This is a genomic window from Flavobacterium sp. (assembly GCF_036759525.1).
In the GTDB taxonomy this organism is placed as follows: domain Bacteria; phylum Bacteroidota; class Bacteroidia; order Flavobacteriales; family Flavobacteriaceae; genus Flavobacterium.
Genome location: NZ_DAIOUN010000012.1, coordinates 19,101 through 76,771, shown reverse-complemented (window position 1 = coordinate 76,771; position 57,671 = coordinate 19,101). Strand labels below are relative to the sequence as shown.

The window sequence follows — 57,671 nt, the reverse complement described above, 5'->3', positions numbered from 1 at the left end:
TATCCAATCACACACCCTTAATTTTAAATGGACAATCTAACACTCAAAATCAAGTAACCTATCACTTTAATCTTTCCCAAGCTCAAAATGGAACCAATGCCCTAAATGCCAATGCATTAACCACAACAGAGCGTACCATTTATGCCAGAGTACAAAATGTAACGGACTCCAATTGTTTTAGCATCGTTTCTTTTAATTTAGTAATTGCCAGTCTACCTGTTGTAGATGTTTTGGAAGATGTAATTGTTTGTGATAATTACGCATTACCTCCTTTGAATAATGGAGAATATTTTACAGGTCCTAACGGTACCGGAACGCAAAGATTTCCCGGAGATGTAATTACCGAAACGCAACGAATGTACATCTACCGTATGGGAGAAGGTACGCCCAGTTGTCCCAACCAAAGTAGTTTTATGATTACGATTGTAGACCCTAATGATATTTCATTATCGAATGGAGAATACTGTACCGAATATGTTTTACCTTCCTTACCCTTTGGTAACTTTTACTCGGAGCCTAATGGAAACGGGACCGTTTTAGATTCGGGTACTGTACTTACCAATACCCAAACTATTTATTACCATTTTCAATCTACAGAACCTCCATTTTGTTCTATAAACATGGGAATTGAAGTAACCATTGTTCCTTCTCCCACAGTAAGTTCTATGGAGAATGTTTTTGATTGTACTTCATATACACTTCCGGCTCTTTCAAATGGCACCTATTACGATGCTCCTAACGGAAGTGGAAATGCATTAGCTCCCGGTGATGTTATTACAGAAACTAAAACCATTTATATTTTTGCAGAAAATAACGGTTGTATTAGTGAAACTAGCTTTACCATTTATATTGGTTTAAATGTTCCTAGCAGTATTACCGAATGTATTAGCTATACCTTACCCCCATTACCCATTGGAGGCTACTTTACTGCACCAAATGGTGGAGGGCAAGCTATTCCGGCAGGTACACCGCTTACTACGTCTCAAACCGTATATGTATATGCCCCAAGCCAATCGCAACCCAATTGTACAGACCAGTTGAGTTTTCCGGTTACCATTACCCTACCGATATTGGAAGTTCCTGCAGTAACTTCGGCTTGTGAAATTTATGTATTACCCGAGCTGACCACCGGAAATTATTACACTGCTCCAAATGGAACCGGAACACTACTTCAACCGGGTAGTGAAATTACAACTTCGCAAACCTTGTACATTTACATTAATAACGGGAATGGGTGTCAGAACACCGTAAGTTTTGACGTAACCGTTTTAAGCAAACCCAATATAGATTCCAGATCGGATATTGATGGCTGTAACAGTTATGTCTTAACCCCATTGGCAATTGGAAACTATTTTACAGGTCCAAACGGTACCGGTACACCCTTATTTGGAGGAGATGTCATTACAACTTCGCAACGCATCTATATTTATGCTGTTGAAAACGGATGTGCTGCAGAAACCAGCTTTCAAGTGAATGTTTTTGATATTCAAGCTGATTCTTTACCTAACGTTGCCGTTTGTGATAGTTATGTACTTCCGCAATTAACCCCCGGAAATCAATATTATACTCAACCCAACGGCCCAAACGGTTTTGGTACTCTTTTAAGTCCGGGTACTGTAATTACCAGCAACCAAACGTTATACATTTACAAAGAAAACCAAATCAGACCGGCCTTTTCTTGTATAGACCAAACCTCATTTACGGTAACGGTTTACACTACGCCTTTGGTTGCACAACCGGCTCCAGTATTTGTGTGTAATGCTTATATTTTACCGGCATTGAGCGTTGGAAATTATTACACAGCTCCAAATGGTGGCGGAACTCTGTTAACTGCCGGATCTGAAATTACCACAACCCAAACACTTTATGTATATGCCGAAACAGGAACAACTCCCAACTGTTTTGACCAAAAAAGTTTTGTAGTAACCGTTTATAATGTAGACGAACTACCCAACGTAATTACGTGTGCATCCTATCAATTACCCGCATTGACCGTAGGTCGTTATTATAATGGTCCTAATGGATCGGGAGGACAAATCACAGCAGGAACTGTATTGACAACAACCCGAACGGTTTATATTTTTGGTAACTCAGGTTTCAATCCAAACTGTACAGACGAAAGTTCATTTACGGTAACGATTGTACCCACTCCCGTAGCCAACCAAGTCCCTGTTTCTTTACGAACAACTTGTGATGAAGATGGTACAAACGACGGTATTACCGCTTTCAATTTGAATATCCTTACTGCAAGTGTTTTGGGCACTCAAAGCGGAAGTGAATTTGTAGTAACTTATCATGAAACTTTAGCTGAGGCAAATACCAATACCAATCCGGTATCTCAAACAGAACAAAACACTGTTCATGTTCGCGTAACCAATATATTAGCACCCGATTGTTTTGCTGTAAGAACACTTCAATTGATTGTGAATAAATTACCCGAACCTACCCCTACCGGCGGCTTTGTATGTATAGAAAGTGCTACAGGATTAGTCTTGAGAACTTTCACAATTTCAAGCGGATTATCAGCTGCAACACATACCTTTGAATGGTATTTGGATGCCCAATTAATGCCAAACACAACGGCTTCCATCACGGTGAGTGCTCCGGGGAACTATGCGGTAGTTGCAACAAATTTGGCCACCGGATGTTCTTCTGAACCCGCTGAAGTTGAAGTATTAGCCTCAGAACCGGCCACTATTAGTTTTACAACCAGTGTCGCCTTTAGCAATACCAATACCGTGACTATTATTGCCCAAGGTGTGGGTGGAAATTATGAATATTCTTTAGATGGCAGTCCGTTTCAAGACAGTCCTGAATTTACCAATGTAGCTTCTGGAATACACACAGTAGTAGTAAACGATAAAAACGGTTGTGGCCTAGCTACAGGTACCGTTTTGGTAATCAATTATCCTAAATTCTTTACCCCAAATGGAGACGGTTTCAACGACACTTGGAATATAGTAGACTTGAAAGACCAACCCAGTGCTCTTATTTCTATATACGATCGATATGGTAAATTTTTAGCTCAAATTAGACCCAATGGTCAAGGATGGAACGGAACCCTAAACGGAAACCCGCTCCCCTCAACAGATTATTGGTTTACCGTAACTTACGAAGAAAACGAAGTGAAAAAAGAATTCAAATCTCACTTTTCATTAAAGAGATAGTTTATATTGTTTTTGTTGTTTAGAAATTAAGACTTCCCACGTTGGAGGTCTTTTTTTTTATTTTTCTTGTAACATAATTCTAAAAATGAAGTCTACTAAGTACAATAACATTAAAATTTACACAGCAAAAAAATCAATCATCAATCAATCATCAATCAAACCTAATCCAATGAAATTTTATGTAAGTCTTATAGCATTTGTATGCTTTATGTGGGGAACTACGGCCCAAAATTCCTTTTCTGTTTCCGGAAAGGTAGTAGACAAATCAAACAATTCACCCATTCCTTACGCTACAATCGTAATTAAAAATAAAGACCAGATTATCACCGGCGGAATTACGAACGACAAAGGGGAATTCTCAATTCCAAAAATAAATTCGGGAGCCTACGAATTTGAAGCTCAATTTATTGGTTACAAATCATACACCAACACCATTACTATTGGTACGAATAATCTTGATTTAGGAACTATCTATCTCAGCGAAGATGTTACGGTTTTGGCCGAAGTTGAAGTTGTTGGTGAACGCACTACCATAGAACAAAAAATAGATCGCAAAGTGGTAAATGTGGGGCAAGACCTTATCAATTCAGGGCCATCAGCCTCTGATGTTTTGAACAATATACCTTCGGTAAGTGTAGATGCTCAAAATAACTCGGTTACTTTAAGGGGAAATCCTAATGTACAAATTTTTATTGACGGAAAACCTTCTCAATTGTCGGCATCTCAAGCCTTACAGCAAATTCCTTCTACTTCTATCAAACAGATTGAATTAATTACCAATCCTTCTGCGAAATACAATCCCGAAGGAATGAGTGGAATTATCAATATCATCTTAAAGAAAAATTCCAATTTAGGATTCAATGCCAATATAAATGCTGGAGCCAATTTTGGAGTTACACCCAAAGGAAACGGTTCGTTAGATTTTAATTACCGAATCAATAAATTCAACTTTTACAGTACCTATTCTATCAATCATGGCAGATGGAACAACCGTGGATTTATTGATACCGAAAACCTAACCAATGCCAATAATTCAAATTTAACTCTTTTTAAAATCAACAATACCAATACAAATCATTTTCTAAAAACCGGAGTTGACTTTTACATCAATGATAAGAATACGCTTTCATTTTTTACAAACCAAAACCGAAACACAACCGATGGGTATTTCTTCAATCAGGTTAATTATACCAATGGAGTAAATCCAACACTAATTCAAGTTTTTGAGTCTGAAGTTAAAAGCCGAAACGAAGTTTACAACTTGAGTTACAAATACCAATTTGAAAAACCCCAAAAAACATTTGAATTGGAAGTAAATTACAATATAAACGATCGTCCGGAAGACAGTCAGTTTTATGACGGCAATCGCAATTTGTTACAAACCAATCAAATTGAAACCTTAGGTAAAAATCTTATTGTAAACGCCGATTTTGTGAATCCTTTAGATGAAAAAACCAAATTAGAATTGGGATTGGAAAACCGTTATGATGCTACAGACAACCTTTTTGACCGGGATTTCAATTACTTTTCTGATTTTGATTACAAAAGAAACATAGTGAGTGCATATGCCAATTACGGAAAGCAGAATGAAAAGTGGAGTTACCAATTGGGAGCACGCTTGGAAAACTTTGAAGTTGAAGCTAATTTCAGACGTATAGACGAGCTACCGGGACAATTTAAAGATAAGATTTTTACCGTTTATCCTTCTGCGTTTTTAACGTACAGCGTTTCTGAAAAAGACAATTTGAATTTTAGTTATTCCAGAAGAGTAGACCGACCCAATTTGGGGCAAGTAAACCCAATCCGAAATTGGAGTAGTCCTACCATAGATCAGGAAGGTAATCCGAATTTGAATCCGCAATTTACCAATTCGGTTGAAATCAATTATACCCGGACTACCAAGTTGGGAGCTATTACTTCGGGCGTGTTTTTTAGATACATAAACGACCCTATCACTCAAGTATTTATTCAAAGTCCGTATGACGAAAATAAAAAATTAATGACTTTTGACAATTTCTCCAATGCTACCGAATACGGAATTGAAACTTCGGGGAATTTGAATTTTAAAAAATGGTGGAGTGCCAATTTTGGAGCCGATGTTTATTTTAGAAATGTCACAGGTTTTGTTGAAAATGTAGATTTAGAATTGGTAGAAAAAGAAGTGCTTACCGTTCCTTTCAATGCTCGGATGAATCACAATTTCAATGTATCAAAAAGATTTCGAATCATTTGGTTTACCATGTATCGCAGCGGTGTAGAAGACATTCAATTTAGCAATAAACTCATGTGGAAAACCGATTTGGGTTTTAGATACAGCTTGTTTAAAGACCAAGGTTCTTTGAGTGTTCGATACAATGATATCTTTAATACCATGTATGCTCGTTTTTATGGTGAAAATCCCGATAGAGCCCAAGGTCAATTTCGTTGGGAAAGTAGAATGCTCAACGTAACCTTTAATTACCGATTTGGTTCCGGGAAAAACAGAGCCTTGCAAAGAAAACAAAGAGACGCCAATGAAACTCAAGGTGGCGGAATGTTCTAAAAGTGTAAGTTAGTTATAAAAAAAGCCCGATATGTAATGTATCGGGCTTTTTTTGTAACTTCTATTTTTACCATTTGATGATGACACTCCCCCAAGTAAATCCGCTTCCAAAAGCAGCAAGAACCACCAAATCACCCGATTTGATTTTGCCTTGTTCCCAAGCTTCGGTTAAAGCAATTGGAATAGAGGCAGCCGTTGTGTTGCCATACTTTTGAATGTTATTGTAAACTTGTTCGTCGGTTAATTTGAATTTTTGTTGAATAAACTGAGAAATTCGCAAATTGGCCTGATGCGGAATCAACATATTGATATCCGAAACTTGAAGATTATTAGCCTGTAAACCTTCTTGAATTACTTCACTAAAACGCACTACAGCATGCTTAAACACATACTGACCGTTCATGTAAGGGAAATAACTTTCATCTTCCGGGTTGTTATCTTTTAAAATGTCGGTTACCCAACGTTTCCCCATACCCGGTGCAATAACAGCCAATTCTTCGGCATGCTGTCCCTCGGAATGCAAGTGGGTAGATAAAATACCTTTGCTTAAATCGGTTTCACGGGAAATCACGGCAGCTCCGGCACCATCCCCAAAAATTACCGATACTCCCCTGCCACGGGTGGTCATATCTAAACCATAGGAATGCAATTCTGAACCAATAATCAAAATATTTTGATACATCCCAGTTTTTATGTATTGATCAGCTATAGAAAGAGCATACACAAATCCGGAACATTGATTCCGAATATCTAAGGCACCTACAGTACGCAAACCCAAATCACGTTGTACCAATACTCCGGGTCCCGGAAAATAATAATCGGGGCTTAGAGTTGCAAAAATTACAAAATCAATATCCTCTTTTGAAACACCCGAACGTTCAATTGCAATTTGAGCCGCTTTAACTCCCATAGAGGTAGTTGTATTACCATCGCCTCGCACTACATGACGTCTTTCTTTAATACCCGTTCGTTCTTGAATCCAAGCATCGTTTGTATCAATTATTTGAGATAAATCATCATTAGTAACCACATTTTCGGGCACATAAAAACCGAGCCCTGAAATTTTTGAATGATACATAGAATAATATTTTACTATTTTAAGAGTAACAAATTTAGCAATCTTTTAATTAAGAATCCCTTTTAGGCATTGATTTTTAAAAATTGTTAAAAAAAACTACGGGTTCATCTTTGGCATTTTTATTGTAGGACAAACTATTATATTTTTATTAAGAGAAAACAAACGCTAAAATTGTATATTTGAATTATGAAGGTTGCAAAATTGTACATCACGATTATTTCTCTTTTATTTATGGGAAGTTTGTCTATGCTTGCCCAAATAGACGGAACATCTAAGCCCAAACCTTCGGGTTCCTCGTTTGGCATTACCCCAAGTACAAGTGGCACTTCGATTATAACACCCAAACCAAAGCCGGAAACCGAACGTTCTTCTGCCCCACTTCGTGAAGAAAAAACCATAGACATGACCAAAAATTATGGCTTTGTAAAACCTAAATTTGATGTAAAACCCAATTTGAGCACCGGTACAGAAACCGAAATGAAAGAAGAGTACAAACGCGGCAAATATTTTGGAGATTTTAGAAGTAAAACCAAGTTTATCAAAATCATGTGTCGGGATCACGAAGCGGTTGATGGTGATAAAATACGAATCATAATAAACGATAAAATCATAGAAAACAGTGTCTTTCTCAATAACGGTTTCAGTATTTTTTATTACGAATTGGCACCGGGTTTCAATAACATCGAATTTTTAGCTTTAAACCAAGGAGAATCCGGTCCCAATACAGCCGAATTTGCCATTCAAGACGAATTTGGCAACACAATTATGAGCAATATTTGGAACTTAGCCACCGGAGCTAAAGCCTCTCTCATTATCGTGAAAGAATAAAGTTATTTTTAACAGATTTTTTGAATCTGACTCTGGAATATAATGTATTTTAGTTGTACTAATACTTGAAGTACAACTTATGAAAAAAATTTTTTACGCTTTACTGTTTTTAGGTACCACTACCCTATGGGCACAAGAAAATATTACCTACCAAAAACCTCCTAAAGAAATTTTAGAATTAGCCGATTTTGAAAGAGCACCATCGGTGAATATGGATGTCAAAAAGCAATACATGCTTTTGTCTTACCGAAGTACCTACAAAACATTAGAAGATTTGAGTCAGGACGAAATGAGACTGGGTGGATTGCGAATCAACCCTGCTACCAATATTTCAAGTACGGTAACTTATATAACAAACTTAAAAGTGAGAAAAGTTGCCGAACGCGATGAAATCCAAGTGAAAGGCTTACCCGAAAACCCTAGAATAGCCAACTTGGCTATGGCTCCCAACGAAAAAACCGTTGCTTTTACTCACACCAGTACAAACGGAGTTGAACTTTGGGTTTTGGATTTGGCTTCCGCACAAGCCAAACCTTTAACGGATGCTTCTTTAAATGCCAATATGGGAAGCCCAATCAGTTGGTTTGGAGACAGCCAAACTCTGTTAGTACGTAAATTAGTACCCAACCGACCCAAACTTATTGACCAAAACAAAGATCTCCCCAAAGGTCCAATTGTTTCCAGTGGTGACGGAAGTGTTTCTCAAAACCGTACGTATCAGGATTTATTGAAAAACCCAACAGATGAAAAAAACTTTGAAACTTTGGTAACTTCAGAACTTTTTAAAGTTACCCTAGATGGAAAATCAGAACTATTCAAATCTGCCGACTTATATGCCGGCGAAAGTATTTCTCCCGATGGAAACTTTGTCATGGTAACTACCCTACAGAAGCCATTTTCCTACATAGTACCTTTGAGCAGATTTCCGCAAAAAGTAGTAGTTTATGACAAATTTGGTAAAGAAATTAAAACCGTAAATGAAATTCCACTAACTGAAATTATGCCAAAAGGATTTTCTTCTGTTAGAAAAGGAAAAAGAAATATGAGTTGGAGAACCGACAAACCGGCAACTCTTTACTTTGTAGAAGCTTTAGACGAAGGTGACCAAGCCAAAGACGTTGCCTTTCGGGATGAAGTTTTCTTATGGGAAGCTCCGTTTGAAAACCAACCGAAATCTATTGTAAAAACCAAACAACGTTTTGCCGGAGTAATTTGGGGTAACGACAAAACTGCAATTGTAATGGACAGATGGTACGATACCCGAAATATGAAAACCTATTGGATTAATCCTTCGCAATTTAATGAGAATCCCAAAGTTATTTCAGACCGCAATTACCAAGATATTTATTCAGATCCCGGTACTTTTGAAACACGTAAAAACGAATACGGCAGATATGTATTGGTGCTAGACAATAACAAAACTTATCTCATTGGAGATGGACACACAAAAGAAGGTCAATTTCCATTTGTTGATGAATTTGATTTGAGCACGTTAAAAACCAAACGGGTTTATCAATCTAAATACAAGGATAAAAAAGAAGAAATTCTCTCTATTGAGGATGCCAAAAAAGGGGATGTCTTAGTAATGATTCAATCTAAAAATGAATATCCAAATTATTATTTCAGAAACTTTAAGTCTCAAAAATTAACCCCGATTACCTTCTTTAAAAATCCGTTTGAAAGTATTAAAAACGTACACAAAGAAGTCATAAAATACCAAAGAAAAGACGGTGTTGAATTATCCGGAACCTTATATTTACCTGTAGGTTATGACAAAACTAAGAAAGAAAAATTACCCTTGTTAATTTGGGCTTATCCCGCAGAATTTAAAGATAAAAATTCTGCCGGTCAAAGTGATAAAAACCCTAATGAGTTTACCTTTCCTTACTACGGTTCGTTTGTTTATTGGGTAACCCGCGGATATGCGGTACTAGACGACGCCTCTTTTCCAATTATAGGTGAAGGTACCACAGAACCAAATGACACTTTTATTGAACAACTGGTTGCCAATGCTGAAGCAGCTATCAATGCAGTAGATAAGTTGGGTTATATTGACCGAAATCGTGTGGGAGTTGGCGGCCATTCGTATGGAGCATTTATGACCGCTAATTTATTAACCCATTCCAATTTATTTGCTTGTGGAATTGCTCGTAGTGGAGCATACAACCGAACTTTGACTCCATTTGGTTTTCAAAGCGAGCAGCGAAATTATTGGGATGTTCCCGAAGTTTATAATGGTATGTCTCCTTTTATGAACGCTCATAAAATGAAAACCCCCTTACTATTGACTCACGGAGAAGCCGATAACAATCCTGGAACATTCACTTTGCAAACCGAACGCTATTTTCAAGCTTTAAAAGGATTGGGTGCTCCGGTTCGAATGGTTATCCTTCCCAAAGAAAGTCACAGTTACACTGCCAAAGACAACATTTTGCACTTATTGTGGGAACAAGATCAATTTTTGGAAAAACACCTAAAAGGAAAACAATAACACTAGTAAACCCCGATAAACTATCGGGGTTTATTTTTGAATCACATAGCCACGGGTTCCCGTTTCTAAAAAATCGGCATGTTCAAAATATAAAATGCCCGAATCGAATTGGGCTTGAACTAAATAATACCCACCTCTAAAATAAGACTGCACAACTTCTATTTGCACCTCTCCTACAAGGGAAAAAGCCAATTGGTGTGGGTATAAAAACAACTCCTCCTCCGTATGAAAACAATGAGAGGGAAATTTAGAAACTTCTCCAAAAAGTGAAGCTGTATAAAAGGTCTCAGGCTTACTGTAAATCTCTTTTGTAGAACCTTGAATCCATAAATTTCCCTCTTTTAAAACCAAAATCTCATCCGCAAAAGAAAGTATGTCAGTACTGTCGTGTGTAGCAACTAATGTGGTAATTTGCTTTTTTTTCAAATACGCAAATAATTTGCGTCGTAACGAATGTTTTCGAAACGAATCAATATGACTGAAAGGCTCATCCAGCAATAAAACTTCGGGTTCTAATGCCAAGACTCTTGCCAAAGCAACTCGTTGCATTTGACCCCCGCTCAAAAACTTTGCTTTTACATGAGCATAATCAGACATCTCTACCAATTCTAAAAGTTCTGCTGTGCGTTGTTTTTTTTCTTCCGGAAAAAAATTAGAAAGATATTTCCCTACATTTTCAGCCACTGTAATAAAAGGCATTAAATCAAAATCTTGGGCCAAATATTTCATGTAAGGCATACCGGGAATCAAATGATATTTGGGCCCTAAAACCTGTTGGTTTTTCCAAAAAATATGCCCCTTGTCTGCATCATACAATCCATAAATCAATTTTAAGAGAGTGCTTTTACCACATCCACTTTCGCCGATTACGGCCAATAATTGTCCGGTCTCTAATTCAAAAGATAAATTTGAGAGTGTAACTTGATTGAGATATGAGAATTGAAGTTGCTGAACTTGTAACATAAGGTAAATTAAACTGCAAAACTACAAAGATTATTGCTAAGAAAAAGAGCCGTCTTCAAACGTGGAAAACAGCTCTTTTCAACCTAACCAATAAATAAACAAACTAACATATCAACTACATCGAGCTGATACAATATTTTTCAAAGTCCTTAGTATGAACTCTAGCCTTCAAATCATGTAATAGATTATACAACCCAAAAAACGTTCGGTTTATGTATAAAAAGTGTTTAGACCCTCTATTCCCATTCATCTTACGCAATTGGGTATCTTTGGAAAACTCTTCACCCATTTTGGCAATCTTTCCGAAAAAGATTTCATCCGAAAAATCAAAGAAATCACCGTGAAACGGTTGGGTAAACAAACTCAACAATTGATGAAACAACTGCGTGAAATAGGCTATTTCTTTAGGTGAGTCGTCTGCACGTAAAATTTCTAATTCAAATAACTTTTCGTGGAATAATTGGGGATTATTAATCACTTCCGGTTGAGCCAATTCAAAATAAGGTTTATAAAATTCTTCAGGAACTTGCTTAATACAACCAAAATCAATGGCAATTAAATGAGCATTCTCATCTACCAAAAAATTTCCGGGATGCGGATCGGCATGCACCTGACGTAATACATGCATTTGATACATGTAAAAGTCCCACATCGCTTGGCCCAATTGATCCCCTTTTTCACGATTGGTATTGTGGGCTGTAAATTCAGACAAATGCTCGCCTTCCATCCAATCCATAGTTAAAATTCGTTGGGAAGAAAGTTCTTTATAATATTTGGGAAAACGCAAGTGAGGAATAGCAGAACAAGCTTCAGCGATATATTGCCCTTGTTTTAATTCCAATTCATAATCGGTTTCTTCTAGTAATTTATGTTCAACCTCCTTGAAATATTTTTCAGAATCTTTTCCTTGGAGGTTGAACATTTTAATAGCAAAAGGCTTCACAATTGCTAAGTCTGAACTAATACTCTCCGCTACACCGGGGTATTGAATTTTCACAGCAAGATTTTTCCCATCCTTTGCAGCTTTGTGCACCTGTCCGATGCTGGCTGCATTAATAGAATCCGGTGTAAACGAATCGTATAGTTGTTCAGGATATTTTCCTAAATAATTTTTAAAAGTCTTACGTACCAAAGGGGCACTTAGTGGCGGAACCGAAAATTGAGCCAACGAAAACTTTTCTACATAAGCTTTGGGCATAATATTCTTTTCCATACTAAGCATTTGAGCTACTTTCAAAGCACTCCCCTTCAAATTTTTGAGTCCGTCGTAAATATCCTCTGCATTGTTTTCATTCAATTTGTCTTTGGTCAAACCGGGGTTTATTACTTTTTCGCCATAATACGCAATATAATTGCCGCCTACTTTCAAACCGGTTTTGACTAGTTGTCCGGCACGTTCAATTTTATGGGTTGGTATTTTGTCTAATGTTTTCATAGTTTTTTGGGCGTATTCCGCCTTTGGGGAACCGATTTATTCGCGGTAAGTCCAACTTTGTCGTTCTTGTTTTATTTGGACTTTTCACTTCTATTCCTCACACGAATAAGTTCAGTTAATTAAATTTTTCTTTCCAAACAAATTTGCCTAAATCAAAAAGACTCTCAACAGGGGTAGTATCAATAAAATCAAAAGTAGCTTTAACCGCTTTTTCAATCATGACATCTGTTTTTTCAAATCCTTTGGAAGTATCGTCTAACCAAAATTTCAATATAAATAAGAACTCCACCCAGATTCCTTCAGCAAACAAAGGTTTTAACACTTTGTTCAATCGCATGTCGCGTTCAGAAGTTTCGGTTTCTACTATATCTACGATAAAACTTTTGAAATGGTTTCGAAAAGTTTTCATTTGATGTAAATTTTGCAAAACGTTTTTAGAATCTCTCAAGGCAAAACACACATAACTTCTGTTGAGATTAAGAACTTCAACAAGTGTAAAATACAGGGTGAGCACCTTGTCTTTTTGAGAATAAGTAAGGTAATTGGCGTCTGATTCTAAAGTTTGTTTGGCATTTTCAAATAACTTCAACCAAATATCTTGTTTTAAGGCATCTAGCGAACCATAGTAAGAATAGAAATCGGTTTCTTCAATTTTATTTTCTTTACAAAATGTATAAACATTTTTGGGCTCTTCATTTTGTGACAATACCGAATCCATGTAAAGCGTGATGATAGAAGTATCTGATACTAGCTTCTTTTTTGATGCGGATTTTTTAGTTGCAGTCATAATTAATTACTTAGACTGTAAAGGTAATAATTTGTTTAACTTTTTTAAAATTATTTTAAACAAAATTATGTTAAAAATATTTCAAAAAAGAAAGGGTCTTCAAAAATGAAGACCCAATCCTACCAAAAAACTAAATACAGAATTATTTATTCACCTCTTTTTCTGCGTCTTTGATCATATTCTGATTGGCGGTTATTGCAAATTCAACTCTTCTGTTTTTACTTCTACCCTCTACTGTAGCGTTATCACCAATAGGATCGTTTATACCCATTCCTATAGTTTGAAAACGAGAGGCCACTAAACCTTTTGATGCTAAATAAGTTCGCACAGAAGCTGCACGTTGTTCGGATAATTTTTGATTAAACTCTACACTTCCGGTACTATCTGTATAGCCATAGATAACAATATCGGTATCGGCATAACTTTGAAAAACGGGCACCAGTTTATCTAAATTGGCTCGAGCCTGAGCCGTCAAAGTAGATTTTCCGGTTTCAAAACGAACGGCATTTTCTCCTAAAACGAGTTTTATCCCTTCGCCTACGCGTTCTACCTCAGCACCGGGTAACGCTTGCTCAATCTCTCGGGCTTGTTTATCCATTTTGTTCCCAATAACTCCACCTACTGTTCCTCCTACTACACCCCCTAAAACAGCACCCAAAGCTCCATTACCCCCTTTACCTACATTGTTACCAATAACACCTCCAATAACCGCTCCGGCTACAGCACCAATTCCGGCACCACGTTGTGTATTATTAGTGTTTTTAACGGACTCGCAACTATTGAAAATCCAAAAACCTATTAGCATTACAGCTAAAACAAAACTTCCCTTTTTCATAACATCTATTATTTCGTTCGTTCAAATTGATATACAACCTCAGCTGAATTACCACCTACATTTATTCGATCAACCAATTGAAAACGGTTTTCTGATGAATTCGCAACTTTAAGCACATACCCTTCGCGAACTCTTTTAGCTTTGACATCTGCCCCTAAAACCTTCATCACAAAATTACCTTCTTGATTTACATACCAAGTAAGCGGTGAAGCAAAAGAAGGACAACCCGATCGGGTTAAGGCCATTTCACCTTTATTATTATTGGAAACCAACTTCCAAGTACTTCCTACAAAACATTGAGAGTCGGCAATTTCAAAGGAAGTTACTTTTATCACATCAGACCCCGGATAGGTTACCGAAGTAATGACCCAATTTCCTTTTAAGGCTACTTCCGCTTTCGTATCCAATTTTTGAGAAGAACTTGTTTTACATCCCAAAACTCCCATTAACATCAAAAAAACGATTCCAATTTTTTTCATAACTACGATTCAGAATTACAAGTACAAAGATAAGAGGTTCAAATAAAAAGTAAAAATCTAAAACCTTAAAATTTTGTAGAACTTGTACTACGTCAAAATGTCAGTTATTTACTTTTGGTATTGCTTTTGATTACCCGTCTACCAAAATGTTTAACTTAAAATTCAAAATATGACAACCGGAAAAATTAATGTTTCTGTGGAAAACATCTTTCCTTTAATCAAAAAATTTCTATATAGTGATCACGAGATTTTCTTGCGTGAATTGGTTTCAAATGCTACCGATGCAACTTTAAAACTAAAACATTTAACTTCAATTGGTGAAGCCAAAGTAGAATATGGCAATCCAAAAATTGAAGTAAAAATCGATAAGGAAAACAAAAAGTTACATATTATCGACCAAGGCTTGGGTATGACTGCCGAAGAAGTGGAAAAGTACATCAACCAAGTGGCGTTCTCCGGTGCTGAAGAATTTTTGGAAAAATATAAAGATTCTGCTAAAGATTCAGGTATCATTGGTCATTTCGGACTTGGTTTTTACTCGGCTTTCATGGTAGCTTCCAAAGTGGAAATTATCACCAAATCGTATAAAGACGAACCGGCTGCTCATTGGACCTGTGATGGTAGTCCTGAATTTACGTTAGTTCCACACAACAAAACCGAACGTGGAACCGAAATCATTCTTCACATTGCTGAGGATTCATTAGAATTTTTGGAAGATTTTAAAATCCGTGAATTGTTGAAAAAATACAACAAATTCATGCCGGTGCCCATTAAATTCGGAACTAAAAAAGAAACGCTTCCCAAACCGGAAAATGCTCCGGAAGACTATAAAGCAGAGGAAATTGAAGTTGACAACATCATCAACAACCCTACTCCGGCTTGGACCAAAGCTCCAACAGAATTAAAGGATGAAGATTACAAAGACTTCTATCGGGAATTGTACCCCATGCAATTTGAAGACCCGTTGTTCAGCATTCATTTAAATGTAGATTATCCGTTTAATTTGACCGGAATTTTATATTTCCCCAAAATGTCGGCGGATTTACAAATTCAAAAAGACAAAATTCAATTGTACCAAAATCAGGTTTTTGTAACCGATAATGTGGAAGGCATTGTTCCTGAATTTTTAGTGATGCTTCGCGGAGTGATCGACTCTCCGGATATTCCGTTGAATGTGTCGCGTTCCTATTTGCAATCGGATGGTAATGTGAAAAAGATTTCCAACTACATTACACGTAAAGTTGCCGATAAATTGAAATCGTTATTCAACGAAAACCGAGAAGATTTTGAACAAAAATGGAACGACATCAAAATCGTTTTGGAATACGGAATGCTTTCGGAACCTAAATTCTATGAAAAAGCAGGCGATTTTGTGTTGTATCCTACCGTAGACGAGAAGTATTTCACCTTAACTGAATTAAAGGATAAAATCAGTGCCAATCAAACCGATAAAAACGGAAAATTGGTGGTGTTATATGCATCGAACAAAGAAGCACAACACAGTTACATTGACATTGCTAAAGAAAAAGGCTATGAAGTATTGTTGTTAGACAGTCCGATTGTTTCACACTTGATTCAAAAATTGGAAGCTGACAATGAAAACTTGACGTTTGTGCGTGTCGATTCAGATCACATTGACAAATTGATCCAAAAAGAAGATACTCAGATTTCAAAATTATCGGAAGAAGAATCAACAAAACTGAAAACGGTTTTAGAAGAATTGGTTCCCAAAGCAACGTATACCGTTCAATTGGAAGCCATGGACAGCAATGCTGCACCTTTCATGATTACCCAACCGGAATTCATGCGACGCATGAAAGAAATGAGTCAAACCGGTGGTGGCGGAATGTTTGGTTTGGGTAATTTTCCGGAAATGTATAATTTGGTGGTGAATACCAATTCGAATTTGGCAACCACTATTTTGAATACCGAAGACAAATCGGCACAAGAGCATTTGGTAAAACAAGCGATGGACTTAGCCAAAATCTCGCAAGGATTATTGAAAGGCGAAGAATTGACAGCTTTTGTGAAGCGAAGTTTTGAGATGATTAAATAGTATTAAGTATTAAGACGGAAGTATTAAGTATTAAGATTAAACCTGTGAGTGGAAACTTGCAGGTTTTTTTTACGACATTATTGTGATTTAAAATTTGTATTTTAGTGAACTATTTCAATTTTTTTGAAAGATAATTTATGATAAAGTACTATTTTATAATTTTGATATTATTTTGTTCTTGTTCACACAAAACAACAATACATTGTTATAACGAAGCTACAAAAAACATCATCTATAAAGGTGTCGTCAATCCCTTGAATATTTCATCAAATAAAAAAATAATATCGATTACTTCTGATTATGGAATTTTAGAAAAAGGGGGTACTAACGAAAAATACAATATAATTACCAATCAATCAGAATCTCTATTTGTAGAAATTAAAACAAAAAACAAATCCGAAAAATTTCATTTTAGAGTAACAGAAATTCCTGAACCCATTATAAATTTCAACCGCCCGGTTCAAAATAATGAAATCAAAATTGATGATTTTAAAACCATAAAAAACATTACTTACTATATTCCTGAAATTGCGATTGATGTTTCCTTTAAAACTAGAAGTTTAGAAATTATTCGAATATCAAAAGATAATTTAGTTTTTAAAGAAACATGTCAAATAATTGATTCAAAATTGATTCCATTAGCCGAAGTGGGAGACATTTATATTTTCAATAATGTTCAAATTGAAATTGGTGATAGTGAAAATGTAGTCGTAAAGAATGAAATTCTAAAAATTATTGAATAATGAACAAAGTTTAACGAACTTTGAACCTGAAACTTGTAACCTGAAACCTGAAACCTGACACCAGCCCAAAAGGCGACTAGCGAAGCAAACCTGAAACAAAAAAATGACACTAACCATCGACACTCCCGCTCTACTCTTTTCGGCCACTTCATTGATTTTATTGGCTTATACCAATCGCTTTTTAACGATTGCTCAAATTGTGCGGGGTCTAAAAAAGACGTACGACGAAAAAGAAAACAAGAGCATCTTGATTGAAATTGCCAATTTAAATCTGCGGTTAACGTTGATTCGCTATATGCAATTGGCCGGGGTTCTCAGCTTATTTCTCTCGGTTTTTGCTATGTTGATGCTTTTTTTCGAATACCAACTGCCTGGTATTGTTCTTTTTGGTGGAAGTTTGCTCATGTTACTCATTTCCCTTGGCATTTCTTTTTGGGAAATTAGTATTTCTGTGAAAGCCCTACGTGTACATCTTAAAGATTTAGTAGATTAGAAGGCATTGATTACTCCCAAATAAATAGGCATTCCTATAGTAATATTAAAAGGGAACGTTACGGCTAATGCCATCGGTACGAAAATCCCGGGATTGGCTTTGGGTACAGCCATTTTCATGGCAGCGGGAACCGCAATATAAGAGGCACTTGCGGCTAAAACGGCAAACATAAACCGATCACCCACCGATTCCGTAACAAAGCCACTCAAAATTGCGACAAGAGTACCATTTACCAAAGGAATTATGATGGCAAACAAAGCTGTAAACCATCCGCCTTTTAAAAAATCGCCTATTTTCTTTCCGCACACAATGCCCATATCCAACAAGAAAATAGCTAAAAATCCTTTGAAAATATCGGTTGTAAAAGGTTTAATCCCCATGGCTTCTTTGTCACTGGTTAAAAATCCGATAATTAAACTCCCAAGAATCAAAAAAACACTACCATTGGTGAATGAATGTTTTACAATAGAACCCATTTTTCCGTTACACGAATCTTTAGGTCCAAATAAGCGAATGAGAATTACTCCTACAATGATAGCCGGAGCTTCCATCAAAGCCATAACCGCAACCATATGTCCATCAAACGGAATGGATTGAATTTCTAAAAAAGAGACTGCGGTTACAAACGTTACGGCACTTACAGAACCATAGGCAGCCGCAATTGCCCCTGAATTTTCAACAGACAATTTTCGTTTTAGAATAAAAAAAGTATATACCGGAATCGCAACTGCTACTAAAATTCCAAACAGCAATGCCCAAAGAATCGAGAGATTAAGTTCGCTATGCACCAACTCTTGACCCCCTTTAAACCCAATAGAAAACAAAAGATACAGCGAAATAAACTTGGAAGAATTATTCGGAATTTCCAAATCGCTTTTTACCCGTACCGCAATTATCCCTAAAACAAAAAACAATAAAGCAGGATTGGTAAGATTCTCAAGTAGTAAATTCAAATTCATACACAAAATACATTTTTAGAAGTATAATGGGTTTCGGTAATACTAGCACGCTTTAGTCTATCATTCAAAGCCCGTCCTAGTCCTTCATCGGGGAAAGGTTCTATTAAAAGCAAATCAAATCCTTTTTTATCCATACGATGTAAAGTATCGTATAAATGCCTTGCCGCCTCTTCTAAGGAACCCATCTCAGATAAAATTTCGGTACAATAGGGTAGTTTAAAGTCTCTTTTTTGAAAAAGAATTAGCCCTACATTTTGTCCCAGTAGTTGCTGTGCTAACGACTCAATTTGCGGTGTCAATACCAATGGAGTTTGAGGAGCATAATGCTTGCTAAGCATTCCCGGGGCTTTGGGGTGGTCTTCAGCATGGGTTTTTAAACTTACTTTTCCGACCACCGATTCCAAAGCTTCGAGAGTGATTGAACCCAATCGATAAACTACTAACTCATTATTTTCAAAACCAACTATGGTAGATTCTATTCCAAAATCACAAGGACCCCCATCCAGTATAACCTCCAAATCTTTTTTAAAATAAGAAAAAACATGCTGTGCTGTTGTGGGACTTATAGACCCAAACGGATTAGCACTGGGAGCTGCAAGGGGAACGCCTACCTTTTGCAACAACTCCAAAGTTAAAGGATGATTAGGCATACGAACGGCAACAGTAGAACGGCCCGCTGTAATATAATCGGATATTGAGGGATGTTTTTCCAAAATAAAAGTAAGTGGTCCCGGCCAAAAGTGGGCGGCCAATTCATACACCTTGTCCGGAATGTTTACAGCTACACGTTGTAAAGAAGCCACAGCATCTATATGAACGATTAAAGGATTGTAATAGGGTCTGTTTTTCAATTCGAAAATAGTGCGTAATGCTTTATCACTATATATACTACCGGCCAAACCGTAAACTGTTTCGGTTGGGATGGCAACCACTTTTTCGCGTTGCAAGTAAAAAGCCGCTTTTTTAGTAGAACGAGTAACTATTTTAATCATACGTTAGGGATTACAATTCATACAAAATTCAGGAGATTGCTTTTCCTGACCCAGAGGGAATTTTTTAACAAGAGTATGCGAACATCGAACACAAGAATAATGAAAGGCCAATGGAGAACGAGTGGGTGCCAAACACCATTCACAAGGAAGTCCGGGTTCTACATAAGTAATCTGAAAACCGGGCAAACCACAAGACGGGCATTGGGATTGAATAGCTTGTGCCAACTTTGTACCGGCTTGAGCAATAACTTGCATTCGGGTGGGATTGCGATGAGCTCTCATATCGGTTTCTACAACTACTGACCCGAATTCTTTTTGAATCATTTGAAATTGATAGGACAAATCATCCCAATTCAATGCCTCTTTGTACATTATTTCAGATTGTGGCGATTTTAAAATCAAACCATGTGTAGGAAATTGAATGCGTTCAGAAAATCGAGTCATAGATTCCCAATCTTTAATTTCTTCTACAGAAAAATTGGTCTCCCAACTCATATGAGACTCGTAAATTTCCAATTCGTTTTTTAAATCAATAAAAACCAACATCTCAAAATCACAACTTCCAAAAAACAATTCCGGATGTGGTCCAAAAGACCCCTCGGAGGCAACACCCAAATCAAAACCATAGTGTTTCATGCCTTCCAAACATTTTTGCTTAACCGTTTCTTTCATGCTATCAAGCCTAGGAATTTCTCCGGAAAAAGTACCCCATTTATCGGTATTGTAATCCGAAGGAACCCAAGAAACAACGCCCAACTCCTGCTCCAAAAGAGGAGCTAACACGCGTTCTTTTTCATGCTGGGTAGCAATGAGTAATTTCCGATTTTTAAAGAGCATGTTTGGATTGCGATGCTTTTACCAATTCAACAGAAAGCGTTCCGTTAATAACCAAATCCATTTCGTTGAGTTGGGCCAATTCAATCTGAGCCAAAACTTCTTCTACCACCTTTTGTAGAGCCTCAATGCGTTGTAACGAATGTTGGGCTTTGATGCCAAAACGTTCCTCTGTACTAAAGGCTTCTCGCTCATGATAATTGATTTTGTCATGCAACAAAGTCATTAGAATTTTTTTGGCTTCCGAAGGCAAATAGGTACCTTCAACCAATTGAAAAGAAAAAGATGTATCCATTATTTTTAATTTTTAATGTGAAACCATTTGAAAACATATAGCGTAACTAAAATTCCGGATCCCAGAATCAAGTAAGCAACTTCGGGCATGGGTAAACCCAAAACGGCCAATAAACCGCACAATAGCCATATAAAACAATACAACAAGCACGTTTTAGGATTAAAATTTTTAATAAACTTGGACATACGGATTAATTTTGAGGCAAATTTCTGCAATTACATTCATTTATTTTTATTTATATTTGCTATGCATAACATAAAAATATTTTATGAATTACACTTTACATCAATTACAGGTATTTTTAAAAGTAACCCAAACCAAGAGTATTACTAAGGCTTCTGAGGAGTTATTTTTAACGCAACCTGCCGTTTCAATACAGCTCAAAAACTTTCAGGAACAATTTGATTTTCCATTAACAGAGGTAATTGGAAGGCAATTGTATGTAACCGATTTTGGGAGAGAAATAGCCGAAGCTGCAGAAAAAATAATCAATGAAGTTCAGGCTATTAATCACAAAACATTAGCCTACAAAGGGCAACTTTCCGGTAAACTTAAAATTTCTGTCGTATCAACTGGAAAATATGTAATTCCCTACTTCATGACTGCCTTTGTTAAAAAACACCCGGGGATCGAGTTGGAATTGGATGTTACAAACAAATCAAAAGTAATAGAAAGTCTCGAAATGAATCAAGTAGATTTTTCATTGGTTTCTATAGTCCCCGAAAATTTATCGCTTTCCAAAATTGAATTAATGGAAAACAAGCTCTACCTAGTTGGAAATTCAGATTTTTTGTATTCAAAAAAGAAGAAAGACAAAACCATACTTAAAGAAATTCCATTAATATATAGAGAAAAAGGCTCCGGAACCCGATTTGTAATGGAGCAATTCATCAACCAAAATGAATTGCAGATTGAGAAAAAGATGGAGCTTACTTCAAATGAAGCCGTAAAACAAGCGGTATTAGCCGGTTTAGGATGCTCCATCATGCCTTTAATTGGCATCAAAAACGAATTAAATAATGGCGACCTGCATATTATTCCCGTAGAAGGTTTGCCTTTGCAATCCAATTGGAATGTCATTTGGCTATCGCAAAAAAAACATTCTCCGGTTGCTCAAGCTTTCAAATTGTACTTGGAAGAAAACAAAACAGAAATCATTCGGGAAAAATTCAGTTGGATCTAATCAGTTTACAATCCAAAGTAAAACCGGTTTGGAAGCCGTTGCCAATTGGGCATCCAATTCTTCCATAAATGCATCTGAAACTGCAGGACAACCCCAACTCAAAGGAGCATATCTGGGGTAAATTTCAGATGAAGGAACTGCAGACCAGGAATGTAAGACCACAACACGTTTTACCGCATTACTATTGGTAGTTTCCAATCCGTGTAACCAATATTTAACTCGGATTCCCCACGAACTGTAATCGCGTTTCCCAATTTTGTATTTACCCTGCATAGAGCAATGACTATCGGGGACGTTACTAAATTTGGCAACTTTATATTTTTCCGGATTTTCTTCAAAAACATCACATGCTCCATGAGTTACCAGATTTTGATGTGTAAAAGATTTTGTTTTAAAATCATAAACAAAAAACCGATTTTTTCCGGAGTGAATGGTCATATCAATCAAAAAATAAAAATCCTCATGAAACGAATTTTCTTGGCAATAAGTGAGTGCCTCTTTGTGAGTGGAAGTATACTCTTTTTGGGGCTCAAGGGGCGGCGTGTGATGGCAATTCACCAAAGCAAAAAAAAGGACTACAACTATCTTATTCATAAACTGTTTTTCTTAAGAAACAAAAAAAACACCCGAATAGTATATTTCAAAATGTGAATCTGATTCATTGCTGAAAACGGATAACTAAAAACTGATATCTTTTGTCTATCTTTGCCGGCTTTTAAAAAATTAAAACATGTTTGGAAATCGATTATTAAAAGGGGTTTTATTGGTTGGATTGGGTGCAACGAGTTACGGAATGCTGGCTACTTTTGTGAAATTAGCCTACAAAGAAAACTTTACTACTGCCGAAGTAACCACCTCTCAATTTGTTTTAGGCATCTTGGGAATACTGATTATTAATGCGTTTCAACGTTTCCAAAACAAAAACACTGCAGAAAAAGCATCTTCCAAAAACATTTTTCATTTAATGCTAGCCGGAACCTCATTGGGAATGACAAGCGTGTTTTACTATTTGTGTGTTCGTTATATAGACGTTTCCATTGCTATTGTTTTGCTAATGCAAACCGTTTGGATGGGAGTACTTTTAGAAATGATATTAGACAAAAAACTACCCTCTAGCCGTAAAATCATTGCGGTAGGAGTTGTACTTGTAGGAACGGTTCTGGCCACCAATCTCATTCACAATGAATCAGAATTGGATTGGAGAGGTCTTATGTGGGGAATGTTAGCCGCAGCTTCTTTCACCACTACCATGTTTACAGCCAATCGGGTTGCTTTGGGCATTTCATCTGCACAACGTAGCCTTTACATGCTCTTGGGTGGTGCTGTAATTGTTTTTGCTTTTGCTATAGCTACACAAACAACCCCCTACAATTGGGCTATATTTCTAAAATGGGGAATTGTTTTGGCTCTCTTCGGAACCATCATCCCTCCTATGCTATTGAACGCCGGTTTTCCGCTCACAGGTATCGGTTTAGGAAGTATAGTTTCATCTCTTGAGCTACCGGTATCTGTAGTGATGGCCTATGTCTTGTTAAATGAAAAGGTGAACCCTTCGCAATGGTTTGGCATTTCACTTATAATAGCTGCCATTGTCATCATGAATAGCAATTTCACAAAAAAGAAGTAATTTTATTGTAGAACTTGTTCTACAAACGAAATTTCGTATTATATTTTTCTTAAATTCGTATCAATAATTCAAAATACGATATGAATTTACCTTGGCACTTATATGCAATGGCACTCCTCTACTTTTTGGCAGGTGTCAACCATTTTAGGAATCCCAAAATTTATCACAAAATCATTCCGCCTTTCTTGGGTAATGTAAAATTGATAAATAACATCTCCGGGATAGCCGAAATCCTTTTGGCTATAGGCTTGTGCATCCCACATTATTCAACAATGGCAGCCTGGGGAATTATAGTGCTTTTAATGGCTATTTTTCCGGCTAATTTATACATGTATACCCATGATAAAGCGGCATTAGGACTATCTAAAACCATCCGATTACTCAGACTCCCTTTGCAATTGGTTTTAATAGCTTGGGCCTATTGCTACACTTAACAAATTAACAATCTAAAACATTACTTATGAAAAAATTATTCGCTGAATTTTTTGGAACGTATTGGCTGGTTTTCGGAGGATGTGGAAGTGCTCTTTTCGCTGCCGGAATTCCCAATACCGGAATCGGATTTGCCGGGGTTTCCCTTGCTTTCGGTTTAACCGTTTTAACCATGGCTTATGCCATGGGTCCCATTTCAGGAGGTCATTTCAATCCCGCTGTTTCCCTAGGACTTTGGGCGAGTGGAAAATTTGACTCTCGAGAATTACTACCCTATATCATTTCACAATGCATTGGAGGATTGGCAGCTGCAGGTACACTTTATTTTATCCTGAACGGTAGAGAAGACTTCATGGGATTGGATGCCACCAAAGCAGGAGAATTTGCAACTAACGGTTATGGCGATTTCTCGCCTGAAGGCTACTCTTTGGGAGCTGCATTTGTAACCGAATTTATTCTCACTCTGTTTTTCCTTCTAATTATTTTAGGGGCAACTGCCAAAATTGCTAAGGCAAAATTTGCCGGAATAGCTATAGGTTTGGCTCTAACTTTAATACACTTAATTAGTATTCCGATTACAAACACCTCTGTAAATCCGGCTCGTTCCACTTCTCAAGCCTTGTTTGTGGGTGGCGAACCTCTTATGCAACTCTGGTTGTTTTGGGCAGCCCCAATTGCCGGAGCAATCGTAGCCGGACTTCTCTACAAGAATCTTCTCGAAAAAAAAGAATAAGGATAATAAAAAAGTGATGTATAGTAACATCACTTTTTTTTATTTTTACTTCATGAATTCTTTATTTCCATCTGAAAAATTAAATTTTAATTTACCCGATGCCGACATTACCTACTACCCAGGATTTTTCAATTCTGAAAAGGCAAACGAATTGTTTGGCAAACTCAAAACCGAAATTCCTTGGCAACAAGATGATATAACCGTTTTTGGCAAAACCTATGCTCAACCCCGATTAACCGCTTTGTTTGGCAATGAAGGAAAACCCTATTCCTATTCCAATATTGTCATGCACCCACACAAATGGAATCCTCTTTTGATGTTTGTAAAAAATGAAGTGGAAGAAATTTGCCAAGTTCATTTTACCACAGTTCTTTTAAATTTATATCGAGACGGAAAAGATAGCAATGGCTGGCATGCCGATAACGAAAAAGAATTAGGTCAAAATCCAATTATTGCCTCAGTAAGCTTTGGTGCTGAACGAAGTTTTCATTTGCAACACAACACCCTCAAAGAATCAAAACTCAAGATTAATTTAGAACACGGAAGTTTATTGGTTATGAAAGGGAAAACGCAACATTTTTGGAAACATCAAATTCCAAAAACAGCCAAACCTATTGGAGAGCGTATCAATCTAACTTTCCGAATTTTAAAATAAATTTTTACCTTAGTAAAAAAAATTATGGAAACTCTTATTGATTACTTTGAAACCATACCTTCTCTCCACCGTGGATTAATCTTGGTGGGCGGAATTACCCTTTTTTGGCTCATTGAAAATGCCTTTCCGCTTTTCAAATTCAAATACCGTAAAATTCACCATGCCGGCATCAATATTTTTTTCACCTTAACCACAATTGGAGTCAACTTTGCAATGGCTTTCATATTATTATTAGCTGCTGATTTTTCTATCCAACAGAATTTCGGCATACTGCAATGGCTTCCACAAATGAACATTTGGATTTATACACTTGTTGGACTCTTGCTTTTGGATTTAATTGGTGCGTATTGGGTACATTTAGTAGAGCACAAAGTAAAATTCTTATGGCGATTCCATCTGATTCATCACACTGATACTTGGATAGACACCACTTCTGCCAATAGACATCATCCGGGCGAAAGTGTCATTCGATTTGTTTTTACAGTTCTGGGTGTTTTGATTGTAGGAAGCCCTATGTGGATGGTTTTTCTGTATCAATCCTTATCCGTAGTGTTTTCACAATTCAATCATGCTAATATTCCCTTACCGAAAAAACTGGATAAATTGTTGAGCTTTTTTATCATTTCGCCCGATATGCACAAAGTGCATCACCATTATAAACTTCCGTATACCGATAGTAATTACGGAAATATTTTTTCGGTATGGGACCGATTGTTTGGTACTTATACCTATTTGGATAGAGATAAAATCGTCTATGGTGTAGACACACATATGGATCCCAAAGAAAATAACGAACTCTCAAGTTTACTGAAAATCCCCTTCCAAAAATACCGTTCACCTGAAAATGAATAATTTTTTTGGGAGCAATGAAAAAGTAATTTATTTTTTTAGTAATATTGATTAAAAATCTAGAAAACGTATCATAAACATTAATTTGTGCTTTTGAACTAATGAAAAAAAGTAAAAGAGTAGAACTGACTAGCGAAGAAATCGACCGCGTTGTCAGTATGGCTCAAGAGGAAAGAAAGCCTTTTGAAGTACTAAAAGTGGAATTCGGTATTTCTGAAAATGAAGTAACCGAAATAATGCGAAAAAGGCTCTCAAAAGATAATTTTGAGCTTTGGAAAAAGAAAGTAACGGCAAGCAAACCCAAGCCTAAACCGATTGTTGACGATTTTGATGATGATTTAGACAGTAAATATTACATCAAAAATAAATTTGATTAAGTATAATTTAACTCTTGTTCAGCAAGAGTTTTTTTATTTTATGATTTTCTTTGTTTAAACTTTGAGTATGAAAAACTTTTCGGAAGAAGCGATAGACCGAATCATAGAAATGGCTTGGGAAGACCGTACCCCTTTTGAAGCCATTACTTTTCAATTTCAACTTTCGGAGCAGGAAACTATAGAACTCATGCGTCGCGAGATGAAACCATCCAGTTTTAAAATGTGGCGAGAGCGGGTACAAGGCCGTAAAACCAAACACAGCAAACTCAGAGATAGTGATGTGAATCGTTTCAAATGCACACTACAAAGACAGATTACTCACAACAAAATTTCGAAAGGAAGGTAAAAAACACTCCAAATTCTTCTTGATATTTTGTACTTTTAGTCCCAATTAAAACTTTCAAATAATGAAAAAAATGTTGGCTTTTGGGCTTTGTCTTTTTTCTGTTTTCTCTTTTTCACAAGACATTACCGGAGATTGGTTTGGAAACCTCAATGTAATGGGTACTCAACTGGGGATAACCTTTACTCTCAATCAAAATGATTCCAAATACTTTGGATCGATGAGTGTTCCCCAACAACAAGCTTACAATATTCCGTTAACAAAAGTGACCTTTCAAAACAACCAATTAAACTTGGGCTTTGAGCCTGCCGGAATTTCGTATTCCGGAAATTGGAATGAAGACCAAACTTTCATAGGAACTTTTACGCAAAACGGACAACGTTTTCCTATGACATTGTCTCGAGAAAAAACAATTGAAACCAAACCTTTGCGGCCTCAAGAACCTCAAGAACCCTTTCCTTATAACATAGAAGAAGTTGTTTTTCCTAATCCAAAGGGCAATTTCAACCTTGCCGGAACACTCACTTTCCCCAAAACCAAATCGTTTCCGGTGGTTGTACTCATTTCGGGAAGTGGACCCCAAAACAGAGATTCAGAACTATTTGGTCACAAACCGTTTTGGGTAATAGCCGACCATTTGACGCGAAACGGAATTGCCGTTTTACGAATAGACGACCGTGGAGTAGGTCAATCGGGTGGCGACCCCTCAAATGCAACCAGTTTCGATTTTGCACAAGATATTGAAGCAGCCTTGACGTTTTTAAAAAATAAACCGGGATTCAAATTTTCAAAATTAGGTTTAATTGGGCATAGCGAAGGAGGTATGATTGCCCCAATAGTTGCTGCAAATGAAAAAAGCGTCAACTTTGTAATTCTTCTTGCAGGCCCGGGTATTCCTTGCGACGAATTGTTATTGGAACAAACCCTTTTGATAACCAAAAATAGTAATTTAAAGGATTTGGAAATTCAAAAAACCTTTGAAACCAATAAAGCTCTTTATGCCATAGCAAAAAGTAACCGTACAGAAAATGAAGCTCAATTAGAAATGGAAAAATGGCTCAAAGAAGCGATACAATCCAATTTGGCCTATGCAACGTTTTCAGAAAATGAAAAAAAACAGCTCATAGAAGAACAAACCAACAGTATGCTTTCGCCATGGTTTCGCTATTTCGTTAGATACAACCCTGATGATTACCTCAAAAAATTAAAATGTCCGGTCTTGGCTTTAAACGGCTCTAAAGATTTACAAGTAGCACCAAAATCGAACCTAAATGGCATTCAAAAAAGCTTAGAGTTAGCCGGAAATAAAAAAGTGACCGTAAAAGAGTATGCCGATTTGAATCATTTATTTCAAAAATGTGAAACCGGGAGAGTTGAAGAATATGGTACTATTGAAGAAACATTTTCAAGAGAAGTACTCCAAGACATTACCCAATGGATAAAATCCCTCACGTTTTAATTTTACCAAACCCTTAACACTGAAACGCTTTTTTAAAAAGCGTTTTTTGTTGTTATTTGTAACAAATTTGCAACTCATAACACTCATAAGAATAAAAAAAAAGTATGACCCAATTTTTAAAAATAACAACAACAATCACATATTTGTGGTTTATGGGAACAAGTTTGACTTGGGCTCAAAATAAGAATAACGAAGTTAGCGTAACCTTAGACCTTATCAATATAAACAAAGATCGCGTTGCCGTTACCGTAGTACCACCAAAAATTAAGCAGGATGAAATTACCTATTTCATGCCCAAAATTATCCCGGGAACGTATTCAGAAGACGATTACGGGCGTTATGTAGAAGTTTTCAAAGCCTATGATGCCAAAGGAAAAGAACTTGTTGTTGGTAAAAAAGATGAAAATTCTTGGCTTATAAAAGACGCCAAAAAACTGGCTAAAGTTACCTATCTCGTCAATGATACTTTTGATTCAGAAACCGGAAGTGAGTTTGGACAAGGTGATATTTTCTCGCCGGCAGGTACTAATATAGCCGAAGGTGAAAACTTTGTAATCAACACGCATGCCTTTGTGGGCTATTTTCAAGACCTCAAGGAAATTCCATACCAATTAATCATCAACAAACCAAAGCATCTTCATGGGGCAACGGCTCTTATCGACGAAGACAAAAGCGACGAAATAGACCGCTACAAAACTTCTCGATATGCCGAATTGGTAGACAATCCCTTAATGTACACCAAAAATAAAAGTGCAACCTTTTATGTAGATACTATGGAAATTATCATCAGTGTGCATTCACCCAACGGAAGATTTTCTGCTGATGATTTCAAACCGGCCATGGAAACTATGATGAAGGCACAAAAGAAATTTTTGGGACCCATAAACAATACAAAAAAGTACGCCATTTTAATTTACCTATCCGATTACGAAAAATCAGATGCCAAGGGTTTTGGGGCTTTGGAACACAACACATCAACAGTTGTGGTATTTCCGGAAGCAATGCCCGAAGACCAACTCAATCAAAGCATGGTTGATGTGGTTTCGCATGAATTTTTTCATATCGTAACTCCGCTGAGTGTACATTCCAAAGAGATACATTATTTTGATTTCAACAATCCCAAAATGTCGAAACATTTATGGATGTATGAAGGAATAACTGAATATTTTGCCAACTTATTTCAAGTAAATCAAGGTTTGATAGACGAAGAAGAATTTTTCAGCAGAATGGCCGGAAAAATAACCAACTCCAAACGTTTTGACGACACCATGCCTTTTACAAAAATGAGTGCCGAAGTACTGAAAAAAGAATTTAAAGATTCCTATTTGAACGTTTACGAAAAAGGAGCTTTAATTGCAATGTGTTTGGATATTCAATTGCGTGAGTTAAGCCAAGGAAAATCAGGTATTCTGGAACTAATGCAAAAACTTTCCAAAGAATACGGCATGGAAAAACCTTTTGATGATGACGAATTGTTTGATAAAATTGTTTCGGTTACCCATCCCGAAATTCGAAACTTTTTAAACACCTATGTATCCGGAACAACTCCTCTAGACTACGAAGCTTTCTTTGCCAAAATGGGCGTTAGTAAAACCAAAATGAAAATACCGGGATCCATTTTTCTAAAAGGTCAAGTTCCCTATATAACCATAAATCCAACTACCAAAGAAATTATTGTTTTACCGGGAATTGAACTGAACGATTTTATGAAAAGCCTAGGTTTACAAGGCGGAGACATTATTGTTTCTATTAACAATACCAAATACAACCTAGATAATGTATACGATATGATTATTGGAAGCATGTCTTGGCAGGAAAACGACCCTGTAACTTTTACCATTAAAAGAGGAAGCGAAGAATTGACTTTAAAAGGCAATGTAAAAATTCCTATGGATGAAATAGACGGATACCAAGCAACTGATGAGTCGAAAAAAGCACTCCGTGAAGCCTGGCTGAAAGGATAAAAATATAAAACAGCAATCTAATCCCTGAATCGAAAGTTTCAGGGATTTTTTTTACATAATAACTTTTACAACTTACTCAAAAAAAACACCCAAGAATTTTCAAAAAATCCCTATTTTGCAACCAAATTAAATCGAATGAAAACAGCACCTTTTTTTACAGACGATACGATAGTTTTTGGATTGTTAATGCTATTATTGGCTTTTGTATTTTATACCTCGTCTATCAAAGAAGGATTTTGGAAAAAATTCTATATCATTTTCCCATCGTTACTAATGTGCTATTTGCTGCCTTCTATATTTAGTTCGCTAAATATCATTTCAGCTGAATGGCTCATTTTAGATGAAAATGGTAAAGAAATTCTGAATGAATTAGGCAAAGCTTTAACCGAAAAATCTAAAATACCTACAATCACAACTAGAATATTATTACCTGCTGCTTTAGTACTTTTAACATTGAGTATTGATTTGAAGGCTATGTTTAAATTAGGTCCAAAAGCGTTAGCTATGTTTTTCACAGGAACAATTGGAGTTATAATTGGCGGACCAATTGCGATTTTAATCGTTTCCATTTTTTCACCAGCAACTGTTGGCGGTGCAGACTTTGATGCCGTATGGCGTGGACTCTCAACTTTAGCCGGAAGTTGGATTGGAGGATCAGCTAATCAAACTGCAATGTTAGAAGTTTTTAAATACAATCCTAATAGGTATGGAGCTATGGTTTTGGTTGACATTGTCGTAGCAAATATTTGGATGGCAATACTATTGTTCGGGATTGGTAGAAAAGAAAAAATTGACAAATGGTTTAAAGCTGATAACAGCTCAATTGATGAGTTAAAAATCAAAGTATCTAATTATACTGCTAGCGTATCAAGAAATCCTAATTTAACTGACTTAATGATTATCTTAGGAATTGCATTTTCAGCGGTTGGTATTTCGCACTTAGGAAGCAATCTAGTTTCTGAAACACTATTAGCAAATTTTCCGGAAGTGAAAGACCCAAAAACCTTTGTTTCAACTTTTGGTGATAAATTTTTCTGGTTAGTAACCTTTGCAACCTTGATAGGAATTTTATTGTCCTATACCAAACTCAAACAATACGAAGGAGCCGGAGCAAGTAAGATTGGAAGTGTTTTTATATACATTTTAGTCGCTTCTATCGGTATGAAAATGGACTTAGGTTCCGTTTTAAGCAATCCCGGACTTTTAATTGTAGGACTCATTTGGATGGCTATACATGTTCTCCTTTTAGTTGTAGTTGCCAAGCTCATTAAAGCTCCATTCTTCTTCTTGGCGGTTGGAAGTAAAGCCAATATTGGCGGTGCAGCGTCGGCTCCAATTGTGGCATCGGCTTTTCATCCCTCTTTAGCTAGCGTGGGCGTTTTATTAGCCGTTTTTGGCTATGTAGTAGGAACCTATGGAGCCCTTTTATCTGCTTTTTTAATGGAAATAGCCGCTCCTAAATAAGTAAATTTTAATCAATACAGGTAATCAAAAAATGAAACAAATTTTAGTTCTTTTCGGTGTGCTAATGCTCACCTTTGCATGTCAAAATAAGGAAACTTCGGAAACCAATTTACACATTACCGGTGAAATCGCCGGACTCAAACAAGGTAAATTATACATTCAAAAATTAGAAGACACAACACTTGTGGTGATTGACACCCTAAACTTTGACGGAAATTCAAAATTTGAAAGTCATCTAAAATTAGATTCACCCGAAGTGCTTTACTTTTTTTTAGACAGAGGACAAACCAATTCTTTAGACAACAATTTAACCATTTTTGCCGAACCGGGAAATCTTTCTATTCAAACCAAATTGGAATCATTTTATGCTGATGCTGTGGTTAAAGGTTCAAAAAACCACGAACTGTTTCAAGAATTCAAGGCTATTATGTCTCGATTCAAAGAACCTCAACTGACTTTGATTGAGAAAGAAATCAAAGCTCGTAAAGAAAACAATACAATTCTTTTAGACAGTATTAATCAAGCTACAGAACGTTTAACCAAAAGAAAGTACTTGTACTGTATCAACTATGCTATTGGAAAGAAAGACCACGAAATTGCTCCTTATATAGCCTTATCTGAAATTTATGATGCTCAAATCAAATATTTAGACACCATACAAAAATCGCTTACACCCAAAGTAGCTGAATCCAAATACGGTAAAATGTTGAAAAAATTTATTGAGGAACGCCGAAAAGACGAACAAGTTCCAGCAGAATAACACAACATGAAAATTAATAATAAAAGGATAACTCACTGGTTATCCTTTTTTTTGAAGTCTAGTCAATAGAATTTACTTTCCAAACAACATCCTTCTCTAGTGTAAACTAGCTTCTACCCTCACTACCGCACAACAAGACCTAACTAAAATGTTAAAGTAATTCTATAGGTAAGCAGGAGAATTTATTCGTAAAAAAGCATATTGAAATCAATCCAAAAGGGTATCATACTTTATTCAATAAAAAAAGGATAACCTTTCGATTATCCTTTTAAAATTGAGCCGATAGAGGGACTCCCCGATAGTAATCGGGATAAACTTCTCGTCCCTTTTTAACAAAAAAAAGGATAACCTTTCGATTATCCTTTTAAAATTGAGCCGATAGAGGGACTCCCCGATAGTAATCGGGATAAACTTCTCGTCCCTTTTTAACAAAAAAAAGGATAACCTTTCGATTATCCTTTTAAAATTGAGCCGATAGAGGGACTCGAACCCACGACCTGCTGATTACAAATCAGCTGCTCTAGCCAGCTGAGCTACACCGGCGTCTCAATCTGAGTGCAAATATAATTTTGAAATTGAATATTCCAAAAGAAAAAAGCACTTTTTTTATCAAAAAATGAGATTAAAGTGCGTTTACTTTTTCAACTAATTGAATCGCAGCCGCTTCTAATTCTTTCTCTACTTGTTTCAAATGAGCTTTTCGGTTTTCTACTTTTTTGTTGTTCACTTTAACGATTAAAGAATCAAACGTAGTGATCGCTTCATCAATCAAAGCATTAGATTGCTCCGTTGGTTTCCCGGTTGTAGTCATCTCATGGATATAAACTGCCTCAATAATATCACCCATTACATAGTTGATGTCCTTTTTCAGATTTTTAATACTTGCCATTTTTTATTTTATTTGAATTGCGGTGCAAAAGTACACAAAATTTTATTAAAAGCCACAAATTACACGAATTAGCTCGAATTTATGCTTTCCCAATTCGTGTAACTCGTACTAAAAAAAGGAATTAATTTAACTAAACCGTGATTTCTAATAGGGTTGCCGTTCCTTTAAGAACAAATGAAGGAAGTATAGCCGGAAGTAAAACCGTATCTCCGGTTTCATATCTGTATTTATTATCATTTAAAAACAATTCAAAACTTCCTTCCGTACACATCAAAACACTAAAAGCCTCATTGTTTTTATGTATCATCATTTCGCCGTTAAGCGGAATAATATGCGTTTTAAAATAAGGACATTCTACTAGAGAAGTACTCTCGTTTTCAGTGGCTTTGTATTCTTTTTTAGCCAATGTGGTTTGATAGTTAATCGCATCCAATGCTAATTCGGTGTGCAATTCGCGTTCGTTTCCATTTGCATCTACCCTATCCCAATCATAAATCCGATAGGTAACATCACTGGTTTGTTGAATTTCGGCTATCACAATTCCGGCACCAATGGCATGAATGGTTCCGGTTTCTAAAAAGAAAACATCGCCTTTTTTAACGGGTACTTCATTCAAAAGTGAAAGGAGCTTTTTATTTTCGAGATGTTGTACATATTCTTCTCGAGATGAATCTTTTTGAAAACCCACAATCAAACGGGCATTTGCATCGGCTTGCATTACATACCACATTTCGGTTTTCCCAAACGAATTATGACGTGCTTTGGCTAATGCATCATTGGGATGCAATTGAATAGATAAATCTTCTCTTGCATCCAAATACTTAAAAAGCAAAGGGAATTGTTTCCCAAAACGAGCAAACACCGTTGTGCCTAGAATTTCTTCGGGATACAAATCAATGAGTTCATTGAGATTTTTACCTTCAAACATTCCGTCTTTTACCACACTCACATCTTGAGGAACGGTAGAAATTTCCCAACTTTCACCGGTACTATCGGAGGTTATGGGTTTATTTAAATACGTTTTTAATTTGGTACCGCCCCAAATGCGTTCTTTTAAAAGCGGATAAAAAGTAAGCGGATAAAAAGTTTGAGTCATGGTTACACATTTCAAAGGGCAAAAATAAGGAATTATAGAGTCAAATTTCAATTGCTACTATCAATCCTTTTTTTGGAGTATTTGAAGTGCTTTTTCGATGTGGATTTTTCCGGAGAGGTTATCAAAAATCAAACGAACCATACCCTTTTCATCAATCACATACGTCACTCGCCCCGGAATGAGTCCGAATAATGCTGTTGGAACCCCAAATAACTGACGTAATTTTTTATCTTGATCGGACAAAAGGGTAAAAGGCAATTGATATTTTGAAGCAAATTTTTGGTGTGATGCCGAAGAATCGCCACTAACCCCTATTACCTCTGCCCCCAATTGAGTGAAGTCTTCATATCGGTCTCGAAAAGCACAAGCTTGTTCTGTACAAATTCGCGTATCGTCTTTGGGATAAAAATAAATAACTACCGGTTTTTTCCCTATCACAGACGAACTGTCAAAATGGGCTCCCTGTGTGTTTTTTGCAGTAAAATGCGGAACTGTGTCCCCTACTTTCAATGCCATTTAATTTCCTTTATAGGTTACAAAATTTCGTGGGGTTTCATACAATACCACTTCCAAGTCTAATGTGGGTTGAATGTGCGTTCGTAATTTGTTCCAAATTACCACGGCTATATGCTCTGCAGTGGGATTCAAATCAGCAAAATCGGGCACATCTAAATTCAAATTTTTATGGTCAAAAGCAATTTCAATGTGCTCTTTGATTAAATCGGAAAGCACTTTCACATCCATCACAAAGCCGGTCTCCGGGTCAATCTCGCCGGTTACACTCACTATCAATTCGTAATTGTGTCCGTGATAATTGGGGTTGTTGCATTTTCCAAAAACCAAATCGTTTTTTTCCAACGACCAATCTTTACGATACAAGCGATGAGCCGCGTTAAAGTGAGCTTTTCTGGAAACCGTAACTCTCATTTTATTGATTTTTGTTATTGTTTTTTGATATTGATTTTTTACAGTTTGTGTTCTTCAAGGAAATGATAAAACTCGTCAAAAATAATTTTAAACCAAACGGTGTAATGTTCCGATTGTGCTTGAATATCGTCTTTAATGGCTTCTATACTCATCCATTTCCAACTTTCTACCTCATCTGGATTGATGTTCGGTTCGTTATTGTAATAACCAATCATCACATGATCGAGTTCGTGTTCGGTCAAACCGTTGTCAAAAGGGGCTTTGTAAATAAAATGAAACAATTCTTTCAACTCGGTAGTAAAACCCATTTCTTCCTGCAATCTTCGCGTTCCCGCTTGAATATTGGTCTCACCTTCGCGTTGGTGACTGCAACAGGTGTTCGTCCACAACAAAGGGGAATGGTATTTATGATGAGCTCGTTGTTGCAACATCACTTCGTTTTTATCATTCAATACAAAAACAGAAAAAGCACGATGAAGCACCGCTTTTTCATGAGCTTCAAGTTTTTCCATTAACCCAATGGGCTCGTCGTTTTCGTTAACTAAAATTACTTTTTCTTCTGTCATAGCTTTTTTATAGCTTTCCAAAGGTAAGAAAAAGTTCGTTTTTATTTTGAATTATATGGATTTGTGAAAAGTTTAACGGGTGTTGAATGTAGTTTTAGTAATCCAAACTCTCCTTAATTTTCAACGCACATTTTTCGCCATCAATGGCTGCAGAAACAATTCCACCGGCAAATCCTGCTCCTTCTCCACACGGATACAAACCTTTAATTTGAAGATGTTCTAAAGTTTGAGCATCTCTCGGAATTCGAACCGGAGAAGACGTTCTACTTTCCGGAGCATGCAAAATAGCTTCATTGGTTAAATACCCTTTCATTGATTTACCAAATTGCAAAAATCCTTCTCGCATGATTTGCGTCAAAAATCCAGGGAAAACCTGACCCAATTCTATCGAAGTTGTTCCAGGAACATAAGAGGTTTTGGGAATTGAAGCGGAAACTTTATTTTGCGTAAAATCAATCATGCGTTGTGCAGGCACTTTTTGCGTTTGCCCAGCCAAATGCCATGCTTTTTGCTCGATAGATTTTTGAAATTCCATTCCGGCAAGAGGACCAAATTTGTCAAAAGGTTTGAAGTCTTCCAGTTTTAATTCCACCACAATACCTGAATTGGCCGTAGCTTGATCTCTCTTGGAAGGCGACCAACCATTGGTAACCACTTCACCCGGACTGGTGGCACAAGGTGCAATCACGCCACCCGGACACATGCAAAACGAATACATACCGCGACCGTTCACTTGCTTTACAATAGAATACGGAGCCGGTGGCAAATAGTCACCTCTAAAATCGCAACTGTACTGTATTGAATCAATTAAATCCTGTGGATGTTCCGCTCGAACGCCCAAAGCAAAGGGCTTGGCTTCGATGAGGATTTTCTTTCGATCTAATAATTCAAAAATATCACGAGCCGAATGTCCGGTTGCTAAAATAACTTTATTGGCAGAAATGATGTCGCCTTTTTGCGTTACAATTCCTTGAATTTCATTGTTTTTAATGACAAAGTCAGTAACACGGGTTTCAAATAAAACTTGTCCACCACATTCTATAATTTTTTCCCGAATGTCTTGAATAATTTGAGGTAACTTATTGGTTCCAATGTGCGGATGTGCTTCTACCAAAATCTCAGGAGATGCTCCAAAACCGACTAACAATTGTAAAATTCGATCCACATCGCCACGTTTTTTGGAACGCGTGTAGAGTTTTCCATCAGAATAGGTTCCGGCTCCGCCTTCTCCAAAACAATAATTGGAATCTTCGTTTACGATATGATCACGATTAATAGCTTTTAAATCGCGACGACGACCCCGAACATCTTTCCCTCTTTCGATAACGATGGGTTTCAAACCCAGTTCAATCAATTGAAGAGCTGCAAAAAGCCCGGCAGGTCCGGCACCAACTACAATAACTTCTTTTTGAGGGGCTACATTCGGATAATGAGGCAATTCGATTTTTGACTCAGAAAAAGATTCGCCTTGAAAGAAAATCAGCACCTTTAAATTGATTTTGATAGCTTTCTGACGAGCATCAATCGAACGTTTAAGAATGGAAATATGCTGAACTTCAGATACAGAAACCTGAATCATTTTGGCTACATGTGCTTTGAGTAAAACATCGTGTGCGGCCACTTCGGGTGCTACTTGAATGAGAAGTTCTTTAGGCATAATTATTCTTTTTGGCAAAAGTAAGTAAAAGTAACCTATTTCATTTTCTCAAAAGTTTTTTATGCAATCAAAGTTCGGGCAACCGCCCATTCCGGTATGTAATAAAAAGGAATGGAAAGTTGAATTTTTACTTAAAATCAATCTATTTTTGCAAAAAAAAGAATGTCCAGAAAAATAAAATTGATTTGGGATTTTAGAGGTCCGGTATCTGCCAAAACAGCAGAACATCATGAAATACATTTGAAAGAATATATCATTGCCGAAAAGTTACCTATAAATATAACCGGTTTTGAAGTTTACAACGAAATGCACGCCATAGCTTATATGGTGGTTACCGATGAAAATATGATTGCAGTACGCGATGCTTTGAAGCCGCATCGAGGAGAAATTTTTGAATAGTTCTCAGTGGCAGTTTTCAGTCACAGTTCTCAGATTACTGCGACTGAAAACTGAGACTGAACACTAATTTGCTACTTCACTAATAAATTTAATTCGCATCAAACGCAATTCTTCAATATCGTAATCGCCATCAAATTCTTTAAGAGCTTCTTCAATTTTATCAGTCTCAGACTCCATAAAATAACCTTGAATTTCCTCTTGCTGTTCGTCATCTAAAATTTCATCTATCCAATACTTGATATTCAATTTGGTACCGGAATAGACAATTTGTTCCATCTCTTTCAAGAGAGCATCCATGGTAAGACCTTTGGCTTTAGCTATATCTTCCAATGACAATTTGCGATCAATATTTTGAATAATATAAAGTTTGTTTGCCGAATTGGCCCCTGTTGATTTTACAACCAAATCATCAGGACGAATAATATCATTCTCTTCTACATAACGAGCAATAAGTTCTACAAAGGGTTTTCCGTATTTTTTAGCTTTGCCTTCACCTACACCATGCACATTACTCAATTCATCTAATGATATTGGATATTTGAGAGCCATATCTTCTAAGGAAGGATCTTGAAAAACTACAAAAGGCGGAACGCCTAGTTTCTTGGCTTCTTTTCTTCGCAAATCTTTCAACATGGCCATCAAAGCTTCATCTGCCGTACCAGATGATTTTGATGCGGTTACCAGAGTATCATCATCTTCTTCGCTATACTCATGGTCTTCTGTTACCATAAAGGAAGTTGGATTTTTTAAATAAGAAACCCCCTCATCTGCCAATTTCAAAATACCATAGGTTTCAATATCTTTTTTCAACAATCCGGTTACCAAAACTTGACGAATCAAAGCCATCCAGTAGCGTTCGTCTTGATCTTTTCCGCAACCAAAAAACTCTTGTGAATCGGTTCGATGAGCTTTGATAATAGCGTTGATTTTACCCATTAAGGTAAATACAATTTCTTTTGACTTGTATAAATGTTTGGTATCGCGAACTACTTGAAGCAGTTTAACCACATTATCTTTGGCTTCAGATTTAGGTTTCGGATTTCGTACATTATCATCCATATCCCCTCCTTCACCGGTTTCAGTGTCAAATTCTTCTCCAAAGTAATGCAATAAAAATTTGCGACGCGACATCGAAGTTTCAGCATAAGCTACCACTTCCTGCAACAAAGCAAATCCTATTTCTTGCTCGGCAACGGGTTTGCCCGACATGAATTTCTCTAACTTCTCTACATCTTTATAGGAGTAATAGGCCAAACAATGTCCTTCTCCCCCATCTCTACCGGCTCTACCGGTCTCTTGGTAATAACTTTCGAGCGATTTGGGTATGTCATGATGAATAACAAACCGCACATCCGGTTTATCTATCCCCATACCAAAGGCAATAGTTGCCACAACAACCTCTACGTCCTCCATTAGAAACATATCTTGATGTTTGGCACGGGTTTTGGCATCCAGTCCGGCATGATAAGGTACAGCACTAATACCGTTAACTTGCAGTACTTGTGCAATTTCTTCTACTTTTTTTCGACTCAAACAATAAATGATACCTGACTTACCCTTGTTTTGTTTGATAAATTTGATAATATCAGACTCAATATTTTTGGTTTTGGGACGTACTTCATAAAACAAATTAGGTCTATTAAAGGAAGCCTTAAAGGTCTTAGCATTACTCATGTCTAAGTTTTTTAATATATCTTCCTGAACTTTGGGGGTTGCTGTAGCTGTCAAACCTATTACAGGTACATTCCCCAAATGTTTTATGATGGTTTTTAAATTGCGGTATTCGGGTCTGAAATCATGACCCCACTCCGAAATACAGTGAGCTTCGTCAATGGCTATAAAAGAAATGGGTACGGTTTTCAAAAAATCAACGTATTCCTCTTTGGCCAGAGATTCTGGAGCTACATACAATAATTTAGTTATTCCGGAAACTATATCTTTTTTTACCTGATTAATTTCGGTTTTAGTCAAGGAAGAATTTAACACATGAGCAATACCATCTTCCGAGGAAACACTGCGTATAGCATCAACTTGATTTTTCATTAATGCAATCAAAGGGGATACAACTATGGCGGTTCCATTCTGAATTAAGGCAGGCAATTGATAACACAACGACTTACCTCCGCCCGTAGGCATAATCACAAAAGTATTTTGTCTATGCAAGATACTTTGAATGACTTCTTCTTGTAAACCTTTAAAGTGATCAAAACCAAAATATTTCTTTAATTCCTTGTGAATATCAATTTCGTTAGGATTCATTCTTCTGTTATGGGTATTTTATTTAAATTTGCACCCATAAAGATACAACTTTCTTTGAATCGTACAAATTTTATATCTATTGCATTTTGACAGCAAAAAATAATATTCTGCAAACCGCCAAAGAAACCATAATCGCTGAAAGTCAGGCGATAGCCAAATTAGCGGAATTACTAACCGATGATTTTGTAAAAACAGTAGAGCTCATTCACAATACCAAAGGGCGTCTGGTTGTAACCGGAATTGGAAAAAGTGCCATCATTGCTCAAAAAATGGTTGCTACTTTTAACTCTACCGGAACACCTTCCAGTTTTCTACATGCCTCAGAGGCCGTTCACGGTGACTTAGGTATGGTTCAACCCGACGACGTAGTGATTTGTATCTCCAAAAGTGGCAATAGTCCGGAAATCAAAATCTTGGTTCCTATTCTGAATCGCTTTGGGAATCCGTTAATTGCCATGACAGGCAATTTAACCTCTTTTTTAGCCAAAAATGCACAGTATGTTTTGGATACAACCGTTGAAAAAGAAGCGTGTCCTAATAATTTGGCCCCAACAAACAGCACTACGGCTCAACTGGTTATGGGAGATTGTCTGGCCGTGTGTTTAATGCAATTGCGAAATTTTAAAAGCGAAGATTTTGCCAAGTACCATCCGGGAGGAGCACTCGGAAAAAAACTTTTATTACAAGTGAAAGACATGTTGGACGAATCAAAAAAACCAACGGTCTCTCCGGATGCCAACATTCAAACTGTAATTTTTGAAATTTCTGAAAAAAGACTCGGAGTAACTGCAGTAGAAGAAAATGAAAAAATCATTGGCATCATTACTGATGGGGATATTCGAAGAATGCTAAGCAAAACCGAAACCATTAGCGGAATTACTGCTCGTGATATTATGACCCAAAATCCCAAAATGATTCAACCTCACAACTTGGTAGTTGAAGCTCTAAACATTATGGAGGATTTTGCTATCACGCAACTCATTGTAGCCGAAAATAACAGTTACAAAGGGGTAATCCATTTGCATGATATATTAAAAGAAGGCATCGTATAATGGCGACAAATAAAGTGAAAGAAATGTCTTTTTTAGACCACCTCGAAGAACTGAGATGGTTACTCATCAGAAGTACCCTGGCAGTTCTTATTTTGGCTACAGCAGCATTCTTTTTTACCGATTTTATATTCAATGCTATTCTATTTGGTCCCAAAGACCCCAATTTTGTGACCTACCGCTTCTTTTGTGAGGTTACACAATATTTTGGTTTTGAAAACAGCGATATCTGTTCGGTTTCTATGCCTTTCATCATTCAAAATACGGCCATGGGAGGTCAAGTTTCATTTTTAATATGGACCTGTGTCACCGTAGGTTTTATCGTAGGTTTTCCCTATATATTATATGAATTTTGGAAATTTATAAGTCCGGCATTGTACGATAACGAGAAAAAATACGCTCGGGCATTTATTGTAGTCTCTTCGGTTTTATTTTTCCTGGGTGTATTATTTGGCTATTACATTATCACCCCACTCTCAGTCTATTTTTTCGGTTCATTTTCTGCAAGTCCCGAAATTATTAACGAATTCAACTTAGATTCCTATACCAGTATGATTAAAACCTCAACAATAGCCAGTGGTTTATTGTTTGAACTACCCATAATCATTTATTTTTTATCAAAACTCGGACTCATTACACCTTCTTTTTTAAGAAAATACCGCAAATACGCTTTAGTAATCGTCTTAATTTTAGCCGCTATCATTACACCTCCGGATGTAATTAGTCAAATTATTGTTACCATACCCATTATGATACTCTACGAAATAAGCATTTTAATAAGTGCTGTAGTCGTAAAAAAACAAGAAAAAGAATCTTTAAAATAAAATAGCTATGTCCAACAGTGTTCAAGAATTTAATGCCTACCGTTCTAAAATGAACGAAAAATTACTAGCCGATAACAATTTGTTAATCAAAAGAATTTTCAATCTGGATACCAATGCCTATACCGAGGGTGCTTTAGATGTAAAAACAAAAGAATTGTTAGGCTTGGTTGCTTCTGCCGTTTTAAGATGCGACGACTGTGTCAAATACCACTTGGAAACCAGTTACAAAAACGGTATTACCAGAGAAGAAATGATGGAAGCAATGGGAATAGCCACCTTAGTTGGAGGTACCATCGTAATTCCACATTTGCGAAGAGCCTATGAATTTTGGGAAGATTTGGAAGCCCAACAATAACACAAACTACTGTTAACGGATGCCAATGTAAAAGATTAATTTGTTTATTTGCATCACAAAACCTTAGTACTCCGTTTCTCAGAAACTCAGAAAAATGAAATTAAGAGCTGAAAATATTGTAAAAACATACAAAGGAAGAAGCGTTGTAAAAGGCGTTTCGGTTGAAGTAAATCAGGGTGAAATTGTAGGCTTATTGGGTCCTAACGGTGCCGGTAAAACAACCTCATTTTACATGATTGTGGGTTTAGTAAAACCCAATAGCGGAAAAATTTACCTAGACCAAATGGAAATTACAGATTTCCCAATGTACAAAAGAGCTCAAAACGGAATTGGTTATTTGGCTCAAGAAGCCTCTGTGTTTAGAAAATTGAGTATCGAAGACAATATTTTAAGTGTATTGCAATTGACTAATCTTTCCAAAGCCGAGCAAATTGCTAAAATGGAAAGTTTAATAGATGAATTCAGTTTACAACATATTCGAACCAACAGAGGGGATCTCCTTTCCGGTGGCGAACGAAGAAGAACTGAAATTGCACGAGCCTTGGCAACCGATCCAAAATTCATATTATTAGATGAACCTTTTGCCGGAGTTGACCCCGTTGCAGTTGAAGATATTCAACGCATTGTAGCTCAGCTGAAAAACAAAAATATCGGCATTCTCATTACCGACCACAACGTACAAGAAACACTTGCCATTACAGACAAAACCTATTTGATGTTTGAAGGTGGAATCTTAAAAGCCGGCAAACCCGAGGAGTTAGCCGAAGACGAAATGGTACGAAAAGTATACTTAGGTCAGAATTTCGAACTTCGTAAAAAGAAACTGGAATTTTAATGCTTCAACTGGTAATGCAACATTTTGGGTGTCCCTTGAAATAAGTTGATATCCACAAGACCTTGTATTCCGGAAACACTTCCCTTTTCTGAAAACTGCCAAAAAAGCCAATTTTCCTTGGGTGACTCCACAAAAAAATTGTAATTGGCTATCCAAAACGGATAGCCTTTGAATTCTTTTGCTAAAAAATCAGTATAATAACTTTCCCCCGAATAGATAATAGGTTTAATCCCATAATGAGCTTCTACAGTGGTAAGCCAACGTTTTAATCCCACTTTTAAACTATCCATAGATTGAACTTTGGGTAAATTTTCAATATCGAGTACCGGAGGTAAATCGCCTTTTTCCAATGCAACCTGACGAATAAAATTTTGAGCCTGTAAAATGGAATTTTCGTTGGGTCTGTAATAATGATATGCCCCTCGAATAAACTTTTGCTTTCGTGCCGATGCCCAATTGGTCTTAAATCGTGCATCAACTTTATCTTTTCCGGCAGTTGCTCGAATAAAAACAAAATGCAATTGAAAAGTATCGGCAACTGTACTCACCTTTTCCCATGCAATATCGCCCTGATATTCCGAAACATCAAACCCAAACACATAGTGAGGATGTCGAGATAAAACCTGAAAAACATGGGCTTCTTCTACTTTTGAAGCCGAAGTTGAAAGGGAATGCTTTGATTTAAAACTAAAATAATAAGCCAAAACCGTACGGTAATGATATACCGAAAAACAAAGACCCAAAAGAATTACAAAACCAATAACCCAGCCTAATGGAATTCCTCTTTTTCCCGATTTTCGCTGGGGAGATTTTCGATTCACCGAACGCTTAGACCGAGGTTTTCGCATACCCTAGGAATTTGAAAATCGATTTTGAATCAAAGACAATACTACATAAATCAAAACAATCAATGGAATGGCCGCCCATTGAAAAAATACCAAAAGAACTAGCGAAGTAGCCAACAATAAAAATGGATATTTGGAATCTTCCCATGAAGCCGACTTAAATTTTAATGAAAACAATGGGATTTCTGCATTTAGTAAAAAAGCACTCAAAAAAGTAACTCCCAATAAGAAATAGGGATGAGTTAAAAGAGTGGCCAAAATTTCAAAATCCGTTTTTTCCAACAAAAGGGGCAAGCTCAAGATGAACAAAGCGTTGGCAGGCGTTGGCAAACCAATAAACGAATCCGTTTGGCGGGTATCAATATTAAACTTACCCAAACGGTAACACGAAGCCAAAGTAATAACAAAACCCAACAAGGGTAAGAGGGGGAAAAACTCAAAAGTATTCCAAAGCAAAAAGCCACCATCAGTTTGGGTGTTGGCCAAAAGTTGATACATCACAAAACCCGGAACTAAACCACTGGTAACCATATCTGCCAATGAATCCAACTGCAATCCCAAGGCACTCTGAACGTTGAATAAACGAGCAAAAAAACCATCAAAAAAATCAAAAAAGATACCCAAACACACAAAAGCAAAAGCCATAGGATACTGCTGCTCAGACACGTGAAGCATAGCCATACAACCGGAAAACAGATTAAGCAAAGTAAGGGTATTCGGAATTTTGGAGGTGAAATTCATAAACGTAAGTTTAAAACAAAAATAATACAATAAGTCTTAAATAGAAACGTTTCTAAAGGATATTTTGTTCACATAAAAAGGAGACCTGAATTTGAATAATATCGGTCTAAAATTCCTATTTTTGGAAAAAATTGTACAAAATAAAGGTCGTTAAAAAAAATAAATTGAAAAAGACTCTTTTAGTTGCCATTCTACTCCTTCCTTTTTGGGGAATGAGTCAAGCCATACGGAAATATTCGAACGAGTTTATGAATATTGGTGTGGATGCTGCAGCATTGGGAATGTCAAATGCGGTAACTGCCAGTACTTCAGATGTGAATTCCGGCTATTGGAATCCCGCAGGATTAATTCACCTGGAAGACAATCAGTTGGCTCTCATGCATGCCAGTTACTTTGCAAACATTGCCCAATATGATTATGCTGCTTTTGCTATGCCTATAGACGACAGAAGTGCTTGGGGTATTTCACTTATTCGTTTTGGAGTTGACGACATTTTGAACACCACTCAACTTATTGACAGCGAAGGAAATATCGATTACAATCGAATCAGCAAATTCTCGACCGCCGATTATGGTGCTACATTTTCTTATGCCAGAAGTCTTCAAGTTCCCGGTTGGCAATACGGTGTAAATGCCAAAGTAATCCGCAGAATCATTGGTAAATTTGCCAATTCTTGGGGTTTTGGTATAGACGTGGGTATCCAATTTGAGAGAAACGATTGGAAATTTGGACTCATGCTCCGTGACATTACTACTACCTACAATATTTGGAATATAGACGAAGAAGAATATGAAAAAATAGCCGATGCTATTCCGGGTGAAAATCAAGATCTCCCGGAAAGCACCGAAATTACGCTACCCAAAGCTCAGTTGGGAATTTCCAGAAAATTTGAAATTCGCTATGACTATACTCTATTGGCAGCCGTAAACCTAAATATGCAATTTGCAAGAACCAATGATATTTTTGCAACCAGCGTTGTGAGTATCGATCCGGCTTTGGGTTTTGAATTCGGCTATACCGATTTGGTATTCTTTAGAGCCGGCGTGGGTAATTTTCAGAATGTTAGACAAATTGACAATACCGAACGAATCGGTTTTCAACCCAATATCGGACTGGGTTTCAAATACAAAGGAATTCAAATTGATTATGCTTTAACGGATATAGGCGACCAAAGTGCTGCTTTATACTCCAATATTTTTTCACTTAAAATCGACATGGGTATATTTCGCTAATCATGACAAAATATGTACTATATCTGTTTATACTGGGCCTAAGCTGTATTTCATACAAAAGTTACAGTCAAAACTATCCGCTATCTTACGAATCCCAAATAAGTATACTTACTTGCGGTAGTGGCACCGAACTCCATGCTATTTTTGGACACACAGCCATTCGCATTGCCGATCCCGTTAGAGGACTTGATATAGTTTATAATTTTGGAATGTTTGATTTTAGAACGCCCAATTTTTATTTAAAATTCGTAAAAGGAGATTTACAATACTTTGTGGCCAATACCTCTTATGAAAATTTTATTTATGCCTATACCCTCGAAAACAGAAGTGTTTACGAACAAAAACTTGAACTTACCCAAACCCAAAAACAGAACCTTTTTGACAAGTTGAATAAAATACTGTTTTCGGATGATAAATTCTACACCTACAAATTCATCCATACCAATTGCACAACCAAAGTCGTAGACCTCATCAATAGTGAATTCCCCGAACCCCTAGTGTTCAAAACAAACCCCAAAGACCTAAGCTACAGAAAGGTTTTAAATCCGTTTATGGAAGATTTATTTTATGAAAAATTGGGAATCAATATTCTTTTTGGATATCTGACAGATCACGATGCGACTCAGCTCTTTTTACCCATTGAACTCATGAATACCTTGGATAAAACCACAATACAAGGAAAAAAAATAGCCCAACCCATGCAAAAGATTTTCGAAAAAGATGCCAATCTCGACAAAAAATCGCTTTGGAATACGCCTTACACTTTTTTACTGATTTTATTGGGTATAGTTTTGGTAAATAAAAGAATAGTAAACACCATTTTCCTTTCCTTAATGGGAGTTTTGGGACTAGTACTAATAGGTGTTGGATTTTATTCAAATCATATTGAAGTTACACAAAACTATAACATTTTACTTTTCAATCCTTTACTCTTAGGGGCCCTTTACTTCTACAAAAATTCAAATCCTACAGCACTAAAACGTTGGAAAATTTTACTGGCTATAAGTATGGGAATCTATTTTGTATTCCTACTAAACAAAGCCCATTTCTGGTTAATGCTGCCCATTGGAGCAACAATAGGCTTTATGGTATTAAAGTGGGAACAAAGAAAATAAGTAGCATTTATTGACCTCGATAAAACAAAATGGTGCTCAACGTTTTGATTAAAATATTGATATCCAAAAAGATACTTCGGTGCTTGATGTAATACAAATCGTACTGTAATTTAATCAAACTGTCATCTATAGAATCACCATAGGAATAATTCACCTGGGCCCAACCCGTTAGTCCAGGTTTTATAACATGCCGAGTTTGGTAAAAAGGCATAACCTCAGCAATTTCATTAACAAATACAGGGCGTTCCGGTCTGGGCCCAATTACCGCCATTTCGCCCATTAAAATATTTAAAAACTGTGGAAATTCATCTATTCGGGTTTTTCGAAGAAACTTACCAAAAGGGGTAATTCGCACATCATTGGCTGTTGCAAAAACAGCACCATGTTGTTCCGCATTTTTAACCATAGTACGAAATTTGATAATGCGAAAATCTTTACCGTTTTGTCCAACACGAACTTGAGTATAAAACATCTTCCCTCTATTTCCTATTAAATTTCCAACAAACAAAAACGGAAGCAAAGCCATTCCAACACCAATGCCCACTAAAGCGATAACAATATCAAACAAACGTATCAATAACAAATACAACTGATTTTGATTGCTCCGGCTAAATGGGAAATAGCGATAAAAATCTTGGGCTACATATTGTACCGGTATGCGTTGTGTTAAATTTTCATACACATGGGTATATTCTCGAATGGTAAATCCGTTCTCCAACAACAATAATAATTTATTGTACAAATCTACTGTAATAGCCTCGGTTTTTTGTGTGGCAACAACAATTTCGGAAATTGAATTTTGAGACACAAACCTTTCGAGTTTAGCCAAAGGAACCATTTGAATGGAAGAATTGGGTATAGAACGCGACTCGCCATACTCGGCATCTACCAATGCAATTATAGTATAATGCGGGTCTATACTTTTCAAACCCTGAATCAATTCATCCGCTTGTTCACTTTCGCAAACCAAGATGACTTTCTTTTCAAAGCGATGAGATGCCAAATACTTTTGGTAAAACATACGCCATATCAATAAAGCAACAAAAATAGCAACGAAAAAATAGACAATCTGTATCCGATTTGAAGGGAGCTCCGGTGTTAAAATTGGGGTAAACAAATAAACAATTACCGTAGTAAACGAAGTTAGTATTATACTTCGAATGGCTTGAAATTGATTGCTAGCTACCTGTAAATTATACATTTCAAAAACAGAACCAATAAGCAGTATGTAAGTCCCCAATACTACAGTCCATTGGTAATTGTAAACGGTAATGTAAAAATACTTGAAATTAAAAATGATGCCAACCAAATAAAGGGAAAGCAATACCGAAAATACATCAAACAAGCGAAGTAGTATTTTTCGCTCGGAAACTTCAAAATGTATTTTCTTTTTGCTGTTCATCGATGTTTTTAGGGTGCAATGTAATTAAAAGTATACAAATGTTAAAGTTATTTCAAAACTTCTTTCCACTGATTTTTAACAATTTGCCAATCCAACTGTTCTACCTGATAACGTGCCTTTTGAGTCATTTTCTGAGTTTCATCCGGATTTAAAATGCAATGTTCTAAGGCTTTGGCCATAGCCATTGCATCCGAATCGGGAACTAATATTCCGGTTTCGCCTTCAGAAATCAAATAAGGTAACCCTCCTACTCGCGTAGACAGTACCGGTAAACCTAAAGCCATAGCCTCCATAACACTCACCGGCATATTGTCAAAATGCGTGGTATTGATAAAAAAATCATACGATTCCGAAAGAGAAATCCATTCGGATTTGGTTAATCGACCTTTAATTTCAACCGGCAAATTGTAACGAGCAACCATTTGGGTCATCGCTTCTTTCGATAGGCCTTTAAAAGGTCCCACCATAGTTAAACGGGCTTGCGGATAGGAAGTTATTATATTTTGTAAAACCTGAAATGCCATCTCTGGATTGTAGATGGAGTCAAAGGCACGAACCCATAACAATCGCGGTTCAAATGAAGTACGTTTCAAAAAGGGATAATTTTCTATGGAAAGGGTATTGGGAATCGAGACAATACGAGGTATGCCCGAAGCCTCCAAAGCAACTCTCAAATAGGCCGAAGGAACCACATTACAATAGGAATTCTTGAAAACAAGAGCTGTCAGAAAAGGCTGTTTTTGAATTCGTCCTGGTAAATTTCCTCCATGTAAAATTGGAATGTACTTAGCTCGCAACAAACGACACAACTGACTTACCAAAACAGCATACCAAAAATTCAAAGTGCTGTAGGTATCTATCAAAACATAATCAGATTTTCGAGCATATCGCAAAGTAACATAAAACATGTCTAGAAAACGAAAGACCATATTTTTTTGTGAGGAGGCTACAACAACTTCATACCCTTCATTTTGTAACAAAGGGGTAAGTGTTTCTACTGTAGACACATTAATGCCGTGTTGGGATAACGCGTTTCCTAAATACAAAAGTTTTTTCATGCATACCTACTTTTAACAATGAAAGGGCATAAATAAAGGAGGGGGCCGCTGTTCGCATGGCAGCATGGTTTAAAGTTAAAAACCAAAATGCCATAAAACACAGTATAAAATAATGGTATTTATTGTCCAAATACAAAAGTAAGGGGGTGAACAACAAAATAAGCAATCCCAATATGCCCAAAAGTCCATGCTCTCCCAACATGCGAGTTATTTCGTTATGAGACGCCATTACCAAATCAAACTTGGCTTTGCGATAAACCGTTCCACTACCCACTCCTCCCCCAAAAAAGGGATTCTCTAAAAACAATTCAATTTCGGTGATAGAAATACCTTCACGACCGGAAAGTAAACTCTGCTTCTCCCTTCCTTGAGCATCTTGATTGGCATATCTTTTATCAATCAAACCACTGGTTACCAAAGAAGTATAAAGCCAAACCAAAAACAAAGCTCCGGCAAATCCTCCCAACAAAAAGGTCATTTTAAATCGGGCGTTAGAATTACCTTGTAAATAAACCACACCTACTAAAAGGGCTATCATAAAAAATCCGGTTATTACCCCACCGCGAGAAAAAGTGAGTAAGCCCCTGTAGGTTAAAAATACAACTAAAAGGGAATTAACCAACAATTGCAACTTGGTTGGTGAAGCTAGCAATAACCTAGAAAAGAATACAAACATACCAAATCCTAAAATGGTTGCTACCTGATTGGGGCCAAAACCACCCGATGTAGCAAAATTGGATCCGGTGTTTATTAAAACTTCTTTCAAATCCGGTGTATATAAAACCAAATAAGTAGCACAACTGACTATAGGCAATCCCGCCCATAACAAAACTTCTTGTAACTTGGCAAATGATATCTTGCGACTGTAACAATAAATAGAGGCAATAATTAAACTCAAAGGACCAGATAAATTAAACATCATAATCTGACGAAACCGCTCCTCTTCACTTACTTCTATCATCCCCAAAACAATGCCGGGTAATAAGAGTATAAAAAACAGTCCGTACGCTACTGCATTTTTGGAAAATCCTTTGAAATACATACCTAAAGCTAAAAGAATCATGATAGAATATTTGGTAAATTCATGATTGACAGTACCTTTGGTCATTCGCAAAAAAACTTCAGAGCCTACCAAATAAGCACAAACCAATAAAGCTTCTTCATTGGCATTACTGTTTCGAAATACCCAAACTAAACCCACCAAAAAAATCAAAAGTCCAAAAGCTACCGAAAGAGCAGGCAGAGCATATATAAGTATACCTAAAAGTACATGGGCAATAACTAACCGTAAATAAGGTAAATCTTTCATGCGTTTGAATTAGAAAAAGGCCTAAGAATGGGTCCCAAAGACATGTTTTCGGAGTTTGTAAAGATAATGATCAAATGTAAATAATTTTGCCAATTCTTGAATAGCCGTTGAAGTCTTTTTCAATTGTTCGGGAGTTGAATTCAAAGCCAATGAAACTACACTGGAATAAGAGGTAGCACTGTGAATATCCCAAACAAAACCATTCGCTTCATTCAAATAATGTTTTATACTACTCACATTCGAAACTATAGGAATCACTCCATAACAAGCAGCCTCGGCTATAACTTTAGGAAACCCTTCATTGGTGCTGGGTAACATAAAGAAATCCGATTTTTTTAAAAAAGAATGTACCTCAGGACGATCCAAATACCCATGAAACAAAATGGTATGGGGTAAACTTTGAGCCAAAAGTTCGCAAGAGGCTCGTTCGGGTCCATCCCCTATTATGTGAACTTCTTGAATCAATGATGGGGGTACATCTGCCAGGGCGTGTAAAATTCGATCAACGCCTTTAACATGATCAATTCGTCCTACAAAACTGAGCACAAAAGGAGGCTCAAATTTTTTGGATTGAGCATAAACAGCTCCTTCTTCCAAATGCGTTTGTGTAAGACATGGATTTTCAAAAGAATAACATTGAGGAGCTTGATGCGGCCAAAATCCATTAATTGTAACCGGATAATTGACCCATTTTTGTTGCAAAAACCATCGCTGCCAGCCATTCGAACGTGGAGGTCGCTCTTGCTCCCAATCACCCGCATATTTTACCCAGAAAGTATAATCCCGTTTCCAAAACCAGGTAAATAAGGGCAACAAAAACAATCCCATAGCGGTTGGGGTTCGCAATTGAACCGCCGAAGCTCCTACCAACTGTTTTTTTACAGTTCGAATAATACCGGGCATTTTGAAAAATATTCCCAATTTTTGCTTCAAACTTTTACCTCCATAAGCCGGAATAGGAACATAGGTAATATTAGACTTCGTATATGCCACCGAACTGGGCGGGGCCTTATGCGTATAATAACAACCTACATGCACAACCTCATCCCAATAATCGGCCAAAAAATTGATTTCATGAACCGTTGGCCCCCAACCTTTAATTACACCTCCATCGGTATAATGTTCCGTGTGCGAAATAATAACTAATTTTTTATTCATGTTTCAAACATTCTAAATACTGTAAAACGATATCATCCCATCGAAATCGCTCAGACCAAGCAATGGCTCTTTGTTGATACCCTTCATAATCCTGCAACACTTGAGATACAGCAGCCAAAATAGATTCCGGATGGTGCGGAGGAACCAAAACACCATTACAACCGGTTGTTATCGCATCGGCTATTCCGGAGTTTTGAGAACCTAATGCCGGAATACCCATAGAATTGGCCTCTAAAACCGCAATTCCAAAACCTTCCACATCACCATTTTGTAGTTGATCACTCAACATCATAAAAAGAGTCGATTGTTCCAATACTTTACGAAGTGAAGAAGCATCCAATGCCCCATGAAAAGTAACCCGCTCAGAAACACCCAAAGATTGAGCCAATACCGAAAAAGCTTTTTGCTCTGTAGGCAAACCAACAATATCATAATGAACAGAAGGATAGTGCAAAGCAAGAAGAGGTAAAGCTCGAATTACATTTTGTTGCCCTTTTCTATACGTAACATTGCCAACAGTTACCAAACGTAAAGGTTCCGGATTTCGTTGTACAAAAGATACTTTTTCCATAGCAAACCCATTATTAATGACACGTAAAGGCAAATGAGACTTGACTTGATGCACCAATTCTGCCGTGAAACGAGACACGGCTACTACCTTTGTAAATCGGGATAAACTCCAACGGGTAAAAAACCGACTCATAAAACCACCGGCTTTTAATTCCGATCCATGAATGACTGCCAGTGTAAATGGGGCATATAAAAGGGTTAACATTCCACCCAGCCAGAGTGAAAATTTACCGGAAAGAATAACAGTTTCTGCGTGATATTGTTTTCCCAGTCGAACGGCTTGATATACTCTTTGCCAATAGGTCCAAAACACAAAACGACTCCGGGGAATGCGTTGTACTTGAAAGGGCAAAGAGGCGTCAAATGCCAAATCTTGTGACAGATTTGCCGAGCGTTGATCGGTTAAAACCAAAACAGTATACCCCTGCTTAACTAAAGCCAAAGCCAAATGATAGGCGTGATTGCCAATACCACCGGGTAAAGGAGGAAACTCTGAAGTGATAAAAAAAATCCGTTTCAAGTGGCTAACTTTTAGGTGGGCTAAGGTATTAAATTTTAATAGCTTTACCGAAATTATGGGTAAAAAGAGTAATTAAGGAAGCAAGTCTTTCGGGGTAACAAATTGAATAGATTGCCCGGATTGTAATAAAGTCTCGATGAAGTGAACAAAGGCCGCTTTCGATTCGTTTTTGTGAGCTAAAGACAACATAAACGGATGAGCACTCACCGTATAGGTGTCATAGGAAGTTGACAAAATATGGTCTAAAACCTTTGTATCAAACCCATTGTAATGATTTTCTAAAACCAAAACTCCCTGATGCAAATACGTTCTTCCGGTTAAATTTGAAAATTTTTTAAATAGTTTTGAGGCAATTGAACGATGCGATATTCGAATCCAACGGTAACCCTGTTCTTTTAATAATGGAAAAACCGAATCTAAATTTCCCATTTTAAACAAAGGGTAAAGTCCGCGATCTCCAAAACTGTAAGCCCCTTTGGAAATCCATGTCATGGGTCGATTGTGAGGGGGAACAAAACCAACAACAGACTGTAAAGTAGGAAGAACAGCATCTAAAGCTTTTTTACTTCGAAATAAACTCTTGGAAACTTGTTTTTCCGTAAATAACGGAATCCACTCGTGTTTCCAACTGTGCGATGCAATTTCATGTCCTTGAGAAGCAATCTCAGATATTAAATCCGGAAAAAATAAAGGATAAGGTCCGGGCTCTGCAGAAAATCCGGTTATAGCAAAACAACTTCGTAACGCATTTTCTCGAAGAACTTGAAGAATGAAACGCACATTCTCTATCTCGGTTTCAAAATTCTCAAAATGAAAATTATAAGGATAGGTTGAATTAACCTGACCAATACCACCATCAAAATCCCAAATAAGTATAATTTTCTTTGTTTTAAATGTTTTCATCAGAATCAATATAGGTGTAAAAAAAAGTTTTGGTCAGTAATAGTTTTTTCAAAGACAAATCTGCAGTGTAAAAAATAATTTCAGTAGGGGTTCCAAAACGAATAAACCCCAAACGCCGCAATCGCTTATCAACCAAATGATTCGAAGCTAAAATCCGAATACTACCCTGACTATTGGATTTCAACAAAAGGAGGTGTTGCAACATTTTCCACAACTCCTTATAGGTCTGGGCTGTATAGGAGGCTACATAAAACCTATCATTTTGAAAATAGCCGGAAAAAGATAAACCAAAATTTGTAGAAAAACAGCGAACACCGGAGTAATAATTTTCAAAACTCGGATAACGCCAAGCTACAAAAGAATCATCCTGTTCTATACCCACAACACTCAAATCAAATGAAGTTTTGTGAGACGTATATTTATTGGGTGAAATTTCTTGGTACAATGAACGATTAAAAATTGAAAACAAACGAACGGCAACTAAAAAAGGATTGGGTATCCAATTTAAAACCGGTATAGACTTCTTTTTATAACGCAGCAAATCTCCCAATCGATAAGGAAATACATATTTGAAACCACCTGATAAGGATTGATACCCCATGCGTTTCATAGATTTGGATGCTGAAGGACTAGGATCACTTCCCAGAGTTATGGGGCAATTCGCATGAGCAGCCTCATACAATAATTGGGCAACACCTTGCCCTCTGTATTCCGGATCTATCATTAAATCACAGGCCCATTGAGCGGCTATTCGCTCTCCTTCAACTTGGAGCCAAACCGGTATTACACCAAATTGACCTATGACTTTGGAACCATCAACAGCTAATAAAAATGAATGGGTAGACACGCCGGGTTTTGACCTAAATTTCCAATATATGTATGACGGGATTCTGCGTCTGGTTTTGGTCCAATGACGCAAAGCAAAATCAGAATGGGCATTCTCCCACTCCGGTCCGTAAGGTTTTATTTCTATCATACCGCTGCCAACATTTTAGAACTCATACGCCATGATTTGAATACTTGAAACAAAACCAAAGGCAATAAAAGCGGAATAAACACAAAAGACAAAAACAACAAAAACTTGTTCTTTTTCAATCGATAAGGGACTAAAGAAGGCAAAATAGACTGCAAAATATAGTACCTGGATAAAGCTGCACCAAAATACTTTCTACTTAAATACAATACACTGGGAACCGGTCTCGGCCCGAGTAATTTCTTGGGTCGCCAACCGTCCCAACTCCCCATTTGACGCAATCCGCCTTCTGAAACTTTCAAATGAATTCGCTTGGCTTTACAATTGGATATGTTTTTAAATCCATTCAAATAACAGCGTAATCCATACTCCCCGTCCCCCATGCGTTGTTTCTCAAATTGCAAATCAAAATACCCTATGCTTTCAAAAACCGACTTTTTCAAGAGTACATTTCCGGTATCTAATTGATCACTCCAACGAAAATAACGGTAATGTTTCGGGATCTCGGCTCCTACTACACTCAAGGATACTCCGGAAGATAAATCGGCTTGAAAAAAATCTAAGGTTTTCAAATGGTGTTCAATCCAATCGGGGTCAACCAAAGAATCATCATCATACAACAAAATATAGGAACCCTTAGCTTTCTGAATGGCTTCGTTTCGAGCTTTCCACAAAGCTTTCTCTTTTTGGTACCAAAAATGCAAATCCAAATTCCACCCTTCGTAGAAAGTCGCATCAAAAGGTTCCGATTGATCTACTAGGAGTACTTCAAAATGGGTATAGGTTTGGCGTTCCAAATCCCGTAAAACATCTTTCAAATAGGAATAGCGATTGAGTGTGGGAATTACAACTGAAACAAAGGGACGTTCTGCCAATAAGGGACTTTCAAAAGAATCGTAGGCAGAATAAGGTAAAGCTTGGTTGGCATAATCAAAACGAGATACATGACGCGTTTTCCAAAAAGCGGCAAATTCTGCAAAGGGATTATGAAAGGTCAATACCCGCAATAATAAAGTATAAACAACCCAAGCTACATGTACATTTTTTCTTAAAAAACGGTATTCGTCTGCCAATGGGAGCTTGGGAGTATTCCAAACATTCAATCCTGCTTCAGGCTTACTTTGAATCACGCCTCTTTGAAATGCAGTCCAAGCCAAATCCCGCTCACAGGCCTCTGCACTTTGGTAACCCAAATCTTTTTCAAATGAAATTGAGTTCTGAAGCAATTGCTCTTGACTCGGAAAATAAGCATAATCCTGCTTAGGCCTCAAGTTAAAGTACCAAGTAGGTTTTACATATCGAAGAAAAGAAAAAAGCATAAGTTGAGAACCGCGTTAAAATTGATTATTCAAAGCTAATCATTTAAAGTTACGGGCAAAAATTTCCGAACACAATCTCCTTCCTTTTGCATTTACATGCAAGCGGTCATAAAACAGCATTTTATCTGAAATCAAATCCGAATGATTAAGTACGTTGTAAGATGCAGGATACTCGCAACGTGTAGCATACAAGGGCGATTGATACAAAACCAAAGAAATAGAATGCTCTTCACAAAAACGAACAATTCGCTCCAAATAAGGATTCCTGATTTCGGGTTTTTTATACTGCAAACCGGAAAATTTGGGCAACTGGGCTTGTACTTCGGGATAACTGTAATTCCCAAAGGCATCAAAACGATTTCGCTTTTGAGGTTGAATGGCTACCAATAAAGAAGGATAAAACAACTCGGTGTTAAAATAACTCACCCCAATCAAAGGGAGGTAACGGGTTGTAGTGTAAACCGAAAAAAAATCCGAATCCAAAGTTTTAAAATAATCGTGCACATGTGCTTCGCGAATGTGCGGTAAAAATCGATAATCATTGGCACTTAATTGGGGTGTAGCATTAGAGACATCCTCAGGAACCAAAGCCAATACAACCGTTTGGGTAGTATGCCCACAAGCATACAAATGTTGCAACATCAAATAATGGGAACTCATGGAAGTATCATCCATACTAAAATTGACCCCCTTTTTTCCGGTTAGCGAATCAATCAATTGCGTATCTAATGTAGTCAATCCGGTACTCGACCCTAAAACAACATAATCAAATGAAGTAGACGGAAAGGCATTTTTCACAAATTGAGGTTTGTAAAAAACAGAGCGTTCCAAAAATTTCAAACTCAAA

Annotated in this window: 56 protein-coding genes and 1 tRNA gene (1 of these 57 only partly in view); 26 read left to right on the top strand and 31 right to left on the bottom strand. The window is 36.9% G+C overall.

Annotated elements, in window-relative coordinates; all coding sequences use genetic code 11:
• Both V7M80_RS09460 and V7M80_RS09455 read left to right on the top strand, forming a co-directional pair.
• A protein-coding gene (locus V7M80_RS09460) for a T9SS type B sorting domain-containing protein (protein WP_333695643.1) crosses the window boundary here: on the top strand, positions 1-3,167 show its 3' portion. It extends 1,420 nt beyond the left edge of the window; only the last 3,167 of its 4,587 coding nucleotides appear in the window; its start codon lies beyond the left edge, outside the window; its stop codon occupies positions 3,165-3,167.
• Between the two features lie 85 nt (positions 3,168-3,252).
• Positions 3,253-5,709 (top strand): outer membrane beta-barrel family protein, encoded by a 2,457-nt coding sequence (locus V7M80_RS09455; protein WP_333695642.1) that lies wholly within the window; start codon positions 3,253-3,255, stop codon positions 5,707-5,709.
• Positions 5,710-5,776: 67 nt separating this feature from the next.
• Here V7M80_RS09455 and V7M80_RS09450 read toward each other — a convergent pair whose 3' ends face one another.
• The gene (locus tag V7M80_RS09450) at positions 5,777-6,787 is read right to left on the bottom strand and encodes a 3-oxoacyl-ACP synthase III family protein (protein WP_333695641.1); all 1,011 of its coding nucleotides are present in this window, start codon (positions 6,785-6,787) and stop codon (positions 5,777-5,779) included.
• Between the two features lie 186 nt (positions 6,788-6,973).
• Here V7M80_RS09450 and V7M80_RS09445 point away from each other — a divergent pair, with 186 nt between their 5' ends.
• Entirely contained in the window at positions 6,974-7,615 is a 642-nt protein-coding gene (locus tag V7M80_RS09445; protein ID WP_333695640.1) for a hypothetical protein, read from the top strand.
• Between the two features lie 79 nt (positions 7,616-7,694).
• Complete coding sequence (locus tag V7M80_RS09440; protein ID WP_333695639.1) at positions 7,695-10,106, top strand: alpha/beta hydrolase family protein; 2,412 nt, start codon at positions 7,695-7,697, stop codon at positions 10,104-10,106.
• A gap of 30 nt (positions 10,107-10,136) precedes the next feature.
• On the opposite strand, the gene V7M80_RS09435 is transcribed toward V7M80_RS09440, so the two are convergent.
• From V7M80_RS09435 to V7M80_RS09415, 5 genes are all read right to left on the bottom strand, one after another.
• Positions 10,137-11,069, bottom strand: a complete 933-nt coding sequence (locus V7M80_RS09435) for an ABC transporter ATP-binding protein (RefSeq protein WP_333695638.1) — start codon at positions 11,067-11,069, stop codon at positions 10,137-10,139.
• A gap of 115 nt (positions 11,070-11,184) precedes the next feature.
• Positions 11,185-12,504 (bottom strand): ABC1 kinase family protein, encoded by a 1,320-nt coding sequence (locus V7M80_RS09430; RefSeq protein ID WP_333695637.1) that lies wholly within the window; start codon positions 12,502-12,504, stop codon positions 11,185-11,187.
• A 115-nt stretch (positions 12,505-12,619) separates the two neighbouring features.
• On the bottom strand, positions 12,620-13,291 hold the full coding sequence (locus V7M80_RS09425) for a TetR family transcriptional regulator C-terminal domain-containing protein (protein WP_333695636.1): 672 nt from the start codon (positions 13,289-13,291) through the stop codon (positions 12,620-12,622).
• Between the two features lie 142 nt (positions 13,292-13,433).
• Positions 13,434-14,126: an OmpA family protein gene (locus tag V7M80_RS09420; RefSeq protein WP_333695635.1), complete on the bottom strand. Its 693-nt coding sequence runs from the start codon at positions 14,124-14,126 to the stop codon at positions 13,434-13,436.
• 8 nt (positions 14,127-14,134) lie between these two features.
• Positions 14,135-14,605 (bottom strand): hypothetical protein, encoded by a 471-nt coding sequence (locus tag V7M80_RS09415; RefSeq protein WP_333695634.1) that lies wholly within the window; start codon positions 14,603-14,605, stop codon positions 14,135-14,137.
• A 169-nt stretch (positions 14,606-14,774) separates the two neighbouring features.
• On the opposite strand from V7M80_RS09415, the gene htpG reads away from it, so the two are divergent.
• From htpG to V7M80_RS09400, 3 genes are all read left to right on the top strand, one after another.
• Positions 14,775-16,661: a molecular chaperone HtpG gene (htpG, locus tag V7M80_RS09410; RefSeq protein ID WP_333695633.1), complete on the top strand. Its 1,887-nt coding sequence runs from the start codon at positions 14,775-14,777 to the stop codon at positions 16,659-16,661.
• A gap of 137 nt (positions 16,662-16,798) precedes the next feature.
• Entirely contained in the window at positions 16,799-17,404 is a 606-nt protein-coding gene (locus tag V7M80_RS09405) for a hypothetical protein (protein ID WP_333695632.1), read from the top strand.
• A gap of 103 nt (positions 17,405-17,507) precedes the next feature.
• Entirely contained in the window at positions 17,508-17,897 is a 390-nt protein-coding gene (locus tag V7M80_RS09400) for a DUF2721 domain-containing protein (protein WP_333695631.1), read from the top strand.
• Here the strand turns inward: V7M80_RS09400 and V7M80_RS09395 are convergent.
• Genes V7M80_RS09395 through V7M80_RS09375 form a run of 5 tightly spaced genes read right to left on the bottom strand, consistent with a single transcriptional unit; the run spans position 17,894 to position 21,162 of the window.
• Positions 17,894-18,856 carry a sodium-dependent bicarbonate transport family permease gene (locus V7M80_RS09395; protein WP_333695630.1) on the bottom strand — a complete coding sequence of 321 codons (963 nt, stop codon included), beginning with the start codon at positions 18,854-18,856 and terminating at the stop codon, positions 17,894-17,896. The genes V7M80_RS09400 and V7M80_RS09395 overlap by 4 nt on opposite strands.
• Positions 18,853-19,848, bottom strand: coding sequence for an L-threonylcarbamoyladenylate synthase (locus tag V7M80_RS09390; RefSeq protein WP_333695629.1), 996 nt, complete (start codon positions 19,846-19,848; stop codon positions 18,853-18,855). The genes V7M80_RS09395 and V7M80_RS09390 overlap by 4 nt, the downstream gene beginning before the upstream one ends.
• Before the next feature lie 3 nt (positions 19,849-19,851).
• Entirely contained in the window at positions 19,852-20,685 is an 834-nt protein-coding gene (locus V7M80_RS09385) for a DUF6671 family protein (protein ID WP_333695628.1), read from the bottom strand.
• Positions 20,675-20,977 carry a hypothetical protein gene (locus tag V7M80_RS09380; protein WP_333695627.1) on the bottom strand — a complete coding sequence of 101 codons (303 nt, stop codon included), beginning with the start codon at positions 20,975-20,977 and terminating at the stop codon, positions 20,675-20,677. The genes V7M80_RS09385 and V7M80_RS09380 overlap by 11 nt, the downstream gene beginning before the upstream one ends.
• A 5-nt stretch (positions 20,978-20,982) precedes the next feature.
• Complete coding sequence (locus V7M80_RS09375; RefSeq protein WP_333695626.1) at positions 20,983-21,162, bottom strand: hypothetical protein; 180 nt, start codon at positions 21,160-21,162, stop codon at positions 20,983-20,985.
• Between the two features lie 83 nt (positions 21,163-21,245).
• Here V7M80_RS09375 and V7M80_RS09370 point away from each other — a divergent pair, with 83 nt between their 5' ends.
• The gene (locus V7M80_RS09370) at positions 21,246-22,160 is read left to right on the top strand and encodes a LysR family transcriptional regulator (RefSeq protein WP_333695625.1); all 915 of its coding nucleotides are present in this window, start codon (positions 21,246-21,248) and stop codon (positions 22,158-22,160) included.
• Here V7M80_RS09370 and V7M80_RS09365 read toward each other — a convergent pair whose 3' ends face one another.
• Entirely contained in the window at positions 22,161-22,754 is a 594-nt protein-coding gene (locus tag V7M80_RS09365) for a murein L,D-transpeptidase catalytic domain-containing protein (RefSeq protein WP_333695624.1), read from the bottom strand.
• 136 nt (positions 22,755-22,890) lie between these two features.
• Between V7M80_RS09365 and V7M80_RS09360 the strand changes: the two genes are divergently transcribed.
• The 11 genes from V7M80_RS09360 to V7M80_RS09310 all read left to right on the top strand — a co-directional run bounded on the left by V7M80_RS09360 (position 22,891) and on the right by V7M80_RS09310 (position 32,823).
• Entirely contained in the window at positions 22,891-23,787 is an 897-nt protein-coding gene (locus V7M80_RS09360) for a DMT family transporter (protein WP_333695623.1), read from the top strand.
• 80 nt (positions 23,788-23,867) lie between these two features.
• Complete coding sequence (locus V7M80_RS09355; protein WP_333695622.1) at positions 23,868-24,221, top strand: DoxX family protein; 354 nt, start codon at positions 23,868-23,870, stop codon at positions 24,219-24,221.
• A gap of 26 nt (positions 24,222-24,247) precedes the next feature.
• Entirely contained in the window at positions 24,248-24,952 is a 705-nt protein-coding gene (gene aqpZ / locus V7M80_RS09350; RefSeq protein WP_333695621.1) for an aquaporin Z, read from the top strand.
• Between the two features lie 52 nt (positions 24,953-25,004).
• A complete protein-coding gene (locus V7M80_RS09345; protein ID WP_333695620.1) occupies positions 25,005-25,607 on the top strand; it encodes an alpha-ketoglutarate-dependent dioxygenase AlkB family protein in 603 nt (200 codons plus the stop codon).
• A 24-nt stretch (positions 25,608-25,631) separates the two neighbouring features.
• The gene (locus V7M80_RS09340) at positions 25,632-26,459 is read left to right on the top strand and encodes a sterol desaturase family protein (RefSeq protein ID WP_333695619.1); all 828 of its coding nucleotides are present in this window, start codon (positions 25,632-25,634) and stop codon (positions 26,457-26,459) included.
• Between the two features lie 98 nt (positions 26,460-26,557).
• On the top strand, positions 26,558-26,833 hold the full coding sequence (locus V7M80_RS09335; RefSeq protein WP_026710674.1) for a TIGR03643 family protein: 276 nt from the start codon (positions 26,558-26,560) through the stop codon (positions 26,831-26,833).
• A 67-nt stretch (positions 26,834-26,900) separates the two neighbouring features.
• Positions 26,901-27,179, top strand: a complete 279-nt coding sequence (locus tag V7M80_RS09330) for a TIGR03643 family protein (protein WP_333695618.1) — start codon at positions 26,901-26,903, stop codon at positions 27,177-27,179.
• A gap of 61 nt (positions 27,180-27,240) precedes the next feature.
• Positions 27,241-28,635 carry an alpha/beta hydrolase family protein gene (locus V7M80_RS09325; protein WP_333695617.1) on the top strand — a complete coding sequence of 465 codons (1,395 nt, stop codon included), beginning with the start codon at positions 27,241-27,243 and terminating at the stop codon, positions 28,633-28,635.
• A gap of 104 nt (positions 28,636-28,739) precedes the next feature.
• Positions 28,740-30,599: a M61 family metallopeptidase gene (locus V7M80_RS09320; RefSeq protein ID WP_333695616.1), complete on the top strand. Its 1,860-nt coding sequence runs from the start codon at positions 28,740-28,742 to the stop codon at positions 30,597-30,599.
• A 135-nt stretch (positions 30,600-30,734) separates the two neighbouring features.
• A complete protein-coding gene (locus V7M80_RS09315; protein WP_333695615.1) occupies positions 30,735-32,063 on the top strand; it encodes a DUF819 family protein in 1,329 nt (442 codons plus the stop codon).
• A 31-nt stretch (positions 32,064-32,094) separates the two neighbouring features.
• Complete coding sequence (locus tag V7M80_RS09310) at positions 32,095-32,823, top strand: DUF4369 domain-containing protein (RefSeq protein ID WP_333695614.1); 729 nt, start codon at positions 32,095-32,097, stop codon at positions 32,821-32,823.
• Positions 32,824-33,292: 469 nt separating this feature from the next.
• Here V7M80_RS09310 and V7M80_RS09305 read toward each other — a convergent pair.
• The 7 genes from V7M80_RS09305 to V7M80_RS09275 form a co-directional block, all read right to left on the bottom strand.
• A tRNA-Thr gene (locus tag V7M80_RS09305) sits at positions 33,293-33,366 on the bottom strand.
• 79 nt (positions 33,367-33,445) lie between these two features.
• Positions 33,446-33,712 (bottom strand): hypothetical protein, encoded by a 267-nt coding sequence (locus V7M80_RS09300; RefSeq protein WP_333695613.1) that lies wholly within the window; start codon positions 33,710-33,712, stop codon positions 33,446-33,448.
• A 130-nt stretch (positions 33,713-33,842) separates the two neighbouring features.
• Positions 33,843-34,808, bottom strand: coding sequence for a type I phosphomannose isomerase catalytic subunit (locus V7M80_RS09295; RefSeq protein WP_333695612.1), 966 nt, complete (start codon positions 34,806-34,808; stop codon positions 33,843-33,845).
• A gap of 60 nt (positions 34,809-34,868) precedes the next feature.
• Entirely contained in the window at positions 34,869-35,324 is a 456-nt protein-coding gene (locus tag V7M80_RS09290; protein WP_333695611.1) for a peroxiredoxin, read from the bottom strand.
• Positions 35,325-35,735, bottom strand: coding sequence for a 6-pyruvoyl trahydropterin synthase family protein (locus V7M80_RS09285; RefSeq protein ID WP_333695610.1), 411 nt, complete (start codon positions 35,733-35,735; stop codon positions 35,325-35,327).
• 38 nt (positions 35,736-35,773) lie between these two features.
• A complete protein-coding gene (gene idi / locus V7M80_RS09280; protein ID WP_333695609.1) occupies positions 35,774-36,301 on the bottom strand; it encodes an isopentenyl-diphosphate Delta-isomerase in 528 nt (175 codons plus the stop codon).
• Between the two features lie 94 nt (positions 36,302-36,395).
• Positions 36,396-37,958 (bottom strand): NAD(P)/FAD-dependent oxidoreductase, encoded by a 1,563-nt coding sequence (locus tag V7M80_RS09275; RefSeq protein WP_333695608.1) that lies wholly within the window; start codon positions 37,956-37,958, stop codon positions 36,396-36,398.
• 162 nt (positions 37,959-38,120) lie between these two features.
• Between V7M80_RS09275 and V7M80_RS09270 the strand changes: the two genes are divergently transcribed.
• Positions 38,121-38,357 carry a hypothetical protein gene (locus tag V7M80_RS09270; protein ID WP_333695607.1) on the top strand — a complete coding sequence of 79 codons (237 nt, stop codon included), beginning with the start codon at positions 38,121-38,123 and terminating at the stop codon, positions 38,355-38,357.
• 63 nt (positions 38,358-38,420) lie between these two features.
• On the opposite strand, the gene recQ is transcribed toward V7M80_RS09270, so the two are convergent.
• On the bottom strand, positions 38,421-40,616 hold the full coding sequence (recQ, locus tag V7M80_RS09265) for a DNA helicase RecQ (RefSeq protein WP_333695606.1): 2,196 nt from the start codon (positions 40,614-40,616) through the stop codon (positions 38,421-38,423).
• Between the two features lie 86 nt (positions 40,617-40,702).
• On the opposite strand from recQ, the gene V7M80_RS09260 reads away from it, so the two are divergent.
• The 4 genes from V7M80_RS09260 to lptB all read left to right on the top strand — a co-directional run bounded on the left by V7M80_RS09260 (position 40,703) and on the right by lptB (position 43,679).
• A complete protein-coding gene (locus V7M80_RS09260; RefSeq protein ID WP_333695605.1) occupies positions 40,703-41,668 on the top strand; it encodes a KpsF/GutQ family sugar-phosphate isomerase in 966 nt (321 codons plus the stop codon).
• On the top strand, positions 41,668-42,489 hold the full coding sequence (tatC, locus tag V7M80_RS09255) for a twin-arginine translocase subunit TatC (protein WP_333695604.1): 822 nt from the start codon (positions 41,668-41,670) through the stop codon (positions 42,487-42,489). Before V7M80_RS09260 ends, tatC begins: the two co-directional genes overlap by 1 nt.
• A 7-nt stretch (positions 42,490-42,496) precedes the next feature.
• Positions 42,497-42,844, top strand: a complete 348-nt coding sequence (locus tag V7M80_RS09250) for a carboxymuconolactone decarboxylase family protein (RefSeq protein ID WP_333695603.1) — start codon at positions 42,497-42,499, stop codon at positions 42,842-42,844.
• A 94-nt stretch (positions 42,845-42,938) separates the two neighbouring features.
• The gene (gene lptB, locus V7M80_RS09245; protein ID WP_333695602.1) at positions 42,939-43,679 is read left to right on the top strand and encodes an LPS export ABC transporter ATP-binding protein; all 741 of its coding nucleotides are present in this window, start codon (positions 42,939-42,941) and stop codon (positions 43,677-43,679) included.
• Here the strand turns inward: lptB and V7M80_RS09240 are convergent.
• Positions 43,676-44,527 (bottom strand): glycoside hydrolase family 25 protein, encoded by an 852-nt coding sequence (locus tag V7M80_RS09240; RefSeq protein ID WP_333695601.1) that lies wholly within the window; start codon positions 44,525-44,527, stop codon positions 43,676-43,678. The two genes, lptB and V7M80_RS09240, sit on opposite strands and share 4 nt — an antisense overlap.
• 3 nt (positions 44,528-44,530) lie before the next feature.
• Positions 44,531-45,265, bottom strand: a complete 735-nt coding sequence (locus V7M80_RS09235; RefSeq protein ID WP_333695600.1) for a CDP-alcohol phosphatidyltransferase family protein — start codon at positions 45,263-45,265, stop codon at positions 44,531-44,533.
• A gap of 248 nt (positions 45,266-45,513) precedes the next feature.
• Between V7M80_RS09235 and V7M80_RS09230 the strand changes: the two genes are divergently transcribed.
• Both V7M80_RS09230 and V7M80_RS09225 read left to right on the top strand, forming a co-directional pair.
• Positions 45,514-46,497 carry a PorV/PorQ family protein gene (locus V7M80_RS09230; protein WP_333695654.1) on the top strand — a complete coding sequence of 328 codons (984 nt, stop codon included), beginning with the start codon at positions 45,514-45,516 and terminating at the stop codon, positions 46,495-46,497.
• 2 nt (positions 46,498-46,499) lie between these two features.
• Complete coding sequence (locus V7M80_RS09225) at positions 46,500-47,612, top strand: lipoprotein N-acyltransferase Lnb domain-containing protein (RefSeq protein ID WP_333695599.1); 1,113 nt, start codon at positions 46,500-46,502, stop codon at positions 47,610-47,612.
• A gap of 7 nt (positions 47,613-47,619) precedes the next feature.
• On the opposite strand, the gene V7M80_RS09220 is transcribed toward V7M80_RS09225, so the two are convergent.
• The 9 genes from V7M80_RS09220 to V7M80_RS09180 form a co-directional block, all read right to left on the bottom strand.
• Positions 47,620-49,014 carry a sugar transferase gene (locus tag V7M80_RS09220; RefSeq protein ID WP_333695598.1) on the bottom strand — a complete coding sequence of 465 codons (1,395 nt, stop codon included), beginning with the start codon at positions 49,012-49,014 and terminating at the stop codon, positions 47,620-47,622.
• Between the two features lie 47 nt (positions 49,015-49,061).
• The gene (locus tag V7M80_RS09215) at positions 49,062-50,072 is read right to left on the bottom strand and encodes a glycosyltransferase family 4 protein (RefSeq protein ID WP_333695597.1); all 1,011 of its coding nucleotides are present in this window, start codon (positions 50,070-50,072) and stop codon (positions 49,062-49,064) included.
• Positions 50,023-51,381, bottom strand: coding sequence for an O-antigen ligase family protein (locus V7M80_RS09210; RefSeq protein WP_333695596.1), 1,359 nt, complete (start codon positions 51,379-51,381; stop codon positions 50,023-50,025). Before V7M80_RS09210 ends, V7M80_RS09215 begins: the two co-directional genes overlap by 50 nt.
• A gap of 21 nt (positions 51,382-51,402) precedes the next feature.
• Entirely contained in the window at positions 51,403-52,539 is a 1,137-nt protein-coding gene (locus V7M80_RS09205; protein WP_333695595.1) for a glycosyltransferase, read from the bottom strand.
• Positions 52,532-53,629: a glycosyltransferase family 4 protein gene (locus tag V7M80_RS09200; RefSeq protein WP_333695594.1), complete on the bottom strand. Its 1,098-nt coding sequence runs from the start codon at positions 53,627-53,629 to the stop codon at positions 52,532-52,534. Before V7M80_RS09200 ends, V7M80_RS09205 begins: the two co-directional genes overlap by 8 nt.
• Positions 53,630-53,701: 72 nt before the next feature.
• The gene (locus V7M80_RS09195; RefSeq protein WP_333695593.1) at positions 53,702-54,532 is read right to left on the bottom strand and encodes a polysaccharide deacetylase family protein; all 831 of its coding nucleotides are present in this window, start codon (positions 54,530-54,532) and stop codon (positions 53,702-53,704) included.
• Positions 54,519-55,508, bottom strand: a complete 990-nt coding sequence (locus V7M80_RS09190) for a GNAT family N-acetyltransferase (protein ID WP_333695592.1) — start codon at positions 55,506-55,508, stop codon at positions 54,519-54,521. The genes V7M80_RS09195 and V7M80_RS09190 overlap by 14 nt, the downstream gene beginning before the upstream one ends.
• Positions 55,505-56,824 (bottom strand): glycosyltransferase family 2 protein, encoded by a 1,320-nt coding sequence (locus V7M80_RS09185; RefSeq protein ID WP_333695591.1) that lies wholly within the window; start codon positions 56,822-56,824, stop codon positions 55,505-55,507. The genes V7M80_RS09190 and V7M80_RS09185 overlap by 4 nt, the downstream gene beginning before the upstream one ends.
• A 39-nt stretch (positions 56,825-56,863) precedes the next feature.
• The coding region (locus V7M80_RS09180; RefSeq protein ID WP_333695590.1) for a hypothetical protein at positions 56,864-57,671 on the bottom strand (808 nt) is incomplete at its 5' end.

What these genes read in the sequence shown, in the direction of transcription:
- V7M80_RS09455 (WP_333695642.1), top strand. Translation starts at nt 3,253, where the DNA reads ATGAAGTCTACTAAGTACAATAACATTAAAATTTACACAGCAAAAAAA.
- V7M80_RS09450 (WP_333695641.1), bottom strand. Translation starts at nt 6,787, where the DNA reads ATGTATCATTCAAAAATTTCAGGGCTCGGTTTTTATGTGCCCGAAAAT.
- V7M80_RS09445 (WP_333695640.1), top strand. Translation starts at nt 6,974, where the DNA reads ATGAAGGTTGCAAAATTGTACATCACGATTATTTCTCTTTTATTTATG.
- V7M80_RS09440 (WP_333695639.1), top strand. Translation starts at nt 7,695, where the DNA reads ATGAAAAAAATTTTTTACGCTTTACTGTTTTTAGGTACCACTACCCTA.
- V7M80_RS09435 (WP_333695638.1), bottom strand. Translation starts at nt 11,069, where the DNA reads ATGTTACAAGTTCAGCAACTTCAATTCTCATATCTCAATCAAGTTACA.
- V7M80_RS09430 (WP_333695637.1), bottom strand. Translation starts at nt 12,504, where the DNA reads ATGAAAACATTAGACAAAATACCAACCCATAAAATTGAACGTGCCGGA.
- V7M80_RS09425 (WP_333695636.1), bottom strand. Translation starts at nt 13,291, where the DNA reads ATGACTGCAACTAAAAAATCCGCATCAAAAAAGAAGCTAGTATCAGAT.
- V7M80_RS09420 (WP_333695635.1), bottom strand. Translation starts at nt 14,126, where the DNA reads ATGAAAAAGGGAAGTTTTGTTTTAGCTGTAATGCTAATAGGTTTTTGG.
- V7M80_RS09415 (WP_333695634.1), bottom strand. Translation starts at nt 14,605, where the DNA reads ATGAAAAAAATTGGAATCGTTTTTTTGATGTTAATGGGAGTTTTGGGA.
- htpG (WP_333695633.1), top strand. Translation starts at nt 14,775, where the DNA reads ATGACAACCGGAAAAATTAATGTTTCTGTGGAAAACATCTTTCCTTTA.
- V7M80_RS09405 (WP_333695632.1), top strand. Translation starts at nt 16,799, where the DNA reads ATGATAAAGTACTATTTTATAATTTTGATATTATTTTGTTCTTGTTCA.
- V7M80_RS09400 (WP_333695631.1), top strand. Translation starts at nt 17,508, where the DNA reads ATGACACTAACCATCGACACTCCCGCTCTACTCTTTTCGGCCACTTCA.
- V7M80_RS09395 (WP_333695630.1), bottom strand. Translation starts at nt 18,856, where the DNA reads ATGAATTTGAATTTACTACTTGAGAATCTTACCAATCCTGCTTTATTG.
- V7M80_RS09390 (WP_333695629.1), bottom strand. Translation starts at nt 19,848, where the DNA reads ATGATTAAAATAGTTACTCGTTCTACTAAAAAAGCGGCTTTTTACTTG.
- V7M80_RS09385 (WP_333695628.1), bottom strand. Translation starts at nt 20,685, where the DNA reads ATGCTCTTTAAAAATCGGAAATTACTCATTGCTACCCAGCATGAAAAA.
- V7M80_RS09380 (WP_333695627.1), bottom strand. Translation starts at nt 20,977, where the DNA reads ATGGATACATCTTTTTCTTTTCAATTGGTTGAAGGTACCTATTTGCCT.
- V7M80_RS09375 (WP_333695626.1), bottom strand. Translation starts at nt 21,162, where the DNA reads ATGTCCAAGTTTATTAAAAATTTTAATCCTAAAACGTGCTTGTTGTAT.
- V7M80_RS09370 (WP_333695625.1), top strand. Translation starts at nt 21,246, where the DNA reads ATGAATTACACTTTACATCAATTACAGGTATTTTTAAAAGTAACCCAA.
- V7M80_RS09365 (WP_333695624.1), bottom strand. Translation starts at nt 22,754, where the DNA reads ATGAATAAGATAGTTGTAGTCCTTTTTTTTGCTTTGGTGAATTGCCAT.
- V7M80_RS09360 (WP_333695623.1), top strand. Translation starts at nt 22,891, where the DNA reads ATGTTTGGAAATCGATTATTAAAAGGGGTTTTATTGGTTGGATTGGGT.
- V7M80_RS09355 (WP_333695622.1), top strand. Translation starts at nt 23,868, where the DNA reads ATGAATTTACCTTGGCACTTATATGCAATGGCACTCCTCTACTTTTTG.
- aqpZ (WP_333695621.1), top strand. Translation starts at nt 24,248, where the DNA reads ATGAAAAAATTATTCGCTGAATTTTTTGGAACGTATTGGCTGGTTTTC.
- V7M80_RS09345 (WP_333695620.1), top strand. Translation starts at nt 25,005, where the DNA reads ATGAATTCTTTATTTCCATCTGAAAAATTAAATTTTAATTTACCCGAT.
- V7M80_RS09340 (WP_333695619.1), top strand. Translation starts at nt 25,632, where the DNA reads ATGGAAACTCTTATTGATTACTTTGAAACCATACCTTCTCTCCACCGT.
- V7M80_RS09335 (WP_026710674.1), top strand. Translation starts at nt 26,558, where the DNA reads ATGAAAAAAAGTAAAAGAGTAGAACTGACTAGCGAAGAAATCGACCGC.
- V7M80_RS09330 (WP_333695618.1), top strand. Translation starts at nt 26,901, where the DNA reads ATGAAAAACTTTTCGGAAGAAGCGATAGACCGAATCATAGAAATGGCT.
- V7M80_RS09325 (WP_333695617.1), top strand. Translation starts at nt 27,241, where the DNA reads ATGAAAAAAATGTTGGCTTTTGGGCTTTGTCTTTTTTCTGTTTTCTCT.
- V7M80_RS09320 (WP_333695616.1), top strand. Translation starts at nt 28,740, where the DNA reads ATGACCCAATTTTTAAAAATAACAACAACAATCACATATTTGTGGTTT.
- V7M80_RS09315 (WP_333695615.1), top strand. Translation starts at nt 30,735, where the DNA reads ATGAAAACAGCACCTTTTTTTACAGACGATACGATAGTTTTTGGATTG.
- V7M80_RS09310 (WP_333695614.1), top strand. Translation starts at nt 32,095, where the DNA reads ATGAAACAAATTTTAGTTCTTTTCGGTGTGCTAATGCTCACCTTTGCA.
- V7M80_RS09300 (WP_333695613.1), bottom strand. Translation starts at nt 33,712, where the DNA reads ATGGCAAGTATTAAAAATCTGAAAAAGGACATCAACTATGTAATGGGT.
- V7M80_RS09295 (WP_333695612.1), bottom strand. Translation starts at nt 34,808, where the DNA reads ATGACTCAAACTTTTTATCCGCTTACTTTTTATCCGCTTTTAAAAGAA.
- V7M80_RS09290 (WP_333695611.1), bottom strand. Translation starts at nt 35,324, where the DNA reads ATGGCATTGAAAGTAGGGGACACAGTTCCGCATTTTACTGCAAAAAAC.
- V7M80_RS09285 (WP_333695610.1), bottom strand. Translation starts at nt 35,735, where the DNA reads ATGAGAGTTACGGTTTCCAGAAAAGCTCACTTTAACGCGGCTCATCGC.
- idi (WP_333695609.1), bottom strand. Translation starts at nt 36,301, where the DNA reads ATGACAGAAGAAAAAGTAATTTTAGTTAACGAAAACGACGAGCCCATT.
- V7M80_RS09275 (WP_333695608.1), bottom strand. Translation starts at nt 37,958, where the DNA reads ATGCCTAAAGAACTTCTCATTCAAGTAGCACCCGAAGTGGCCGCACAC.
- V7M80_RS09270 (WP_333695607.1), top strand. Translation starts at nt 38,121, where the DNA reads ATGTCCAGAAAAATAAAATTGATTTGGGATTTTAGAGGTCCGGTATCT.
- recQ (WP_333695606.1), bottom strand. Translation starts at nt 40,616, where the DNA reads ATGAATCCTAACGAAATTGATATTCACAAGGAATTAAAGAAATATTTT.
- tatC (WP_333695604.1), top strand. Translation starts at nt 41,668, where the DNA reads ATGGCGACAAATAAAGTGAAAGAAATGTCTTTTTTAGACCACCTCGAA.
- V7M80_RS09250 (WP_333695603.1), top strand. Translation starts at nt 42,497, where the DNA reads ATGTCCAACAGTGTTCAAGAATTTAATGCCTACCGTTCTAAAATGAAC.
- lptB (WP_333695602.1), top strand. Translation starts at nt 42,939, where the DNA reads ATGAAATTAAGAGCTGAAAATATTGTAAAAACATACAAAGGAAGAAGC.
- V7M80_RS09240 (WP_333695601.1), bottom strand. Translation starts at nt 44,527, where the DNA reads ATGCGAAAACCTCGGTCTAAGCGTTCGGTGAATCGAAAATCTCCCCAG.
- V7M80_RS09235 (WP_333695600.1), bottom strand. Translation starts at nt 45,265, where the DNA reads ATGAATTTCACCTCCAAAATTCCGAATACCCTTACTTTGCTTAATCTG.
- V7M80_RS09230 (WP_333695654.1), top strand. Translation starts at nt 45,514, where the DNA reads ATGAATATTGGTGTGGATGCTGCAGCATTGGGAATGTCAAATGCGGTA.
- V7M80_RS09225 (WP_333695599.1), top strand. Translation starts at nt 46,500, where the DNA reads ATGACAAAATATGTACTATATCTGTTTATACTGGGCCTAAGCTGTATT.
- V7M80_RS09220 (WP_333695598.1), bottom strand. Translation starts at nt 49,014, where the DNA reads ATGAACAGCAAAAAGAAAATACATTTTGAAGTTTCCGAGCGAAAAATA.
- V7M80_RS09215 (WP_333695597.1), bottom strand. Translation starts at nt 50,072, where the DNA reads ATGAAAAAACTTTTGTATTTAGGAAACGCGTTATCCCAACACGGCATT.
- V7M80_RS09210 (WP_333695596.1), bottom strand. Translation starts at nt 51,381, where the DNA reads ATGAAAGATTTACCTTATTTACGGTTAGTTATTGCCCATGTACTTTTA.
- V7M80_RS09205 (WP_333695595.1), bottom strand. Translation starts at nt 52,539, where the DNA reads ATGAATAAAAAATTAGTTATTATTTCGCACACGGAACATTATACCGAT.
- V7M80_RS09195 (WP_333695593.1), bottom strand. Translation starts at nt 54,532, where the DNA reads ATGAAAACATTTAAAACAAAGAAAATTATACTTATTTGGGATTTTGAT.
- V7M80_RS09190 (WP_333695592.1), bottom strand. Translation starts at nt 55,508, where the DNA reads ATGATAGAAATAAAACCTTACGGACCGGAGTGGGAGAATGCCCATTCT.
- V7M80_RS09185 (WP_333695591.1), bottom strand. Translation starts at nt 56,824, where the DNA reads ATGCTTTTTTCTTTTCTTCGATATGTAAAACCTACTTGGTACTTTAAC.